Annotated in this window: 58 protein-coding genes and 1 pseudogene (2 of these 59 running past the window's edge); 27 read left to right on the top strand and 32 right to left on the bottom strand. The window is 40.1% G+C overall.

Features of this window, described 5'->3' with window-relative positions; genetic code table 11:
- Together RMA94_RS05815 and dkgB are read right to left on the bottom strand one after the other, a co-directional pair.
- On the bottom strand, positions 1–848 hold the 5' portion of the coding sequence (locus RMA94_RS05815) for an MFS transporter (protein WP_311082194.1). It extends 343 nt beyond the left edge of the window; only the first 848 of its 1,191 coding nucleotides appear in the window; the start codon lies at positions 846–848; the stop codon falls past the left edge of the window.
- Between the two features lie 4 nt (positions 849–852).
- Positions 853–1,656, bottom strand: coding sequence for a 2,5-didehydrogluconate reductase DkgB (gene dkgB / locus RMA94_RS05810; RefSeq protein ID WP_311082192.1), 804 nt, complete (start codon positions 1,654–1,656; stop codon positions 853–855).
- Between the two features lie 120 nt (positions 1,657–1,776).
- On the opposite strand from dkgB, the gene RMA94_RS05805 reads away from it, so the two are divergent.
- The gene (locus RMA94_RS05805; protein ID WP_057069173.1) at positions 1,777–2,679 is read left to right on the top strand and encodes a LysR family transcriptional regulator; all 903 of its coding nucleotides are present in this window, start codon (positions 1,777–1,779) and stop codon (positions 2,677–2,679) included.
- On the opposite strand, the gene RMA94_RS05800 is transcribed toward RMA94_RS05805, so the two are convergent.
- Positions 2,663–3,037 (bottom strand): hypothetical protein, encoded by a 375-nt coding sequence (locus RMA94_RS05800; RefSeq protein ID WP_068929656.1) that lies wholly within the window; start codon positions 3,035–3,037, stop codon positions 2,663–2,665. The two genes, RMA94_RS05805 and RMA94_RS05800, sit on opposite strands and share 17 nt — an antisense overlap.
- Before the next feature lie 90 nt (positions 3,038–3,127).
- Here RMA94_RS05800 and RMA94_RS05790 point away from each other — a divergent pair, with 90 nt between their 5' ends.
- Positions 3,128–4,552, top strand: coding sequence for a PLP-dependent aminotransferase family protein (locus RMA94_RS05790; RefSeq protein WP_311082190.1), 1,425 nt, complete (start codon positions 3,128–3,130; stop codon positions 4,550–4,552).
- 2 nt (positions 4,553–4,554) lie between these two features.
- On the opposite strand, the gene RMA94_RS05785 is transcribed toward RMA94_RS05790, so the two are convergent.
- The 8 genes from RMA94_RS05785 to RMA94_RS05750 form a co-directional block, all read right to left on the bottom strand.
- The gene (locus tag RMA94_RS05785; RefSeq protein WP_032063522.1) at positions 4,555–5,583 is read right to left on the bottom strand and encodes an NAD(P)-dependent alcohol dehydrogenase; all 1,029 of its coding nucleotides are present in this window, start codon (positions 5,581–5,583) and stop codon (positions 4,555–4,557) included.
- Positions 5,584–5,621: 38 nt separating this feature from the next.
- The gene (locus RMA94_RS05780) at positions 5,622–6,182 is read right to left on the bottom strand and encodes a DNA-3-methyladenine glycosylase I (protein ID WP_005066585.1); all 561 of its coding nucleotides are present in this window, start codon (positions 6,180–6,182) and stop codon (positions 5,622–5,624) included.
- A gap of 30 nt (positions 6,183–6,212) precedes the next feature.
- Positions 6,213–6,458 carry a hypothetical protein gene (locus RMA94_RS05775; RefSeq protein WP_001287364.1) on the bottom strand — a complete coding sequence of 82 codons (246 nt, stop codon included), beginning with the start codon at positions 6,456–6,458 and terminating at the stop codon, positions 6,213–6,215.
- 9 nt (positions 6,459–6,467) lie between these two features.
- Complete coding sequence (locus RMA94_RS05770; RefSeq protein WP_311082188.1) at positions 6,468–7,004, bottom strand: M23 family metallopeptidase; 537 nt, start codon at positions 7,002–7,004, stop codon at positions 6,468–6,470.
- 47 nt (positions 7,005–7,051) lie between these two features.
- Positions 7,052–8,086 (bottom strand): A/G-specific adenine glycosylase, encoded by a 1,035-nt coding sequence (gene mutY, locus RMA94_RS05765; protein ID WP_311082186.1) that lies wholly within the window; start codon positions 8,084–8,086, stop codon positions 7,052–7,054.
- 142 nt (positions 8,087–8,228) lie between these two features.
- The gene (locus tag RMA94_RS05760) at positions 8,229–8,591 is read right to left on the bottom strand and encodes an HIT family protein (RefSeq protein WP_087400299.1); all 363 of its coding nucleotides are present in this window, start codon (positions 8,589–8,591) and stop codon (positions 8,229–8,231) included.
- A 186-nt stretch (positions 8,592–8,777) separates the two neighbouring features.
- A complete protein-coding gene (locus RMA94_RS05755; RefSeq protein WP_087400297.1) occupies positions 8,778–9,515 on the bottom strand; it encodes a dienelactone hydrolase family protein in 738 nt (245 codons plus the stop codon).
- A gap of 172 nt (positions 9,516–9,687) precedes the next feature.
- The gene (locus tag RMA94_RS05750; protein WP_002053759.1) at positions 9,688–9,846 is read right to left on the bottom strand and encodes a DUF1328 domain-containing protein; all 159 of its coding nucleotides are present in this window, start codon (positions 9,844–9,846) and stop codon (positions 9,688–9,690) included.
- Positions 9,847–10,039: 193 nt separating this feature from the next.
- On the opposite strand from RMA94_RS05750, the gene RMA94_RS05745 reads away from it, so the two are divergent.
- The 3 genes from RMA94_RS05745 (at position 10,040) to RMA94_RS05735 (ending at position 13,151) form a co-directional block, all read left to right on the top strand.
- Entirely contained in the window at positions 10,040–10,498 is a 459-nt protein-coding gene (locus RMA94_RS05745) for a YcgN family cysteine cluster protein (protein WP_032063516.1), read from the top strand.
- 113 nt (positions 10,499–10,611) lie between these two features.
- A complete protein-coding gene (locus tag RMA94_RS05740) occupies positions 10,612–11,781 on the top strand; it encodes a PQQ-dependent sugar dehydrogenase (RefSeq protein ID WP_311082182.1) in 1,170 nt (389 codons plus the stop codon).
- 104 nt (positions 11,782–11,885) lie between these two features.
- On the top strand, positions 11,886–13,151 hold the full coding sequence (locus tag RMA94_RS05735; protein WP_017481876.1) for a replication-associated recombination protein A: 1,266 nt from the start codon (positions 11,886–11,888) through the stop codon (positions 13,149–13,151).
- Between the two features lie 13 nt (positions 13,152–13,164).
- Here the strand turns inward: RMA94_RS05735 and RMA94_RS05730 are convergent, their stop codons facing one another.
- The 5 genes from RMA94_RS05730 to dapA all read right to left on the bottom strand — a co-directional run bounded on the left by RMA94_RS05730 (position 13,165) and on the right by dapA (position 16,813).
- A complete protein-coding gene (locus tag RMA94_RS05730; RefSeq protein WP_025464150.1) occupies positions 13,165–14,001 on the bottom strand; it encodes a formate/nitrite transporter family protein in 837 nt (278 codons plus the stop codon).
- Between the two features lie 149 nt (positions 14,002–14,150).
- The gene (locus RMA94_RS05725) at positions 14,151–14,354 is read right to left on the bottom strand and encodes a hypothetical protein (protein ID WP_019767338.1); all 204 of its coding nucleotides are present in this window, start codon (positions 14,352–14,354) and stop codon (positions 14,151–14,153) included.
- A gap of 191 nt (positions 14,355–14,545) precedes the next feature.
- Entirely contained in the window at positions 14,546–15,265 is a 720-nt protein-coding gene (purC, locus tag RMA94_RS05720) for a phosphoribosylaminoimidazolesuccinocarboxamide synthase (RefSeq protein ID WP_002119240.1), read from the bottom strand.
- A gap of 36 nt (positions 15,266–15,301) precedes the next feature.
- Positions 15,302–15,904, bottom strand: coding sequence for a lipoprotein-34 precursor (NlpB) (locus tag RMA94_RS05715; protein ID WP_081404687.1), 603 nt, complete (start codon positions 15,902–15,904; stop codon positions 15,302–15,304).
- Between the two features lie 15 nt (positions 15,905–15,919).
- Complete coding sequence (gene dapA / locus RMA94_RS05710; RefSeq protein ID WP_002119253.1) at positions 15,920–16,813, bottom strand: 4-hydroxy-tetrahydrodipicolinate synthase; 894 nt, start codon at positions 16,811–16,813, stop codon at positions 15,920–15,922.
- Positions 16,814–17,141: 328 nt separating this feature from the next.
- Between dapA and pncA the strand changes: the two genes are divergently transcribed.
- From pncA to RMA94_RS05695, 3 genes are all read left to right on the top strand, one after another.
- On the top strand, positions 17,142–17,786 hold the full coding sequence (gene pncA, locus RMA94_RS05705) for a bifunctional nicotinamidase/pyrazinamidase (protein WP_311082179.1): 645 nt from the start codon (positions 17,142–17,144) through the stop codon (positions 17,784–17,786).
- A 53-nt stretch (positions 17,787–17,839) separates the two neighbouring features.
- Complete coding sequence (locus RMA94_RS05700; RefSeq protein WP_086260910.1) at positions 17,840–18,778, top strand: bile acid:sodium symporter family protein; 939 nt, start codon at positions 17,840–17,842, stop codon at positions 18,776–18,778.
- A gap of 176 nt (positions 18,779–18,954) precedes the next feature.
- Complete coding sequence (locus RMA94_RS05695; protein WP_311082178.1) at positions 18,955–20,298, top strand: MATE family efflux transporter; 1,344 nt, start codon at positions 18,955–18,957, stop codon at positions 20,296–20,298.
- 20 nt (positions 20,299–20,318) lie between these two features.
- Here RMA94_RS05695 and RMA94_RS05690 read toward each other — a convergent pair whose 3' ends face one another.
- Complete coding sequence (locus RMA94_RS05690) at positions 20,319–20,789, bottom strand: DUF523 domain-containing protein (RefSeq protein ID WP_068929670.1); 471 nt, start codon at positions 20,787–20,789, stop codon at positions 20,319–20,321.
- Between the two features lie 528 nt (positions 20,790–21,317).
- Here RMA94_RS05690 and hppD point away from each other — a divergent pair.
- Complete coding sequence (gene hppD, locus RMA94_RS05685; RefSeq protein WP_032036250.1) at positions 21,318–22,373, top strand: 4-hydroxyphenylpyruvate dioxygenase; 1,056 nt, start codon at positions 21,318–21,320, stop codon at positions 22,371–22,373.
- 70 nt (positions 22,374–22,443) lie between these two features.
- Here the strand turns inward: hppD and RMA94_RS05680 are convergent, their stop codons facing one another.
- The 4 genes from RMA94_RS05680 to fahA all read right to left on the bottom strand — a co-directional run bounded on the left by RMA94_RS05680 (position 22,444) and on the right by fahA (position 26,010).
- The gene (locus tag RMA94_RS05680) at positions 22,444–23,223 is read right to left on the bottom strand and encodes an IclR family transcriptional regulator (protein WP_068564656.1); all 780 of its coding nucleotides are present in this window, start codon (positions 23,221–23,223) and stop codon (positions 22,444–22,446) included.
- Between the two features lie 294 nt (positions 23,224–23,517).
- Positions 23,518–24,066 (bottom strand): VOC family protein, encoded by a 549-nt coding sequence (locus RMA94_RS05675; RefSeq protein ID WP_002119119.1) that lies wholly within the window; start codon positions 24,064–24,066, stop codon positions 23,518–23,520.
- A 17-nt stretch (positions 24,067–24,083) separates the two neighbouring features.
- Positions 24,084–24,716 (bottom strand): maleylacetoacetate isomerase, encoded by a 633-nt coding sequence (maiA, locus tag RMA94_RS05670; RefSeq protein ID WP_014207986.1) that lies wholly within the window; start codon positions 24,714–24,716, stop codon positions 24,084–24,086.
- Entirely contained in the window at positions 24,703–26,010 is a 1,308-nt protein-coding gene (fahA, locus tag RMA94_RS05665; RefSeq protein WP_069124323.1) for a fumarylacetoacetase, read from the bottom strand. Before fahA ends, maiA begins: the two co-directional genes overlap by 14 nt.
- A gap of 356 nt (positions 26,011–26,366) precedes the next feature.
- Here fahA and RMA94_RS05660 point away from each other — a divergent pair, with 356 nt between their 5' ends.
- From RMA94_RS05660 to zigA, 3 genes are all read left to right on the top strand, one after another.
- Positions 26,367–27,755, top strand: a complete 1,389-nt coding sequence (locus RMA94_RS05660) for an amino acid permease (RefSeq protein ID WP_311082175.1) — start codon at positions 26,367–26,369, stop codon at positions 27,753–27,755.
- Positions 27,756–27,918: 163 nt separating this feature from the next.
- Positions 27,919–28,605, top strand: a complete 687-nt coding sequence (locus RMA94_RS05655) for a D-Ala-D-Ala carboxypeptidase family metallohydrolase (protein ID WP_311082173.1) — start codon at positions 27,919–27,921, stop codon at positions 28,603–28,605.
- A 177-nt stretch (positions 28,606–28,782) separates the two neighbouring features.
- A complete protein-coding gene (gene zigA / locus RMA94_RS05650; protein WP_086354961.1) occupies positions 28,783–30,012 on the top strand; it encodes a zinc metallochaperone GTPase ZigA in 1,230 nt (409 codons plus the stop codon).
- Positions 30,013–30,045: 33 nt separating this feature from the next.
- Here zigA and RMA94_RS05645 read toward each other — a convergent pair whose 3' ends face one another.
- Positions 30,046–31,158, bottom strand: coding sequence for an acyltransferase (locus RMA94_RS05645; protein ID WP_311082172.1), 1,113 nt, complete (start codon positions 31,156–31,158; stop codon positions 30,046–30,048).
- A 354-nt stretch (positions 31,159–31,512) separates the two neighbouring features.
- Between RMA94_RS05645 and hutC the strand changes: the two genes are divergently transcribed.
- From hutC to RMA94_RS05590, 11 genes and pseudogenes are all read left to right on the top strand, one after another.
- Positions 31,513–32,265, top strand: a complete 753-nt coding sequence (hutC, locus tag RMA94_RS05640) for a histidine utilization repressor (protein ID WP_086376018.1) — start codon at positions 31,513–31,515, stop codon at positions 32,263–32,265.
- Positions 32,262–32,837, top strand: coding sequence for a HutD family protein (locus RMA94_RS05635; protein ID WP_311082171.1), 576 nt, complete (start codon positions 32,262–32,264; stop codon positions 32,835–32,837). The genes hutC and RMA94_RS05635 overlap by 4 nt, the downstream gene beginning before the upstream one ends.
- A 261-nt stretch (positions 32,838–33,098) precedes the next feature.
- Positions 33,099–34,766 carry a urocanate hydratase gene (gene hutU, locus RMA94_RS05630; protein ID WP_080947673.1) on the top strand — a complete coding sequence of 556 codons (1,668 nt, stop codon included), beginning with the start codon at positions 33,099–33,101 and terminating at the stop codon, positions 34,764–34,766.
- A gap of 87 nt (positions 34,767–34,853) precedes the next feature.
- Positions 34,854–36,392: a histidine ammonia-lyase gene (gene hutH / locus RMA94_RS05625; RefSeq protein ID WP_311082169.1), complete on the top strand. Its 1,539-nt coding sequence runs from the start codon at positions 34,854–34,856 to the stop codon at positions 36,390–36,392.
- 64 nt (positions 36,393–36,456) lie between these two features.
- Positions 36,457–37,869: an amino acid permease gene (locus RMA94_RS05620; protein WP_005804358.1), complete on the top strand. Its 1,413-nt coding sequence runs from the start codon at positions 36,457–36,459 to the stop codon at positions 37,867–37,869.
- A gap of 51 nt (positions 37,870–37,920) precedes the next feature.
- Positions 37,921–39,126 carry an imidazolonepropionase gene (gene hutI / locus RMA94_RS05615; RefSeq protein WP_311082167.1) on the top strand — a complete coding sequence of 402 codons (1,206 nt, stop codon included), beginning with the start codon at positions 37,921–37,923 and terminating at the stop codon, positions 39,124–39,126.
- Between the two features lie 10 nt (positions 39,127–39,136).
- Positions 39,137–40,057 (top strand): formimidoylglutamase, encoded by a 921-nt coding sequence (gene hutG, locus RMA94_RS05610; protein ID WP_311082166.1) that lies wholly within the window; start codon positions 39,137–39,139, stop codon positions 40,055–40,057.
- Between the two features lie 253 nt (positions 40,058–40,310).
- Entirely contained in the window at positions 40,311–42,137 is a 1,827-nt protein-coding gene (locus tag RMA94_RS05605) for a DUF885 domain-containing protein (protein ID WP_311082164.1), read from the top strand.
- 104 nt (positions 42,138–42,241) lie between these two features.
- Entirely contained in the window at positions 42,242–42,880 is a 639-nt protein-coding gene (locus RMA94_RS05600; protein ID WP_005066675.1) for an HAD family hydrolase, read from the top strand.
- 23 nt (positions 42,881–42,903) lie between these two features.
- Positions 42,904–43,704, top strand: coding sequence for a glutamate racemase (gene murI / locus RMA94_RS05595; RefSeq protein ID WP_005066677.1), 801 nt, complete (start codon positions 42,904–42,906; stop codon positions 43,702–43,704).
- A 721-nt stretch (positions 43,705–44,425) separates the two neighbouring features.
- Positions 44,426–44,720 (top strand): annotated as a pseudogene (locus RMA94_RS05590) (hypothetical protein).
- Positions 44,721–44,921: 201 nt separating this feature from the next.
- On the opposite strand, the gene glmS reads toward RMA94_RS05590, so the two are convergent.
- The 8 genes from glmS to RMA94_RS05550 all read right to left on the bottom strand — a co-directional run bounded on the left by glmS (position 44,922) and on the right by RMA94_RS05550 (position 53,194).
- Positions 44,922–46,760 carry a glutamine--fructose-6-phosphate transaminase (isomerizing) gene (gene glmS / locus RMA94_RS05585; RefSeq protein ID WP_311082162.1) on the bottom strand — a complete coding sequence of 613 codons (1,839 nt, stop codon included), beginning with the start codon at positions 46,758–46,760 and terminating at the stop codon, positions 44,922–44,924.
- A 12-nt stretch (positions 46,761–46,772) separates the two neighbouring features.
- On the bottom strand, positions 46,773–48,137 hold the full coding sequence (gene glmU, locus RMA94_RS05580; RefSeq protein ID WP_161282646.1) for a bifunctional UDP-N-acetylglucosamine diphosphorylase/glucosamine-1-phosphate N-acetyltransferase GlmU: 1,365 nt from the start codon (positions 48,135–48,137) through the stop codon (positions 46,773–46,775).
- Positions 48,138–48,145: 8 nt separating this feature from the next.
- Entirely contained in the window at positions 48,146–48,679 is a 534-nt protein-coding gene (locus RMA94_RS05575; RefSeq protein WP_311082161.1) for a phosphatidylglycerophosphatase A, read from the bottom strand.
- A complete protein-coding gene (gene thiL / locus RMA94_RS05570; RefSeq protein WP_130173123.1) occupies positions 48,657–49,574 on the bottom strand; it encodes a thiamine-phosphate kinase in 918 nt (305 codons plus the stop codon). The genes RMA94_RS05575 and thiL overlap by 23 nt, the downstream gene beginning before the upstream one ends.
- A 16-nt stretch (positions 49,575–49,590) precedes the next feature.
- The gene (gene nusB / locus RMA94_RS05565) at positions 49,591–50,040 is read right to left on the bottom strand and encodes a transcription antitermination factor NusB (protein ID WP_002119137.1); all 450 of its coding nucleotides are present in this window, start codon (positions 50,038–50,040) and stop codon (positions 49,591–49,593) included.
- 3 nt (positions 50,041–50,043) lie between these two features.
- Positions 50,044–50,514 (bottom strand): 6,7-dimethyl-8-ribityllumazine synthase, encoded by a 471-nt coding sequence (ribE, locus tag RMA94_RS05560; RefSeq protein WP_002119264.1) that lies wholly within the window; start codon positions 50,512–50,514, stop codon positions 50,044–50,046.
- 11 nt (positions 50,515–50,525) lie between these two features.
- A complete protein-coding gene (gene ribBA, locus RMA94_RS05555; RefSeq protein WP_311082160.1) occupies positions 50,526–51,647 on the bottom strand; it encodes a bifunctional 3,4-dihydroxy-2-butanone-4-phosphate synthase/GTP cyclohydrolase II in 1,122 nt (373 codons plus the stop codon).
- 239 nt (positions 51,648–51,886) lie between these two features.
- Positions 51,887–53,194: a hypothetical protein gene (locus RMA94_RS05550; RefSeq protein ID WP_080947672.1), complete on the bottom strand. Its 1,308-nt coding sequence runs from the start codon at positions 53,192–53,194 to the stop codon at positions 51,887–51,889.
- Between the two features lie 59 nt (positions 53,195–53,253).
- On the opposite strand from RMA94_RS05550, the gene serB reads away from it, so the two are divergent.
- On the top strand, positions 53,254–54,477 hold the full coding sequence (serB, locus tag RMA94_RS05545) for a phosphoserine phosphatase SerB (protein ID WP_057069122.1): 1,224 nt from the start codon (positions 53,254–53,256) through the stop codon (positions 54,475–54,477).
- Positions 54,478–54,500: 23 nt separating this feature from the next.
- On the opposite strand, the gene RMA94_RS05540 is transcribed toward serB, so the two are convergent.
- On the bottom strand, positions 54,501–54,773 hold the full coding sequence (locus tag RMA94_RS05540) for a hypothetical protein (protein ID WP_025465982.1): 273 nt from the start codon (positions 54,771–54,773) through the stop codon (positions 54,501–54,503).
- 113 nt (positions 54,774–54,886) lie between these two features.
- Between RMA94_RS05540 and aciT the strand changes: the two genes are divergently transcribed.
- Positions 54,887–55,222 (top strand): ciprofloxacin tolerance protein AciT, encoded by a 336-nt coding sequence (aciT, locus tag RMA94_RS05535; protein ID WP_057069120.1) that lies wholly within the window; start codon positions 54,887–54,889, stop codon positions 55,220–55,222.
- 251 nt (positions 55,223–55,473) lie between these two features.
- Positions 55,474–55,953 (top strand): hypothetical protein, encoded by a 480-nt coding sequence (locus tag RMA94_RS05530; RefSeq protein ID WP_002119134.1) that lies wholly within the window; start codon positions 55,474–55,476, stop codon positions 55,951–55,953.
- A gap of 44 nt (positions 55,954–55,997) precedes the next feature.
- Here the strand turns inward: RMA94_RS05530 and dtd are convergent, their stop codons facing one another.
- Complete coding sequence (gene dtd, locus RMA94_RS05525; protein ID WP_032005029.1) at positions 55,998–56,441, bottom strand: D-aminoacyl-tRNA deacylase; 444 nt, start codon at positions 56,439–56,441, stop codon at positions 55,998–56,000.
- Between the two features lie 168 nt (positions 56,442–56,609).
- Here dtd and pncB point away from each other — a divergent pair, with 168 nt between their 5' ends.
- Positions 56,610–57,671, top strand: partial view of a nicotinate phosphoribosyltransferase gene (pncB, locus tag RMA94_RS05520; RefSeq protein WP_005078724.1) — the 5' portion only. The gene runs 153 nt beyond the window's last position; the window shows 1,062 of its 1,215 coding nt (coding positions 1–1,062); the start codon lies at positions 56,610–56,612; the stop codon falls past the right edge of the window.

Below are 57,671 nucleotides of genomic sequence, written 5' to 3'. Positions count from 1 at the left end.
ATCACAATTAACAGAACCAAGAAACCAATCAAAGTTTTATTAATCGACAAATCTGCAAAACGTCCGCCTAAATGGTTACCAATTGAGAAACCGACACCAATCAATACCAACATAAACGTAATGAACGTCGGTGAAGCATGGGTAAACTCAGTCAAACTTGGCGCAATATAGGTATAGAGCGTAAACATTGCACCTGCACCGAGTACGGTAGTGAGTAGCGCAAGAACTACAGGAGTACGCGTTAATACCTTCAATTCAACTTTCACATTTGGTTTTTGGGCAACCATCCCTTGTGGGAGTGCTTTCCATAAAGCGAGCATGGTAATCACACCAAGCAAGGAAATCGCAAGGAAAGACATACGCCAGCCAATGTTTTGTCCAACCCAAGTTGCCAACGGTACACCACCAATATTGGCAATAGTTAAGCCCATAAACATGGTGGCTACAGCACTGGCCTGTTTATGTGCGGGTACAATGCTTGCCGCTACAACAGAGCCAATCCCGAAGAAGGCACCGTGGTTTAAGCTTGTGATAAGACGTGCACCTAATAAGCTCATATAACTTGGTGAAAAGGCTGCGATTAGGTTACCTACCGTAAAGATCGCCATCAGTAAAATAAGCGCATTACGTCGTGCAAAACCACCAAACCATAGGGTCATGAATGGGGCACCTAGCATTACACCAAGTGCATAACCTGTAATTAACATTCCGGCTGTTGGAATTGAAATACCTAAATCGTTAGCGATGTTCGGAAGTAACCCCATTGGAGAAAATTCCGTGGTGCCAATGGCAAAGGCACCTATTGCCAATGCCAATAACGAGAACGCCGTATTTGATTGAGTGTTCATGAGTTTAGTCCCAAACTGGTGCCCATGGCTCTGGGCTAACTTCACGACTGTTACGATCAAGTTCGGCAATCATTTGCATTTCAGCTGAAGTTAACTCGATATCCTGTGCTTTTAAGTTGCTAATCAGGTTTTCACGTTTAGTCGAAGATGGAATGACTGCAAAACCACGTTGCAATGCCCACGCTAGTGCAATTTGTGCTGTTGTTGCTTTATGCGCTGCTGCAATTTCAGCGAGAACTGGGTCTTGAAGCACTTTGCCGTATGCAAGAGTCATATATGAAGTCACATCAATATTCTTCTCTTGTAAGAAATTCACAAGCTTATGGTTTTGAAGATAAGGACTTAGCTCAATCTGGTTGGTTGCAATATGCTCTACACCAATTGTGTCAATTGCTTGTTGGATAAGCGCAATATTGAAGTTTGAAATACCAATTTGTTTGGTAAGACCTTGTTGTTTCGCTTCAAGTAGAAGCTGCATAACTTCAGGAATAGAAACGCCTAAGTCCGGTGCTGGCCAATGAATTAAAGTGAGGTCAACATGGTCAGTACGAAGCTTTTGTAAGCTCTCTTTTAAGCTCGGAATAAACTTATCTTGAGCAAAATTATCTACCCAGATTTTTGTGGTTAAAAATAAGTCCTGACGGGATACACCGCTTTCGGCAATCGCTTGACCAATCGCTGCTTCATTATCATAAATTTGAGCAGTATCAATGACACGGTAACCTACGTCTAAAGCAGTTTTAACAGAATCAATAACTGCTTGTTCTTTAAGACGGAAAGTTCCTAGACCAAAACGTGGGATATTCATGTGTTTACCTAAATTTGAATAATCATTTAACTTGATGTGCATTTTGCTTTTTTTATTGTTGCGAAAAAATAGATGAATAAGCAAAATATCTTTGATCATTAGTCAATAATGGAATAAGACATGAAATCAACAATTGAAGAACTTGTCGCGTTTATTGCAATCGTTGATACAGGTTCTTTTGTTGCAGCAGCAGAACACTTAAAACAAACGCCTTCAGGAGTCAGTCGATCTTTAACACGCCTAGAAGCTAAGTTAGATGTGACTTTGTTAGAGCGAACTACACGTAAATTGAAACTCACTCAAGAAGGGCAACAGTTTCTGGTAAAGGCCCGTAAAATCTTAAATGAGCTAAATGCGGCTGAAGAAGAACTACAAAAATCTGATCAAGGTACTGCGGGACTTATTCGCATTGATTCAGCAACGCCGTTTGTCTTACACGTTATTGCGCCATTAATGCATAAGTTTCGTGAGTGCTATCCAAACATTGAAATTGAATTAAATAGCAATGATCAGGTGATTGATTTGCTGCAACATAAAACTGATGTCGCATTTCGGTTTGGGGAGCTCAATGATTCAAGTCTTCATGCCAAATTAGTATGTAAAAGTCGCTTATTTATCGTTGCAAGCCCTGAGTATTTAGCAATTAAGGGTACACCGACACAACCTGAACAGCTTGAACAACATGATTTGATTGGTTTTACTAGACCTACTTATATCAATAGTTGGCCGATTAAAGTTGGTGATGAATATTTTTTTGCACAATCAAAAATTAAAGCATCGAGTGGAGAAACGGTACGTCAGCTGACGATTAGAGGACATGGTATTGCACGACTATCTGAATTTGAAATTTGGAAAGATATTGAAGAAGGGCGATTGATTGCTTTATTTGAAGACCAAATTGAACATCAATACCAAAGCATCCATGCTGTGTATTATCAACAAGAGCATCTACCAAAACGGATTCGTTTATTTATTGAGTTTTTGGCAGAACAGTTAAAAGACGGATTTAAAAACGCTCTCTAAAAGTAGTGTAACTGTCAGTTGGAAAATGAACTTCTAAAAGTGGGGTCGTTTGTCCTTGTGATGAATGTTGAGACAGAAAATAGCTTTTTTGATGTTCTCGGCAGCTAAAATACAAAGTCGAATAAACCGAGTTCACCATTACAACTTCATTTGAGCTATTCCGTTTATATTGATAATGAGAAATTGTACTGGTCTTTTCATCAGTGCGTTGCTCTATTTTATAGTCTTGTTGATTGGTCATTTTTAAATAGCCTTCTATGAGGCTTTGGCAAACAGTATGTCTGTACTGCTCATCTTTTGGTTGTTGTTGGCAACCAGCTAAAACAATAGTAAATAACAATATAGCTTTTAATTTCATGACTTTGCTACTTTCTGAGTTGATTTCTATAGCCTAAAGGTGTTCTATAAACCAGTACAGATACAGAAATTTTTAAAAAAGCAGCACAGAATGACTTTCCAATATCAGGTTCTTGCCAATCAATTAGCACATCGTATTTATCAAGATGAGCTTAAACCTCATCAGAAACTTATCTCTTTACGAGATTTTGCTCGTCAGCACAGCATTAGTTTAAGTACAGCAAAAAGTTGTTATGAGTTACTTGAGGCGAGGGGGCTTATTTATGTAAAGCCAAAGTCAGGTTATTTTGTGGTAGCTCGTGCACAATCCGGACCCATTCCTGAAAGTCCAGATTTCTTGTCTTTACCTCGACAAGTTTCAAATCTGGAATTGCATAATCAAATTCAGGAAGCTGCCTTACAAAGCCATCTTGTACCATTAGGCTCTATTCAGTTAACGCCTCATTTTATTCCTGTGGAAGGTTTACGTCGTTCTATTCAACGGGCTTTAAAAAATTGTCAGCCTCAAGACTTTCTTTATTGTAATAAACAAGGGCATGAGCAATTAAGAAAAGCGTTATCTTATCATTGGCGTGAAGATGGGATTTTTATCTCGGTAGAAGATATTTTTATTACCAATGGCTGCATGCCTGCTTTGTCTTTGGTGATTCAACATCTAACAGAAGTAGGCGATAGTATTTTAATTCCGACGCCTACTTTTAATGGACAACTACAGCTTATAGCCAGTTTAAAACGGCAGATTATTGAAATTCCAGCGCATCATCGTGGTATCGATCTTGAGCGCTTAGAATCATTTATGAAGCAAGGTTTGGCTAAGGTTTGTTTAATGACAGCCAACTATCAGAACCCATTGGGATATTGTTTAAGTAATGCAGAAAAACAAAAGATTGCCGAATTAGCAGCAAAGTATCAGTGCTTTATTATTGAAGATGATATTTATGGAGAGTGTGGCTACAGTGGTGAGCGGCCATTGCCTATACGCTATTGGGACCGTGAGGGCTATGTAATTTGGTGTGGGTCAGTTTCTAAGTCATTGTCGAGTGCGTATCGCGTAGGGTGGTTCTGTTTAAGTGCGAAGCTACAACATTTAAGGCTTGAGCTGGTAGCCAGTAATATAGGGGTCAATACACCGCTACAATTAGGCCTAGCTGATTTTATTTATAGTCGTGGTTACAGGGAGCATTTAGAGCAGTTAAGACCGAATTTGATGCGGCAAGTCGAGGAATATCGTAGTTGTATTTTAAATGCCTTTGAAGGTATTCCAATTGCACTGAGCCAACCAGAAGGGGGTTATGCTTTATGGATGCAGTTACCTAAAACTGTAGATAGTTTGGCGCTCTATTACACTGCAAAATCTCACGGAATTACCGTAGTTCCCGGGCATGTTTTTGGGGAGGATGAGCGCTATCGGCATTTTATTCGTTTAAATGCAGGTCATGAGCTAACAGGAGATGTCCGCCAAGCCATTAAAGATTTGGCGGACTGGTCACGACAACAGATTAAATCAGTGAGTTAGCCTTATTCTGCAAAGTCTGCTTTAAGCACAATGCGGTAGCGTGCCTGACCCGAGTGTAGACGTTCAATTGCTTCATTGAGCTGTGACATTGGAAATAGCTCAATTTGAGGCGCAATTTTTTTGCGTGCAGCAAACTTTAAAAGCTGACGTAGTGCAGCAGGTGAGCCTGTAGGTGAACCAGTCACTGACTTGGCACCACCAATAAGAGAGCCAACAGAAACAGGAACAGGCTCAAGCGTAAGACCTAAGAAATGTAAGGTTCCGTTTGGTGCCAGTGTTGCAATAAAAGCAGACCAATTTAGAGTCACATTCACGGTACTTAGCAATAGATCGAATTTACCTTTTTGAGCTTTTACTGCCTCTGTATCGCGACTATTTACCACATGGTCCGCTCCCATTGCTTTGAGTTCTTCCGTTTTATCTGGGTTAGAACTAAAAGCAGTGATTTCACAGCCCCATGCTTTAAGTAGCTTAATGGCTATATGGCCTAAACCACCAATGCCAATTACACCGACATGATGCGTTGCCTGAATTTTGTGTTTGAGTAGTGGATCAAAAACGGTAATTCCGCCACACAGTAAAGGACCTGCACTTTCAGCATCTAAATCGTCAGGGAGGGGAATGGCCCATTGCCAACCTGCACGGACTTTATCAGCAAAGCCACCAGCATGCCCTACGATTGTTGCAACATTTCCACCTGTACACAGTACTTGCTGACCACCAATACATTCATCACAGGCTTGACAACTTTCAGCTGTCCAACCAATACCGACACGTTGCCCAATTTGTAGACCTTTTGCTTCTGAACCCAAAGCAACAATTCGTCCAATAATTTCATGACCTGCAACCACAGGGTACACGGTCGAACGCCATTCATTATTTAAAACAGAAATATCAGAATGACATAAACCACAATATTCAACTTTTACCTCAACCTGATGCGGTTGTAATTCACCTGCGTCAAATTGATAGGGAACCAGTTTTTCACCTGCCTGCATTGCAGCATAAGCTTGAATCGTATTATTGCTCATCGGAAACTCCTTAAGCGGCTTTGAACCGTTCTGGTGGGTTATGAAGCTTTAAATTGACAATCGTTTTCATGATCATCGACCATGCCTACTGCCTGCATAAAAGCATAGCAGGTGGTTGGGCCAACAAATTTGAAACCATTCTTTTTAAGAGTTTTGGAAAGTTTTACACTCAGTTCGGTTTGAGCAGGGGCCTTACGATAATCTACAACATCATTGTTTTGTGGAGCTGCATCTACAAACTGCCAAAGCCATGTAGGAACATCACCGACTTGTGCTTTGAGCGCTTGCCAAGCAATAGCATTATCACGAATAGCTTTGAGTTTCCCCAAGTGACGAATTAAGCCTGCATCAGATAATTTTAGTTCTAGAAAATCATCTGTAAATGAAGCAATGTCTGCAATCGGATGATTAAAAAAGTGTTGACGGTAGCTTTCTCTTTTTTTTAGTACGGTAATCCATGAGAGGCCGGCTTGCTGACCTTCGAGACAAAGCATTTCAAATAATCGTGCCTCGTCGTGTTCGGGTTTACCCCATTCCTCATCATGGTAGGCAATATAGAGTGGATCGTCGGAACACCATCCGCAACGTTGAGTTTTCATGATAATGCTCCTTATATTTATCTTAGAATTTTAAAGTTTAAATAAGACCCATTCATTTGGGCGAGTATCCCAATAATACAGTTCTGCTTGTGTTAAGTCTTCAAACTTCAGCCAAAAGTCTTTGCCGACTTTGTCTGAAAAACCGGTACTGATTAGTAGGGCATCATCGCTGATTTCCATGATCCAGCCTTGATAGCTATTGCCATTTAAAATGATCTTTTGCTGGTTACCAGACTCGGCAAACTCTACTAAGCGATTGATCAGCGCTTCCGACATAAAATGTTCCTAGCGTAAATATGAATAAGGATTAACAGCACCACGACCTTTACCATCTAGATAAAGACCATAATGAAGATGAGGTGAAGTATAACGTGCATTGCCCGTATTGCCGACATAACCAATGAGGTCGCCCTTTTTGACATAGTCGCCTACATTTAAGCCACGTTTGTGACCATCAAGATGGGCATAATAATGCCATGTTCCTGCTGGACCTAAAATCCAGATCACTTTGCCACCTAAGTTGTTATTGCGAAGATCTGCAACGAGTCCTTCGGTTGCACTGTACACTTTGGTTCCACGTGGAGCCAAAATATCAATTCCTTCGTGACTACGGCCCTGACTCCGAGCAGCTCCCCATGTGTTTTTTAATTCATCACGGTCAATACCTTTTACAGGTACAGGTAGTCGACTTGGAAGCTGCATACTTTTGAGTTTGATGACTTGAGCAGGTGGAAGTGGGGCAGGTTTTTTAGGTGTACTGGCACAGGCAGCCAAAAGAATAATCAGAAAACCAAGTGAGAAATGAGAAACAAAACGTCGCACAAAATACTCCCTGTCACAGCCATATCAAAATTATTTTACTCACTATGTCATGAACGGCTTGTCGAGATCAATTTTTTCATAGCAGTTGGGACACCTTTAGCAATAGCCTGTTCCGGACTCAACCATTGGCCTTCAAGTTCAATACCCAGATGTTCTTTTTGATCAGGTTCCACGTGGAACACGTGAGCATTAAGTAACCATGTGAAGTGAGTGAAGCTATGACTGATCTGAAAAGTTTGTGCTTGAGGCTGTAGTTTAAATTGTTGGCTTAAGCTCAGTCGTTCATGTTCATTTTCTAAAATAGGTAAACAGAATAAACCGCCCCATAGACCATGAGCTTGACGTTGTTGCCAGAACCATTCACCTTCGCACTGAATAATAAGAACATCTGCTGTTTTAACAGGTGGTGTTTTTTTCGGTTTTTTAAAAGGTAATTCTTGTTCTAAACCTTGCTGATAAGCCTGACAATGAGCTTGCATTGGACAATATAAACATAGCGGTTTTTTAGGAGTACAAATGGTTGCACCCAAGTCCATAATCGCTTGCGTGTAATCATGGTTGCGATGTGTAGGGCAAAGCTCTTCAGCGAGTTTCCACGTTTCACGCTCGTGCTGTGGTTTGCTTAAGTCATCTTCAATGGCAAAGAAACGAGCTAAGACGCGTTTCACGTTGCCATCCATGATGACGCCGTACTGACGTAAACCTAAAGACATGAGCGCGCCTGCGGTAGAGCGACCAATGCCAGGTAACGCAATCCATTCTTCTAGCGTTTCAGGAAATTTACCTTGCTGCGTGACAAGACCAGCCGCTTTATGCAAATTGCGTGCACGAGCGTAGTAACCGAGGCCAGCCCAAAAAGGGGCTACTTCATCCCAAGTTGCATGACCTAAAGCTTCTACCGTCGGGAAGCGCTCCATAAAGCGATCAAAATATTGCAAGACCGTTTTCACCTGAGTTTGCTGTAGCATAATTTCAGAAACCCAAACTTTGTACGGATCATCGGCAACTTGCCAAGGCAAATCGTGCCGACCATGTTGGTCGAACCAGTTTAAGAGGGCATCAGAAAAAGAAAATTCAGGCATGAACAGCTATAGAAGAAAAGTAAGGGCTAAATTATAGCTGAAATTTAGATGAAATTTTGTTTAAAGCAGGCAAACAAAAAGAGTGTACTAAAACAGAGACTACTTCAAAGCGCGTAATCTCTGTTTCAATCAGATAAAAGGATTAATCCTTTTGTACACCCCAACGTTGATCAAGTTTCAATGGCTGATTTTTGTAGTAAGGGATGACATGAATGTGGAAATGATCTGAGGTTTGTCCAAACACTTCACCATCATTAAAGCCAATATGAAAGCCGTCTGGTTGATGACGAAGCTGTGTCTCATGACGGGCAATTTCAAGAAGTGTCAGTAAGCCTTGATGTTCTTTAGACGTAATGTCAAAAAAAGAACTAACATGGCGTAGTGGTGTTACTATACAGTGGCCTTTAGATAACGGATTAGAATCAGGCAAAATTACGGCAAATTCATTCTTATCAATGATGTCATATTCATCAAATTCGCAATACGGACATTTCTTGTCAGTCATTGTTGTATCCTCTCATGTTATTCCATTAAACCCCGAGTGCGGGAAATAAGACTAGGCTTTGCTCTAGCTCAACGGGAGTATAGTTATTGAAGTATGGTTTAAAAAATACAGTAAAAATATTGCAAAGTCATAAACATTTAAGGGAGCAAATGCAAAAAAAAACCATTTGCTCCAAATTTGCTTCTTTTATTTTAGAGTACGATCTAATAAAGCATACATTTTAGCAAGGCCTTGTTTTTCCGCTTCGCTATTGTAGCCAAGGTCCACACCGTTCGCTTTAGCTCTTTCATCGGCAAGCGGGTTACTAAAGCCATGTTTAGCACCTTCTAAAACCACTACCTCGTGTTTAACCTCAGCAGCTTGCATCTCTTTTTCAAAATTAGCAACATCTTCTAAGGTGACCATACTGTCTAGTTCACCATGTAGAACTAAAATTTCACCCTGAATGTTGCCTTTTTGAGCAGGAGCCTTCGGTGCTAATGTGGCATGGAACGTTACACTTGCTTTAAGTGGAGCACCTGAGCGAGCAAGATCCAACACGACTTTACCACCATAGCAAAAGCCAATCGCAGCCAATTTCTCGTTATTTACTTCTGGTTGGGCAGCAAGGGTTTGCAGTGCTGCATTAGCACGATCAGTCACCGTGTCTAAATCTTCAAATGTCTGCATCATCCATTCATAGGCTTGAGCTGCTGTTGTCGTGACTTTTTTATCGCCATACATGTCAATAGCAAGAGCTGCATACCCGTGTTCAGCAAGCTCACGTGCGCGTTGCTCAGTATATTCATTACGACCCCACCACTCAGGACCAATAATGATACCTGGTACCGGTTCTTCACTCTCTGGAGCCGCAAAGTAACCAATTAAATGGCTGCCATCTGGTGCAGTATATTGAATTTCACGGGTTTTAATTGCTGTACTCATGACATTAATCCTGAAATTAAACTTGGTTTAAACACGCTTGATTAAAGCATAAAAAATAAGAAGTAAAATAAAGAACTATGTAAAAAACTACATCAAAATAAAAAGATAGATATTTCTACGCAATAAAAAAGAAGGAAACCAGTTCCTTCTTTTTATATGGTGATGATTAAATTTAAGTCCGGCCTCGGGAAATGAACCCAATTACAGCTAGAATTACAGCCACAACTAATAAAATCACGGCAAAGTCTTTAGATAGTCCTGCAACACCACCAAACCCTAATAGACTGGCAATGAGTGCAATCACTGCAAAAATTATCGCCCAACGGAACATAATGCTGTCCTCCTTATTTTTCATTGTCATTTAACTATATAGTGTGTTTTTTAGCCCGAATGTGTCGTTTATGTGGTTGAAATGTATATTAAACAATCATTTTGTGATGCCATAAATACAGCTTCTTTTTTAGTACAGACCACTTCAATGCTATACTAATACATCGTTTTATCTCATCAGCTGTTAAAAGATTATGTCTACCGAGACCTCCCTCCGACCACTCTTCTGGAAAAATTATCCATTAGAGCAACTGACTCAACTTGAGTGGGAAGCTTTATGTGATGGGTGTGGTTTATGCTGTCTGGTCAAACTAGAAGATGAAGATACACATGAGGTGGCTTATACTAAAGTGGCTTGTAAGTTACTCGATTGTGGTACAGGGCGTTGTACGGACTATCCAAATCGTCAGCAGCAAGTACCTGATTGTTTACAATTAACGGTAGAGTCTCTAAAAACAATTCATTGGCTACCCTCAAGCTGTGCTTATAAGCGCTTGAATGAAGGAAAAAATCTACCTTCTTGGCATTATTTAAATACGGGTTCTAGACAAAGCGTGGTTAAGGCGAAAAAGTCAGTTGCAGGACGTTGTATTTCCGAAGTTGATGTACATGAAGATGATCTTGAAGATTATGTAGTACGTTGGGTACGTTAAATAGATCTTAAAAGGCGTTGTTTGATTACAGCGTATAATAAAGTAACATTTTTATCGTCATTTTTTTGCTCATCTCCGTTATATAACAATAAAAGCAAAAGGAGATAAAAACGATGAGACGATTAGCAGCCCCCTTATTATGTAGTAGCTTTTTTTTGTTAATGGCCTGTGGGTCTAATAATACCAATTCAAAAAATCCTGAACAAAATACGACTGCGAAAACAAATCAGTCTGTTGCTGTCAAACAAACTTATCAGGTCGAAGCAGTCGCACATTTTAATGAGCCTTGGGCTGTGACCAGTCTGCCTGATCAACGTTTATTAGTGACTGAACGGCAGGGTAAATTAAAAATTTTTAACCCTAAAAATAAACAAATATTAGATGTCCAGAATGTTCCTGCCGTGAACTATGGGGGACAAGGTGGTTTAGGAGATGTCATTTTACACCCTGACTTTGCCAAGAATCATTGGGTTTATCTTAGCTATGCTACAAAAGGACAAGGCGGATCTGGCGCAGTGATTTCACGTGCGAAATTAGATTTATCTAATCCTAATCAGCCAAAACTTAACGATATAAAGCAGATTTGGCAGCAAGTACCTAAAGTCTCAGGACAGGGCCATTATGGACATCGTATGCTTTTTGGTACAGATGGTAAGCTGTGGGTCAGTTCAGGTGAGCGACAAAAGTTTGATCCTGCCCAAAACATGAAAAGTAACTTGGGTAAAATCTTGCGTTTAAATGAGGATGGCACCGCGGCTGAAGGTAACCCTTTTTATAAGCAAGGCGGGGTAACTGCTGAGATATGGTCACTTGGACACCGTAACCCGTTAGGTATGGCTTTTGATCGCCAAGGACAGTTATGGGTGGTTGAGATGGGGCCTAAAGGTGGTGATGAGCTTAATATTATTACTAAAGGTGAAAATTATGGTTATCCAATTGTTTCAAATGGAGACCATTATTCGGGCCAACCTATTCCAGACCATCACACTCGGCCAGAGTTTAAAGCGCCCGAAATTGATTGGACTCCTGTTATCTCGCCATCGAGTATGATCATTTATCGCGGACAACAATTTCCTGCATGGCAAAATAAAGCCTTAATTGGCGGGTTATCTTCCGAAGCGATTATTGTGGTGGATTTAGAGCATAAACCCGTGAAAGAAGTGCAAAGACTAGAGATGAAGCAACGTATTCGTGGGTTACATGAAGTACAAGATGGTTCGATTTGGGTGATTGAAGATGGCTCAAATGCGCGTTTACTCAAGCTGAGTAAGAAATCCTCTTAATGCTAAGAAGAGCCTGTAAATAAAGAACGTGTCTCATAGATTCAAATTGTAGATTTCTGTGAGACACAATAGACTATAGCGAAAAGACGATAAAGCCATTTGAGATGTCAGACACCCATATTCCACTTCCCGAACGCCTGCGCCCAAGAGACTTGTCTGAAATTATTGGGCAAGATCATTTATTAGGTGAACATGCACCATTGCGTCAAATGATTGATCAGGGTCATTTGCCTTCTATTATTTTTTGGGGACCACCAGGCGTTGGTAAAACAACAATTGCTTTGCTTTTGGCTCAGGCAATAGACCGTCCATTTGTGAGCTTGTCCGCGCTGAATACGGGCGTAAAAGAATTACGTGAAGTGATTGCAGAAAGTGGTGATTTACTGACACCTGTGGTTTTTATTGATGAAATTCATCGTTTTAATAAATCGCAGCAAGATGCTTTATTGGGTGCAGTTGAAAAAGGCAAAATTACTTTAATTGGCGCGACCACTGAAAACCCGTCTTTTGAAGTGAATAGCGCACTTTTATCACGCTGTCAGGTCTATACCTTAAATAGTTTAGACAGTGAGGCAATTCAAACATTACTCAATAATGCACTTCAAAGCGATAAATTCTTAAAAGAACGTTATATCCATATTGAAGAATATGATGCACTCATTCAGTTTGCAGCAGGTGATGCTCGAAAAGCGCTTAATTTACTGGACTTGATCGCAAGTACTTTTGAACCAGAAATTGAAAACACGATTACCAATGCGGTTGTGGTAAAAGTCGCTCAGCAAAATATTGCGCGTTATGACAAATCTGGCGAGCAGCATTACGACCTTGTTTCTGCCTTTATTAAATCAATTCGTGGTAGTGATCCAGATGCAACTCTATATTGGATGGCTCGTATGCTTAAAGGTGGAGAAGATCCGGTTTTTATTGCAAGACGTATGCTGATTGCCGCCTCAGAAGACATTGGAAATTCTAACCCTAATGCGCTATTGCTTGCAGGTGAGTGTTTCCGCTCCGTACAAGCGGTGGGCATGCCTGAGGCTCGAATTATTCTAGGCCAAACAGCGGTTTACCTAGCAACGAGTGCAAAAAGTAATAGTACTTATTTAGCGATTAATAAGGCTTTGGAACTTGCTGAAAAAACGGCAAATTTACCTGTGCCTTTGCATTTGAGAAATGCGCCGACCAAGCTTATGAAACAGCAAGGCTATGGAATTAATTATCTCTATCCTCATGACTACCCAGAGCACTTTGTGCTGCAAGACTATTTGCCGCCTGAGTTGAAGGGAACCAAACTCTATGAGTCTGCAAGAAATAAGCGTGAGGTTGAAGGTGAGCGCTTACAGCAACGCAGATGGCAGCAGGAACAATAGTTCCTGCTTTATGCTATTCCAGCTCTTCAGTGACCTGACCATAAATCAGTAGCGTGAACACACCTGTACCGCCAATAATATTGCCGATAGTGGTTGGGATGAGGAAAGTAAACAGATACTTGCCAATAGAAGCTTCTCCTTGCCAGACCAGGTAGGACATTTCTGTAGAACCAACCACTACATGAGTAAAGTCACCCAGTCCTATCAAATACGTCATAAAAAAGATGAGCAGGAATTTATTACTGACCGAGGGCAACATCCAGACCAATGCTGCAATTAATAGCCCTGACATAATGCCTTTAAGCAGATTCTGGGTTGCAGAAAAGGAGCCCACATGATGTGCGAGTTCATCCAATGCTTTGTCAATATCTGGAGTAAACAGGTGAGTAGTTAGGAAAAATAAACTCGCCAAAGCTGTTCCAATAATGTTGCATAGAATCACAATGCCCCATAAGCGTCCCACTGCTCGTAATTTATCGAAAGTAAAGGGATTAAATAATGGCACAACTGTGGTGATGGTATTTTCGGTAAAGAGTTGCATGTGGCTCAAAATAGCGATCAAGAACCCAATGGTATAACCAACATTAGTGATTAAATCGGTCCAGACTGCATCAGTTGGGAGATAAGCAGCAATAATCGCTTTAAATACAAATGAAAAACTGATGACTAAACCCGCGGCAATCCCTGAAAAGATGAGTGCAGTTGTTGGACGATCAAGCTCTTCGGCACCATCACGGCGGATAATTTCATAAACCAGACGGGGTGACAGTTTCTCATGTTCTTCGACTGCCATTTTTTCACGCCAGCTTAAAGTTTTCTCGACTTTCTTTTCCTCTATTTCATGGTCCATCAGGTTTACTCCTCACTGAATAAATATCTTATATTTATTGTTTTATTTATTGTTAAGGCAGTGTTCAGGATAAATCTAGTCTATTCATAACAGCTTTATGTGTCTTTTTATAAATTGAATGCACAGTGGTCAGATCATCAATCACAAAATCAAAGAAAAGTATAAGCTCTTAAAGTACGGATGAGCGCCATATAGTCGCCTTGAGAGGCTTTAGCAATAACAGATTCAACCTCTACCTGACTCCAGCCTTGTTTTAAGGCAGTAGTGCTAAAGTTATTTAATAGGACCAGAGGATTTTCACCAAAATGGATTGGATGATTCATTAATCTCTTTTCAAGCTTAGATAATTCCATAGGTTCATCCTAGTTTTTAAATTTAATTATTGTGAAGTGCTTTGTGTTTTTTTAGATTTTAGTGTTTTAAATTAAGCTTATGCAAGTGTTAATTTATTGAAATAGACAAATCTGTCTACATTGTTCGGGGCGCATGACGCTGAATATAAAAAACCGGGCTTTAGCCCGGTTTTTTTATGAAGTTTTACTGATTAGATGTCAGATAAATCTACGCCTAAACGAGCAGCAACTTCTTCATAAGCTTCAACAACACCGCCTAAACCTTGACGGAAACGGTCTTTGTCGAGTTTCTTCTTAGAGTCTTTATCCCATAAACGGCAGCCGTCTGGAGAGAACTCATCACCAAGCACGATACGGTCATGGAACACACCGAATTCAAGCTTGAAGTCCACCAAAATCATGTTGCCTTCAGCAAATAATGCTTTTAATACATCGTTTACTTTATAAGTTAAAACTTTCATTTGTTCTAACTGTTCAGCAGTCGCCCAACCTAAAGCAATCGCTTGAGATTCGTTAACCATTGGGTCGCCTAGACCGTCATCTTTATAGAACAATTCAAATGTAGGAGGAGTTAACTCTTTACCTTCTTCTACACCTAAGCGACGGCATAGAGAACCAGCTGCGTAGTTACGAATTACACATTCAACTGGAATCATTTGAAGTTTTTTAACAAGCACTTCAGTTGGAGAAAGCAATTTTTCAAAATGCGTTTCAATACCCGCAGCAGCAAGTTTTTCCATGATGAAGGCGTTAAAACGGTTGTTCACCTTGCCTTTACGATCTAGTTGTTCGATTTTTTCGCCGTTGAACGCAGAGGCATCATCACGAAAGACTAAAATCAGATGGTCGGCATTGTCTGTTTCATATACAGATTTTGCTTTACCAGTATAGAGCAAGGTTTGTTTTAACATGAGGGAACCTTTTTAAAAAAAATGCCTAGTAAACGACTAGGCTGGCCAATTTTGGTAAATCTGGTTTAGCACTTCAGCAGCCACATCTGGGCTTGCAAAAGTGTTATCTACATTAAATAGAGCAAGAGTATGACTAGAACCTACACCAGTAAGTTTAAGCACATAAGTATTGTCATTTACTTTAATCGTCGCCTGATTGCTGCCTTGAGCGATGATGTTGAAATTTAAAGTACTTAACGTAGCTTTGGTGTATTGCCAGATCTCAGCTGTATTTCCATCAACTTTTAACAACGGATTTTTATTACCGTCAGTCACAAGCTGAGGACGTCCAAGCGCAGTTGTCGTTTCAGTAGAGGCATCTAGTGTCGCATTACCTTGCGTTTGTTCAGGGCGTGGCAAGGCATAACGGTTGCCACGCTTGTTTTCAAACTTCGGTGCGTTATCGATAGCGCGCTGTTCTACAGTTGGTGCAGGATACAAAGGTGTCGCTGGTCGTACAGTTGCATCGGCAGGATACTCAAGCGGGGCAAGTTGCTTGGCATTTTTATAATCTAAAGAGTGATTATTAATTGCGAAGCGACCACAACCAGCTAAACTTAAGGCTGAAACTGCAAGGACTAAACCAAGACGTAATTGCATCATAAATTGCTCTTATTAAATAATTCCCGCATCTTTTAGGGCATTGCGGAGAGGTTCGCGATATTGCTCAGCGAGAGGAGTGAGTGGTAAGCGAATACCAGTATCAATCAGTCCCATCTCATGTAGTGCCCATTTCACAGGAATTGGGTTTGATTCGCAAAATAGAATATTGTGTAAATTTGCAATCTTATTGTTAAGCGTCTTCGCTTGTTGTTCATCTTTGGCAATCGCAACAGCACATACTTCACTCATTGCTTTAGGTGCAATATTTGCAGTAACCGAGATATTACCATCAGCGCCAAGAAGCATTAGTTCCCATGCTGTTTCATCATCACCTGAGTACACAGCCATCTTGCCATTTAACGCCTCAATTAAAGCTTTACCACGAGGTACATCACCTGTTGCATCTTTAATACCAACAATATTCGAGATCTCTGCTAAGCGTACAGCTGTGTCGTTTGAAAGGTCTACGCCAGTACGACCAGGTACGTTATAGAGAATAAGTGGTAATTCAACAGCTTCAGCAATCGCTTTATAGTGTTGGTAGAGGCCTTCTTGGGTTGGCTTGTTATAATATGGTGTTACAAGTAAAGCAGCATCTGCGCCAAGCTCTTTAGCAGCTTTAGTTAATTCGATTGCTTCACGGGTTGAGTTTGCACCAGTACCGGCAATAATTGGAATACGTTTATTGGCTACACGAATAATTTCTTTAATAACCTGTGTGTGCTCTTCCATGCTCAATGTTGAGGCTTCGCCGGTTGTACCGACGGCTACAATACTGTTTGTACCTTGTTCTATGTGCCACTCAACCAGCTTCTCAAGACCCTTCCAATCTACACCGCCGTCTTTCAACATTGGTGTGACGATTGCGACGATTGAGCCTTGAATGGTCTGTGCTTGCTGAGTCATTTTTAAAAATATCCTATTTATCCATCCGAATCTGAGGTAAGAAAAACAAAATGTGGGATGGTTGCAGTATTTTGATTGTCCAGTTCTAACAATAACAGATTGTTGAATGACAATTATGCAAATTATGACTGATCAGACGCATAAGAACAATACGCCTAACGGATAATCGCGATGTAAACTTGAGGAAAAGATAGGATGTTTTCATTATTGCGCGCTAAGAATACCCAGTAAACATAACAATACGGCTTGATTCGACTGAGCCTTACTTAATATGGGCTTTTTTTGTGGCAAGATAGAATGCAATTTCCCAGTTGGGATTGAAGATGACATGAAAATGAATAAACAACCACAAAATGCGGTTTTAATCGTAGTTGATGTACAAAATGGTTTTACACCGGGTGGAAATTTAGCAGTCGCCGATGCCGATATAATTATTCCAACGATTAACCAACTTGCTGGTTGTTTTGAAAATGTCGTCCTGACTCAGGACTGGCACCCGGATAATCATATCTCTTTTGCAGCCAATCATTTTGGCAAGCAGCCATTTGAAACAATTGAACTCGACTATGGACCACAGGTGCTTTGGCCTAAGCATTGTGTACAAGGTACTCAAGATGCCGAGTTTCATCCTGATTTAAATATTCCGACAGCTCAACTGATTATTCGAAAAGGCTTTCACGCGCATATTGATAGCTACTCGGCTTTTATAGAAGCTGATCACTCTACAACGACGGGTTTAACGGGTTATCTAAAAGAGCGCGGTATTGATACGGTTTATGTGGTCGGAATTGCTACGGACTTTTGTGTAGCATGGACTGCTTTAGATGCAGTTAAACAAGGTTTTAAAACTTTAGTGGTTGAAGATGCTTGTAAAGGGATTGATCTGAATTGTTCGTTAGAACAAACGTGGCAAACCATGCAACAACAAGGTGTTGTCCGTATTCAGTCGATTGATCTGTTGGGTGAGCGCTAATTATATTGCTCTGGTTTTTAACTTTGATATTTTAATTTTTAGGGATAGAAAGTATGGCTGCATTCCTACGCTTTACCCAATTTATTCAAAAAACTTTTGCCCTATGGGTGATTATTTTTGCAGCGCTAGCGCTATGGCAGCCTGAATTTTTTGTCTGGCTCAAAGCGTACATTCCATGGATTTTGGGCATTATTATGCTTGGTATGGGAATGACCATGACCGTCGATGACTTTAAAGGGGTATTACAAAGCCCTAAAGCGGTATTGATTGGGGTGGTAGCGCAGTTTGTGGTGATGCCTGGCTTAGCATATGCTCTATGTAAATTATTTAACTTACCGCCTGAAATTGCGGTTGGGGTCATTTTGGTGGGTTGTTGCCCAGGGGGAACGGCGTCAAACGTAATTACCTATATGGCTAAAGGCAATGTGGCTTTATCGGTGGCCTGTACATCGGTATCAACACTTTTGGCACCGATATTAACCCCTGCGATTTTCTATCTGCTTGCCAGCCAATGGCTAAAGATTGATGCAGCCTCGATGTTTATTTCGATTTTGCAGGTGGTGTTACTTCCTATTGTTATTGGCCTGATTTTAAGAACATGGCTTAAACGTCAGGTCGAATCTTATATTCAAGTCATGCCTTTAGTTTCGGTCATTGCAATTGTAGCGATTGTGGCCGCGATTATTGGTGGAAGCAAAGCAGCAATTTTACAGTCGGGTTTGCTTATTTTGGCTGTGGTGATTTTACATAATGGGCTTGGATATTTATTAGGTTTTACCGCAGCGCGTTTCTTTAAATTACCTTATGCGGACAGTAAGGCGATTGCTATTGAGGTGGGGATGCAAAACTCAGGCTTAGGTGTTGCACTTGCAGCAGTCCATTTTGCTGCTTCTCCGATTACAGCTGTACCAAGCGCAATTTTCAGTCTTTGGCATAATATTTCTGGACCTGCGCTTGCGACTTATTGGGCAAGTAAACACAAACAAGAATAACTGTATAAACAACATTCATTAGGAAAGAAGGCCAAACGAATAGTTTGGCCTTTTTATTTAAAGCATATTTTAGGGGAGCTAAAGCTAGAACTGGTATGTCTTTTGCTTTGAATTGATGCACTAAAAATAACGTGAATATGAGTATAAATCGTAAAGAAAAATAAGGCATTTCCTTGATGAATCAGATTTTTAAATTATTTATTCCCATGCTCTCAAGCAATTTAATTCTAGTTTTAAGTGGATTGATTGATATTGCTTATGTAGGGCATTTTAGTAACGATCATGTAGCAGCATTATCGGTGACCTTATCTTTATATACAGTGGTTTATGTCATTGGTATGGGGATTCTGCAAGGTGTGATGCTCAAGCTTTCAGAAGCTTATGGTTCCCATGACATACCACGCATTCGTCAAATTTTTATTCAAGGCATCTGGCTGATGTTATGTTCGGCATTGCTGAGTATTGGCTTGCTTTACTTGTTCCGTGATTTACCAAAATTGTTTGGAGCATCTGAACATGTTGTTTCAATTACTAAAAACTGTATTTGGGCTTTGGTATTTATTTTACCTGCCCATTTACTGATGCGCTTATTTACAGCTTTGTCTCAGGTCACTGAAAATGCGCATAAGGTTTTAGTATCAGATAGTATTTTCTTCATTCTTAAAATTATGTTGTCCTATCTTTTGATTTATGGTGTCGCTTTATTTTCAATTCCGCCACTCGGTGCCATAGGGGCTTTGTTAGCTACTCTCATTGTACGGTGGTTTATGTTGGCTGTTTACTACCTGTTTTTCCTAGAGAAAGGATACATCTTTACTGAACATCCAGAACGTTCGGTTGAAGATAGCCGCCAAAGTCTGCGTATGATTTTAAAAATAGGTATCCCGACAGCAATTATGGCGTTGATGGACGTCGTTGCATTTTGTTCGGTTGCTATTCTGATTTTGCCTTTTGGGAGTGTGGTGTCAGCGGCACATCAAATTGTCGCAAGTACTGGCGGCTTCATGTTTATTTTTCCTTCGTCAATTGCCTCGGCTTATAGCATTTTAGTGTCACGATCTGTGGGCAGCGGAAACATGGAAGAAGCAGATAAAATTGCCAGACAAAGTATATGGGTGATTATGGCAGTAAGCGGCAGTCTATCCCTGTGTTTATGGCTGGAGAGGGACTTAATTGTCACCTTTTATTCAGATGATTTGGCTGTTCAGATTTTGGCTGCATCACTGCTGTTGATTGTCTGTATGTCTCACTTTCTAGATGGCTTAATGACGTTATTGACCTCTTTGCTGCGTTGTTGGGATGTGTCGATTTTACCAATGCTGATTTTCTTGGTCGTGGTGTTATGTTTCGGATTAGGCGGCGGTTGGTGGATGGCTTATAAAGGACTGCATTGGCAAGATATCTCGATTTCTGCAATGGGAATTTATGGTTTCTGGTGGATGGCTGCCATAAGCTATTTAGTGGCTTGTATATTGAGTGCCTTCTGTTTCCATTTTAGAAAACAATTAAGAGGTTTTTGATTAGGTAGATCAACACACTCTTAAAGAGGATGTTCTACTAACCAATCTTCAATCTCATTTTCAGAAATTACTTCAAAGCCGTGGCGCTGCAAAAGCGCTGTGGTGATTCCAACTCCCGTAATTTTCTCACCTTGAAAAGTACCGTTATAAATTTTTTGGCTACCACAAGATGGGCTATTCTCTTTTAAAACCACACAAGTCGCTTTTATTTGCTGTGCAACTTCTAGGGTGCGGTAAGCACCTTTTAAATATAACTCTGTCACATCTAAACCAGATGAATCAGTAATTCTTGCTTTGCCATCAAGCACATCTTGACCTGTTCCGCCCACAATTTCTGCGGGTAAACGGGGAGTGGTAAAACCACCTAATAGCTCTGGGCATAATGCTTGGGCTTTTTTATTGATTAATAGCTGCTTAAGTCGGGTATTTGGACAGGATTTACCATCATATCGAACAGGTTCACCAATTAAACATGCGCTGACTAAAAGCATAGTTTTCCAAACTCAAAGCAAGAGAGATTTTTGAAGATAAAGAATCATAAACAGAATATCGAATATGACAATTGATTTTAAAAACAGGCAAACTAAAAGATTACTAAAATTATGCAATTCATAATTAAGTTATGTATTGCATAATTTAATTGTTTTTAGTAGCATCTAATTCAAGGTAAATGGCCATTGGAGATCCAACAAGGATGTTGGTCTCCATAAATCTATAAATGATTTTTAGGAAAAGACGATTTTTAAAGGTTTATTGAAAAATCTCAATCGTACTTTTAGATAACAAAGGACAGTGTGTATGGAAAATAAACACCACATGGAACGGAAATTCATCATCAAAGGCTCCACGCTCATCATATCTTCATTTTAATGATTCGTTTTTTTCTCATAGGATGCGTTGGGTTAAGGCATTTTGACGGTTCAAATACTCACCCAATGATTACGTATTCTATAGAGAAAGGAGCTGAGTTCATCAGCAATAGAGATAAACGGAACAGGTAATCACCAGAGGGAAACTAGATGGATATTTTAGAGAACCCATTAGAATTATGCGGTTTTGCATTTATTGAGTTTGTTTCAAAAGAAAATGAATTAGATCCAGTTTTTGAGACAATCGGCTTTTCAAAAGTAGCCAAGCATAAATCGAAAGAAGCGTACTTATGGCGTCAAGGAAATATCAATATTATCCTGAATTATCAGCCAGAATCTTATGCTTCATTCTTCTTTAATGAACATGGTCCATCTGCTTGTGCGATGGGTTTTAAAACACGTGATGCAGCAAAAGCTTTCCAAAAAGCAGTAGAACTTGGTGCTGAACCAATGTATTCAAAAGTTGGGCCAATGGAGCTCAACATCCCGGCAATCAAAGGTATTGGTGGTATGCCAATCTTTTTAGTTGACCGTGATATTTATGAAAATGACTTTGTTTTCTTTGATGATGCCGAGAAACGTCCAGTAGGGGCAGGCTTAAATGAGATTGACCACTTAACTCATAACGTCTACAAAGGCCGTATGGAGTATTGGGCAAACTTCTATGAAAAAATCTTTAACTTCCAAGAAATTCGCTACTTTGATATTAAAGGTGAATATACAGGTTTAACGTCTAAAGCATTAACAGCACCAGACGGTAAGATCCGTATTCCGTTAAACGAAGATTCAGACAAAGGAAACGGCCAAATTGCAGAGTTCCTATCTGACTTTAATGGCGAAGGTATTCAGCATATCGCGTTTATTTGTGATGACTTAATCTCGACTTGGGATAAGTTAAAAGGTCTCGGTCTGAAATTTATGACACCACCGCCAAATACCTATTATGAAATGCTACCAGAACGTTTACCTGATCATGGTGAGCCGACTGATGAATTAAAACAGCGCGGTATTTTGCTTGATGGTAATACTAAAGACGGTCAGAAAAAGCTGTTATTGCAAATTTTCTCTGAAAACATGATTGGTCCAGTTTTCTTTGAATTTATTCAACGTAAAGATGATGATGGCTTTGGTGAAGGTAACTTCAAGGCGTTATTTGAGTCGATTGAACGTGACCAGATTCGCCGTGGTGTTTTAGAAACTAAATAAATAAGCTGAGCTTTATTCCTGATCTAAAAAAACCAAGAGTTTGATCTCTTGGTTTTTTTATGGCTATTGATTAGCGGCTTTTAATATATTGATTGATGAGGTTCACTTCATTTTTCAAGATTTCAATCGTTTTACTGTGAGGGTCGACTGGTAAAAACATTTCACTATCCAGTGCGACAATACAAAACTCAATGCTTTGGTTTGAGTTAAATACAGGTAAACCCACCGCATTAATTCCTGTCAGTAAATCACCTTTCGCTGCCGACATTTGTTGCTGGCGAATGGTGTCTTTAAGCTCTGTAAATGCGTGCCAGTTTTGTGGTGCGATGTGCAGACCAAGTTCTTGATGCTTTTGCCATTCTGCTTCCATTAAGGGACGAACGAAATGTTCTGGTAGATAAGAAGCAAATAGACGCCCCGCAGCAGAATTGACTAAAGGCATAATCGAGCCGACTTTAGTGACAATCGAAATAGGGTGGTTTGATTCAATCGATTGAACCACGACAGGGCCTTTTGGTGACCATTTACTAATTTGTATACCGCAACCAATTTTGTTTTGTAGGTCATAAATTAAATGCTGTACCAGCTGTAGGGTATCGCTATGCTGGACACAGTTGAGACCTAAGCGCCATGCCTGATCACCTAAAGCATACTGCCCATCATCAAGCTGTTTTGCATATTCCATGCGAATAAGGCTGACCAGATAGCGGTGAACCTTGGCAGGATGCATTTCTAGCTTGCTAGACAGATCTTTGAGAATAATAGGTTGATTGTGTTCCAAAAGGGCGTTTAGTACAGATAAACCGACTTCAAGTGATTGAACCCCCCCAGATACTTTTTCTTCAATCATTTAAATACCCTTAATAAATTTACTTCAGCTGTTAAACAGTGACGATCAAAACATAAATTGAAATTGGCGCGTTTTACATCATGCCTGAGCCTAGTGAAAAATAGAAATCACCTTTTTCTATTAGCGAAATTGACATGTTTAATAACCAACAATTTTTTAAAATCACTATGCTCTTATTTATAGCGCAATTTTCTAGAAATTTAGCGGTTTTAAATAATATAAATCGGCATTGATATAGAACTGCTCTTAAAACAATTCTAATCAATGCCGATTTTTTATTACGCTCTTTAAAAATTAGGTTCCTAACTCTTCTTCATGCAAGAAATGAGTATGGTGCGGAGCGCGTTTGGTTTTGCTCCATTCCTCTAGCATTTCAGTTTTCATTTCTTCAGTAATTTTTGCAATTTTTTCTTCAGCATGAGCATCGTTATAAGTCAGTTCTAAACGATGGCCATTTGGGTCAAAGAAGTAAATTGAGTGGAAAATACCGTGGTTGGTTACGCCTAAAACTTTCACACCATTTTCTTCTAAATGTTGCTTGGCAGCCATCAACGCATTTAAGTCTTCAACTTCAAAAGCAATATGTTGTACCCATTGAGGCGTATTTTCGTCTCGGCCCATTTCTGGTTGAGTTGGCAATTCAAAAAATGCCAAAACGTTGCCTTGTCCTGCATCTAAGAATAAATGCATATATGGGTCAAAGGCTTTAGTTGACGGCACATGGTCTTCAGCAAAAGCTAAAATAAAGTCCATGTTGAGCATTTTTTTATACCACTCAACAGTTTCTTTCGCATCCTTACAACGATATGCAACGTGATGTATTTTTTTAATGGCAAATGTCATATTAAAACTCCTTTTTACTATTCCCAATCTGGTTGTTGTTCTGGCGCCGCGTTATAAAAGGCTGGGATAGACAAACAATGGTGATAAATCGATTCAATTTTTGGAAACGCAGATAAATCAATCTTGAAGCGTTTCGCGTTGTAGACCTGTGGAATCAGACAGCAATCAGCAATTGTTGCTTGTTGTCCAAAGCAAAATTGTCCATTTGAATCTTGAAGTTGCTGTTCGAGATTTTGAAAGCCTTCAATAATCCAGTGCTGATACCAATAATTCTTCTGCTCATCTGAAACATTTAAGTCATTTTTTAAATATTTCAGTACGCGTAAGTTGTTTAACGGGTGAATATCACAAGCGATTGCTTGAGCAAAAGCGCGAACTTTTGCTCTCTCTTGCACATCACTTGGAAGTAGTTTGGTTTCTGGATATTGCTCATCTAGATATTCCAAAATACTTAACGATTGAGACAAGGTTAAATCGCCGTCAATTAAAGTCGGAACTAGAGCACTACGGTTTAACTTTAAATAGTCTTCGCTTTGCTGTTCGTTTTTTACCAGATGAACTGGAACAGTCTCATAAGCTAAACCTTTAATGTTTAGACCAATCCGTACTCTGTAGGCTGCAGAGCTACGAAAGTAACTATACAGCTTCATAGTCAGGCTCCGAAGTTTCTGCAAAATCGAAATTTAATGCAGGAAGGACTGTATTTCGAACTTCACCGAAGCCAATGCGAATACCATTTTTCTCACAGTGACCTTTCATGATCAGGGTATCGCCGTCTTGCAAGAAACCACGAGTTTCACCATTGGCAAGTGTTAAAGGCTTGGTGGTGTTCCATGTAAGCTCAAGCAAGCTACCATAGGAATCTGGTGTAGAACCTGAAATAGTACCTGAACCCATTAAATCACCAACCTGAACGTTACAGCCGCCAATGGTGTGGTGAGTGAGCTGCTGAGCCATAGACCAGTACATATATTTGAAATTAGTTTGGCAAATCACGTCAGCTTGTGCCGATTTCGGGCTTTGAATTTCAACACTCAAATTAATGTCATAACTATTCGCGATATTTTCTTGTAAATACGTTAAAGGTTTAGGCTCTTGTTTTGGGCCTTCCACTTTAAATGGCTCAAGTGCTTCAAGTGTGACTACCCAAGGTGAGATGGCACTAGCAAATGATTTTGAATTGAAAGGGCCTAAAGGCACATATTCCCATTGCTGGATATCGCGTGCTGACCAGTCATTGAGTAATACCATTCCAAAAATATGATCCCAAGCATTTTCAATCGAGATCGGCTGGCCAAGCTCTGTTGGTTTACCAATAACAAATGCTGTTTCAAGTTCGAAATCGAGTTTACGCGTAGCTGAGAAAACTGGGCGCTCTTCATTTGGAAGTTTAATTTGACCAGATGGACGCACGACTTGAGTGCCACTGACGACAACAGAGCTAGCACGGCCGTTATAACCAACAGGCAATTCAGTCCAGTTTGGCAGTAAAGCATTTTTAGGGTCGCGGAACATACAGCCTACATTGGTGGCATGTTCTTTAGAAGAATAGAAATCGGTATAACCAGATACTTGAAGTGGTAAATGCAAAGTAACGCTGTCTTGCTTAACCAAAACTTCCTGACGCAATGCTTCATTTTCTTGAAGCGTTAAATTTTCAACCGAGAGAAGAGACTGTAGTGTCTTACGAACTTTTGACCAGTTGGCTTTGCCAGACTCGATAAATTTATTCAGAGTAGGCTGGTTAAAGTATGTGTCTTGTTCTGAAAGTTTTAAAAGACCATGCTTTTCAAGAGCAGCGAGATCAATCACCCAATCACCAATAGCTACACCAACTTGACGCTCACTTTCGTTAGCTCTGCTAAAAACACCGTAAGGCAAATTATGAATAGTGAAATCTGATTGAGGTGAAACTTCAATAAAAGAGTTTAGTTTTTGTTCCATTTTCGCTTCCTTGTCTTTATCTCGGGTCTTATACAAATAAAAGTTCGGTCTAGGACTGAGCTACTCAATAAGTTTTAACCTTTGCTTAGATCATCTTTTGTCTTATGAGTTTGATATAGACCGAGCACAACCAATTGCTTCATGTCTCTATAATACTGAATTCATCAAATTACGCAATACATAATTTAATTACACATTTCATAATAATTGTCATTTCTTGTATTTTCTGTTTTCATTCGCGGTCATGAGAAAAGTCACGCAATTATTTTTTCATGAATCTCTATGAAAGTTTGATCAATTTATGATATACGTAATTTATTGGAAAAAAATTACGTGACACGGATGAGAATAATCATATGTCAGCACAAGAGCAAGGAAACCTGAAACATGGTTTGAGTAATCGGCACATCCAGCTTATTGCATTGGGTGGGGCGATTGGCACAGGGCTTTTTCTTGGTATATCACAATCGATTAAATTAGCAGGTCCATCGGTCATCCTCGGTTATGCCATTGCAGGATTTATTGCTTTTTTAATGATGCGTCAGCTTGGTGAAATGGTGGTAGAAGAGCCAGTTAGTGGATCTTTTAGTCATTTTGCCTACAAATATTGGGGACCATTTGCAGGGTTCATGTCAGGATGGAACTATTGGGTACTCAATGTACTCGTCTGTATGGCAGAACTAAGCGCAATTGGTCTTTATATTCAATATTGGTGGCCGCAAATACCGACATGGGCATCTGCTTTAGCCTTCTTTGTCTTAATTAATGGCATTAATTTGCTACACGTTAAGTTTTTTGGCGAAATGGAATTTTGGTTTTCTATTGTCAAAATCTTAGCAATTCTTGCAATGATTGGTTTTGGTTCATATTTACTTGCAACGGGCACAGCAGGTCCACAGGCAAGCATTTCGAACCTCTGGGCACTCGGAGGTTTCTTCCCGTTTGGTATTGAAGGCTTAGTGATGGCAATGGCGGTCATTATTTTTGCTTTTGGTGGTATTGAGCTTTTCGGTATTACTGCAGCTGAAGCACGTGACCCTTATAAAACTTTACCTAAAGCTGTGAATCAAATTATTTACCGTATTTTGATTTTCTATATTGCGACGCTTTTTGTTTTATTCTCGCTATTTCCATGGAATCAAATGGCACAAGGCGGAAGCCCTTTTGTGATGGTCTTTGCTTCTTTAGATAGCCAAGGCATTGCAACATTATTGAACTTTGTCATTTTGACAGCTGCGGTTTCAGTTTATAACGGCACAAGTTATTGCAGTAGCCGTATGCTATTGGGCCTTGCGCAACAAGGAAATGCATCAAAAGTATTTGCACGTATTAATAAACGCGGTATTCCAACCAATGCAGTAATCCTTTCTGCGGCAGTCACTATTTTATGTGTACTGTTAAACTATATTTTCCCTGAAAAAGCATTTGGTTTGCTCATGATGATGGTGGTTGCAGCGATTGTAATTAACTGGGTTGTAATTTCATGGACGCATTTAAAATTCCGCAAATATATGCAGCGCCAAGGACAAACAACGAAGTTCCCAAGCTTTATGTATCCGTTTAGCAACTATTTATGCATATTATTTATGCTTGGCATTTTGACCGTGATGTCTTTAACACCAGATATGCGTGTTGCAGTCATGATGATTCCTGGTTGGATCTTATGTTTAATGGTGGCGTACCAATTTAAACGCCGAAAATTAAAAGCTGAGCAGTCTGTACCTGCCTTAGAAGCAGATATTTAATAATTTATTGAGTTGTATCTAAAAAGGACGTCTGACAGGCGTCCTTTTTTATTTTTAAAATTTAGCAACAGAAATTAAAGGATTTTACTATTGTTATAATATAACATTTCATTAATTTAATGATGAGCAATTTTCCCATTTTTGGTGAAGATAGAGCATATTTATGAAGCGTTATTTAGGTTTAATTTTATTAACTCTCACAGCATGTAGCACTCCAACTCCCAAGCCAACAATTCCTCAACACACCCAAACATCTTTACCTCAACCTACAAAAACAGTGGTCAGAATAAAGCCTCAACCCGAGGCGTATGTTGCGTGGTTAGCAACAGCAGACCATCGACAGTCTGTGCAAGCTTACAAGCAATTTCTTAAGCAAAAGGCACTTGCCGATTTAGTGCCAGACCATGAGTTATTACGCTCAGCTCGAGATTGGCAGAAATGTGGAGTTGAGCCTTATGCAGTACCTCCACGCGAGATTTGGTCCAATATCGTTCCGACACTTAGTATTTTAAAAGCGTTAGTTGAGGATGGTGTAATTAATGATTTTGAAGTGACTTCGGTCTACCGAGCGTTATCTCTAAACCGCTGTGCTGGTGGTGCTGATGCTTCTCGACATGTCTTTAATGCAGCGCTTGATTTTCGAATTGGCCCAGAACAGCCGAGTGATTTAGACCAATTCAATATTCAGCAAACTAAAACCAAACTTTGTCAGTTCTGGGCGACAAAAGGTCAAGCGCTTAATATGGGACTGGGTGTTTATGCTTCAGGACAAATTCATATTGATAGCCAAGGATTCCGTGCATGGGGGCCTGACCATCACTACAAAACCTCAATTTGTCAGGGATTATAAAAGCAATTTTTTCAACGACTAAGTAAATTGGCTTAAATAAAACTAGAATAAAAACTTGATCCATAGTTATGTTATAACATAACATTATTGTGGTTTAGAAATAGATTACGCCTGTGATCTGGTCATATTAAATGGCCAGCCATGATCAGTTTAAATATTATTCAAAGAGATTAAGCCATGCGCACTGCAATCGCCAACTCATTTGCCAAGCTTCCTGTCACTGTTTTATCGGGCTTTTTGGGTGCAGGAAAGACCACATTACTCAACCATATTTTAAATAATCGTGAAGGCCGCCGTATTGCCGTAATTGTCAATGATATGTCTGAGGTGAATATTGATGCGGCATTAGTACGTGAAGGTGGGGCAGAGCTTTCAAGAACAGATGAAAAGCTGGTTGAAATGAGTAATGGCTGTATCTGTTGTACGCTACGAGAAGATTTATTGGTTGAGGTAAGACGTTTAGCTGATGAAGGACGCTTTGACCAGTTAGTCATTGAGTCAACTGGCATTTCAGAACCTTTACCTGTGGCAGAAACCTTTACCTTTGAAGATGAAGATGGAAACTCACTCAATGAGTTCGCTCGACTCGACACCATGGTCACGGTAGTCGATGCTTTTAACTTTCTTAAAGATTACAGTTCAGTTGACTCCCTGCAACAACGCGGCGAGTCATTAGGCGAACAAGATGAGAGAACTGTGGTTGACCTCCTTATCGACCAAATTGAGTTTTGTGATGTGATTGTGCTGAATAAAATTGATTTGATTGATCTGGCGCAGCAAGAGCAACTTATCGCCATTTTAAAAACGTTAAACCCGCGTGCCCGAATTGAAATTGCTCAATTTGGAAAGATCGCTTTAGATAAAATTTTAAATACGCAATTATTCGATTTTGATGAAGCTGCGCAAGCACCAGGCTGGTTAAAAGAGTTACGCGGCGAGCATACGCCAGAGACTGAAGAGTATGGAATCAGTAGCTTTGTTTACCGTGCCCGCCGACCTTTCCATCCCGAGCGTTTTTATGATTTGGTACAGGCTGAATGGCCGGGAGTCGTGCGTTCCAAAGGCTTTTTCTGGTTGGCTGCCGAACCAACATTGGCTTATTCATGGTCACAAGCGGGTGCAATGGCTCGACATGGCTTAGCTGGTTATTGGTGGGCGGCCGTTGCAGAAGAAGATTGGCCGAGTGACCTAGCCAGCATTGAACAAATTAAGAAAAATTGGGATGCCCGCACAGGTGATGCGCGTCAGGAACTGGTTTTAATTGGTATGCAAATGGATGAGCAGGCTTTAATACAGCGCTTAGATCGTTGCTTGTTAAGCGATGAAGAAATGGCTTTAGGGCCACAAGTTTGGCAGAGCTGGTCTAACCCTTTTAAGCAAGATGATGAAACCATGTTGATTGCTTAATTAAATAAGCCCCTATTTTAAAGGGGCTTATTTTTATGATTTATCTTTAATGAAAAGCTTTCGAATGTAGCTGTTAAGCGGTGTGGAATAGTATTTTTCAATTGCTGCGCTGATGATAAAAGTTAAAACCAGATAGCTAATTAAAAGCATAATTTTGATGCTAGAGTCGGTTTGGGCCGGAATAAAAGCAACTTTCATAAGGCCCAGCACAACCAGATGAAACAAATAAGTTTCATAACTTCTTTGCCCCAACCAGACCATCACTTTGGTAAATAGGCTATGCGCTTGCATTCCAGCAGGATGTTGAAAACACAAAATCAGTAAGCCTGTGGCAAGAGCAAATAAGCTAATACCCCAAGTACTCACTTCTTTAATTGGTGCATATAAATATAGAGCGGCCATACCCAAAATAAGCAACCAAGAAAAAGGTTTTTTATAGTGCCAATTTGGCTGGTATTTATGAGAAAAAATCGCCGTTAAACAGCCAATTGCTATGCCGTCAAAACTTGAAAAATAATGATATAAATAAGCGCCGCTTTCTTCTCCAAAATGCAGAGATCTAAAATAAGGGCCATATAAAATTACGCCAACAAGTAAAGCAATAAAGACCTTATTACTACGTGTGAGTAGGCACAATAATGGGAAAACAAAGTAAAAAACTTCTTCTACAGAGAGTGACCACAACACCCCCAAAGCGTAGTTTACCCAACCAAATTTAATAATCAGGATATTCATCCAGAAGGTTAAAGCCGCAAAAATTGTTAGTGGATAGGAAACCTCAATGCCATTGGGTGCTTGGTTCATAAAGGGTTTTAAGTCAAATGAACCAAGTATGCTTACACCTAAAATGAGTAATATCAGACACGGTAAAATACGCGCTGCCCGTCGGATATAAAAATGCTTGAGGTTAATTGCGGAAAATTGTTTATCTCTTTTTAAAGTGTGATGGGTAATTAAAAAACCCGAAATCACAAAAAACATGGTAACGCCATAATTTCCATTTCTTGCGATGACTGTGCTAAATGCTTCACCTAAGAAATCAAAACCTAACCATGTATCTTTAAGTTTATAGGGAATATTAAAATGGTGTAAAAGAACCAAAAGGATAGAGATTCCTCGAAGAATATCTATTTTATAATTACGCATTCGATGTGCTTCCAGTTTTATTAATATACTGTGTGGCAGAAGAATACTATCGATCAGTTATTTTAAATAAAAGTTTTAAGCATCATTTCGTAAATTAGAAAAGACGATACTTTTTATATCCTTGAATTGAGCATAGACTTAGCAGAAATAACTATTAAATAAATATTGATAAAATACTAATATATTTGAATTTCTCTACATAAAACTTTAAATTAGCTCTTATTGAGATATGTTTATTTTTTAAACTTTTTGAAATCTATTTAATTCATAAATTAACATGTTGTATGTGGTTGTATATACATAGCATGTCAACTAAAATACCTTTTTGCCTGCTGCCTTTTTGAGTAATTAGTTATGCCCAGAACATCAAAACAAGAACATACTGAGCTTTCGATTGAAGCTGATAGTCCAGTTCCTTTATATCAGCGCGTCAAACAGCTGATTTCACAAAAGATTTATGAAGGTTCGTGGGCTGTAAATAAAAAAATTCCTTCGGAAAGTGAACTGGTTAATCAACTCGGCTGTAGCCGTATGACGGTAAACCGTGCGCTACGTGAGTTAACAACAGAAGGCTTACTTGTTCGAATTCAAGGCGTTGGTTCTTTCGTGGCTGAAGGGCAAGGCCGAACTGCACTTTTTCAGATTAATAATATTGCCGATGAGATTATTGCACGAAACCATAAGCACCACGCTGAAGTTTTGGTCTTAGAACAAATTTATGCAAATGCAGAACAAAGCGTGTTAATGCAGACTCGCGAAGGGCAAAGATTATTTCACTCGATTATTGTGCATTATGAAAATGATGTACCTGTTCAGGTCGAAGATCGTCTGGTTGATGCAGCATTGATTCCAGATTATTTAGAACAAGATTTTAAAACCATTACTCCAAATGCTTACCTCATGGCAAAAGCACCCGTGACGGAAGGTGAACACATTGTTGAGGCCGTTTTAGCATCACCTCAAGAGTGCAAGTGGTTAAAGATTACTAAAGCTGAGCCATGCTTACTCATTCGTCGCCGCACATGGTCAAATAAACAACTCATTTCAAGTGCACGATTAATTTATCCGGGCAGTCGCTATTATCTCGAAGGGAAATTTAATCCATGATTGAATTGATCAGGGCCGATCAATATACAAAAATGCTTTGGAAAAATGGTGCGGGTTTTACTTTGGAAATTGCCAGAAGCCAAGGTGAGGCTGATTTCGATTGGCGTATTTCGATGGCAGATGTGACCACTTCCGGACCATTTTCACTATTTCCCAATAAGCAGCGCATTATTAGCGTACTTGATGGACAGGGCATGGTATTACATGTCGATGATCTTCCTGCCAAAAAGCTGAACCAAGGCGATATTTTTGCATTTCATGGTGAAAGTCAGGTCAAAAGTGAATTGGTCGATGGGGCAATTCGGGACTTAAATTTAATTTATGATCCTGCAAAGTTCCATGCCCGTTTTCAGCGGTTGAATGATACGGCGAAGCAGATATTTATAAGCTCGGCAGACCTGATTTTTATTTTTAATCAGGGCGCTGAAACGGAAGTAAATGTTGATGATCATTCCTTTCAGATTGCTGCTACTGAGACTTTAAAAATTGAAAAAAATAGTGGGGTAACATCGGTTCATTTTACGCAAAATCAGCCAAACAGTTGTTATGTTATTGAGCTAATTCAACGTTAAAACTTAAGTAATTTACTTATTTGAAAGCACATGTCTAGTGAAAAGATATGTGCTTTTTTTATGCTAGATACAAAAATAAATTAATTTAATTCATAAGCTTATTCAATTCCTTTAAAAAAATGTGGGCAAGCCTCTTCACGCCGGAGAATATTTGTGTAGTATATGGATGTATATACAAGTTAATACATTACTATACAAATGCAGAAACAAGTGATGTTCTGCTGATGTAAGCTCAAAGGAAGGAGTCCGCCTGTGACAACAATGACAACAAAATTTCGTGATGTAGAAATTCGTGCGCCACGCGGCACTGAATTGACGGCTAAAAGTTGGTTAACTGAAGCTCCATTACGTATGTTGATGAATAACCTTGATCCGGACGTTGCAGAAAACCCGAAAGAGTTGGTTGTATACGGTGGTATTGGCCGTGCAGCACGAAACTGGGAATGTTTCGACAAAATTGTAGATACTCTAAAAAATCTTGAAACTGATGAAACATTATTAGTTCAATCAGGTAAGCCAGTAGGCGTATTTAAAACTCATAAAGATGCTCCACGCGTTTTAATTGCAAACTCAAACCTTGTACCGCACTGGGCAAACTGGGAACACTTCAACGAGTTAGATGCAAAAGCTTTGGCGATGTATGGTCAAATGACAGCAGGTTCGTGGATCTACATTGGTAGCCAAGGCATTGTGCAGGGTACTTATGAAACTTTCGTTGAAGCAGGTCGCCAACACTACAACGGTGACCTAAAAGGCCGTTGGGTTCTTACTGCTGGTTTAGGTGGTATGGGTGGTGCTCAGCCTTTAGCTGCAACACTTGCAGGTGCGTGTTCTTTAAACATTGAATGCCAACAAGCAAGTATCGATTTCCGTTTACGTACCCGTTATGTAGACGAACAAGCAACTGACTTAGACGATGCTTTAGCGCGTATTGACCGCTATACAAAAGAAGGTAAAGCAATTTCAATTGCGCTTCATGGTAACGCTGCTGAAATTTTACCTGAGCTTGTACGTCGTGGTGTACGTCCAGACATGGTGACTGACCAAACAAGTGCGCACGATCCCCTTAATGGCTACTTACCAGTAGGTTGGACTTGGGATGAATACCGTGCACGCGCGAAAACCGAACCAGAAGCTGTTGTAAAAGCTGCAAAACAGTCGATGGCAAAACACGTACAAGCGATGCTTGATTTCCAAAAAATGGGTGTCCCAACATTTGACTATGGCAATAACATCCGTCAAATGGCGAAAGATGAAGGCGTAGCAAACGCTTTTGATTTCCCTGGCTTCGTACCTGCATACATCCGTCCATTGTTCTGCCGTGGTATTGGTCCATTCCGTTGGGCTGCGCTTTCTGGTGACCCAGAAGACATTTATAAAACAGATGCCAAAGTTAAAGAGTTAATTCCTGATGATGAACATTTACATCACTGGTTAGACATGGCACGTGAACGTATTAGCTTCCAAGGCTTACCAGCGCGTATTTGCTGGGTTGGTTTAGGCTTACGTGCAAAACTTGGTTTGGCATTTAACGAAATGGTTCGTAGCGGTGAATTATCAGCTCCAGTTGTGATTGGTCGTGACCATTTAGACTCAGGTTCGGTTGCAAGTCCAAACCGTGAAACTGAAGCAATGCAAGACGGATCAGATGCAGTATCAGATTGGCCTTTATTAAACGCGTTGCTCAATACAGCAGGCGGCGCAACTTGGGTGTCTTTACATCACGGTGGTGGTGTAGGTATGGGCTTCTCTCAACACTCAGGCGTTGTGATTGTGTGTGATGGTACAGATGAAGCTGCTGCACGTATTGCTCGCGTACTGACCAATGACCCTGCAACAGGTGTTATGCGTCATGCCGATGCAGGTTATGAGATTGCGATTAACTGTGCGAAAGAGCAAGGCCTACACTTGCCAATGATCACGCAATAAAAATACACGGAAGAACTGGCGGTGCTTTTTGCAATTGTGAAAAGCACCGTCTCAGCAGAATATAGTGCAAAAAATTAGGAAGCCAACATGGAATTACTGATCCAACCGGGAAAACTAACCTTAGCCGATTTACGTCAAGCTTACCTCAACCCAATTAAAGTTAAATTAGATGAAAGTGCTTCATCTGCAATCAATGCAAGTGTGGCTTGTGTAGAGCAGATTGTAAATGAAGGGCGTACAGCTTACGGCATTAATACTGGTTTTGGTTTACTTGCTTCGACCAAGATTGCTCCTGAAGATTTAGAAAAATTACAACGTTCATTGGTTCTTTCACATGCGGCAGGTGTAGGTGAAGCACTTGATGATGCAATGGTTCGTTTAATTATTCTATTGAAAGCAAATAGCTTGGCGCGTGGTTTCTCTGGTATTCGTCGTAAAGTGATTGATGCTTTGTTGGCTTTAATTAATGCCGAAGTTTATCCACATATTCCACTGAAAGGTTCAGTAGGTGCTTCAGGTGACTTGGCACCACTTGCACACATGTCTTTAGTGTTACTTGGTGAAGGTAAAGCGCGTTATAAAGGTGAATGGTTACCAGCAGTTGAAGCTTTAAAAGTTGCAGGTTTAGAACCTATTTCTTTAGCAGCTAAAGAAGGTTTAGCTCTTTTAAATGGTACACAAGTTTCAACTGCTTATGCTTTACGCGGCTTATTTGAAGCGGAAGATTTATTTGCAGCTGCAACTGTTTGTGGTGGCTTAAGCGTTGAAGCAATGCTAGGTTCACGTGCACCATTCGATGCTCGTATTCACGAAGTACGTGGTCAACGTGGCCAAATTGATGTGGCTGCGGCTTATCGTGATCTCTTAACAGACTCAAGTGAAATTGCACATTCACACGAAGACTGTAGCAAAGTTCAAGACCCATACTCTTTACGTTGCCAACCACAGGTGATGGGCGCATGTTTAACCCAAATCCGTCAGGCTGCTGAAGTATTAGAAATTGAAGCAAATGCTGTATCTGATAACCCGCTTGTGTTTGCTGAACAAGGTGACGTGATTTCTGGTGGTAACTTCCATGCAGAACCTGTTGCAATGGCAGCTGATAATCTAGCTTTGGCAATTGCAGAAATTGGTTCACTGTCTGAACGTCGTATTTCAATGATGATGGACCGTCATATGTCACAGCTTCCACCGTTCTTGGTGGCAAATGGTGGTGTTAACTCGGGCTTTATGATTGCTCAAGTTACCGCTGCTGCTCTTGCAAGTGACAATAAAGCGCTTGCACATCCGGCAAGTGTTGATAGTTTGCCGACCTCTGCCAACCAAGAAGACCATGTATCAATGGCTCCGAATGCGGGTAAACGTCTTTGGTATATGGCTGACAACGTCCGTGGCATTTTAGCTGTTGAATGGTTAGGCGCTTGTCAGGGTCTAGACTTCCGTGAAGGCTTAAAAAGCTCGCCTAAACTTGAACAAGCTCGTAAAATCTTGCGCGCTCAAGTGCCTTACTACAGTGAAGACCGTTTCTTTGCTCCTGATATTGAGCAAGCAAGTGAATTACTCTCAAGCGGCTGCTTAAACGAGTTAATTATTCCAAAACTACTCCCTAGTTTATCTGAAGTGTGATTGATAAAACGGTCACATGGAGTGGCCGAATCTAACTAAATATCCTCAAGGATTGGAGATTATAATGTCACAAAACTCCACACTACAGCGGGGTTTAAACACCCGCCACATTCGTTTCTTGGCATTGGGCTCAGCAATTGGAACTGGGCTTTTCTATGGTTCGGCAACTGCAATTAAAATGGCAGGGCCTTCAGTATTACTGGCGTATATCGTTGCAGGGATTGCAATTTATATCGTTATGCGCGCATTGGGTGAAATGGCTGTCCAAAACCCTGTCTCTGGTTCATTTAGCCACTATGCTTCACAGTACATTGGTCCATTGGCTGGCTTTACGACAGGCTGGACTTATGTTTTTGAGATGATCATTGTGGCGTTGGCTGATGTCACTGCTTTTGGTATTTACATGGGGTTCTGGTATCCCGATGTACCACGGTGGATCTGGATTTTATCCCTGATTATGTTCTTGGGTGCAATTAACCTCATTCACGTTAAAGTCTTTGGCGAACTCGAGTTTTGGCTTTCTATTGTCAAGGTGAGCGCTATTGTTGCCATGATTTTAGGTGGAATCGGTTTAATGTTCTACGGCTTCCATGCTGACCATAGCAGTGTGGTACCGGGTATTCAAAACTTATGGATTTATGATGGCTTTATGCCGCATGGGATTGCAGGCTTAGTTGCATGTTTATCTGTGGTTGTATTTGCTTTCGGTGGTATCGAAATTATTGGTATTACAGCAGGTGAATCACAAGATCCGAAAACCACCTTACCTAAAGCAATTAATGCAGTTCCAGTACGTATTTTACTTTTCTATGTGTTGACCATTTTTGTACTGATGTCGATTTTCCCATGGAATCAAATTGGTAGCCAAGGTAGTCCATTTGTACAGATTTTTGAGAATTTGGGCATTCAATCAGCAGCTACAATTTTAAATATTGTCGTGATTACTGCTGCTGTTTCAGCGATTAATAGTGATGTATTTGGTGCTGGTCGTATGCTTTATGGCATGGCAAACCGTGGTCAAGCGCCTCGAGTTTTCCAGAAATTATCACGTAATGGTGTGCCATGGATGACTGTAGTGGTTATGGCTGGCGTGCTATTAATTGGTGTAGTGCTGAACTACCTGATTCCTGAAAATGTATTCATGATCATTGCCTCAATTGCAACTTTCGCAACCGTTTGGGTGTGGCTCATGATCTTGCTTTCGCAAGTCGCGATGCGCCGTAAGTTGTCTACTGCTGAAATTAAGGCATTGGATTTCCCCGTTATTGGTTGGCCGTATGCTCCTGCGTTTGCAATTGGTTTTATGGTATTCATTTTAGTCATGATGGGTTATTTCCCAGATTCACGCCCTGCAATTTATGTGGGAATCACATGGCTTGTTCTGTTAATGATCGCTTATCGTATTTGGGTCAAACCTCAGCAAAATTCGGGAAAGCAAAATAATTCAATTCCGCAAAATATCGAGATAGAAAGCTAACAAGTCAACTGCCCAATAGCTTTACTGTTGGGCAGTTTTGAGGAAAGGCGAATGAAAAAACTTTGGCAAAATTGCCACATTGCGACCATGCAAAATGGGCAATATTCCTATATTGAAGATGCAGCAATAGTCACAGAAGGGCATCTGATTCACTGGATTGGAAAACAACAACAACTTCCTGCCGACACTTATTCCGAAACAGTTAACTTAAATGGCGCTTGGGTAACCCCGGGGTTGATCGACTGTCATACGCATAGTGTTTTTGGTGGCAACCGTAGTGTTGAGTTTGAAAAACGCTTGCAAGGTGTGAGCTATGCTGAAATTGCAGCAAGCGGTGGTGGCATTGCCAGTACAGTACGTGCAACGCGTGAAGCCAGCGAAGAACAATTACTGAAATCAGCTCTTAAGCGTATTCGCTGTATGCAACAAGACGGCGTTACAACCATCGAGATCAAATCTGGCTACGGACTCAATTACGAAAATGAGCGCAAGATGCTGCGTGTGATCCGTCAAATTGGTGAAGCTTTACCAATGACGGTAAAAAGCACTTGCTTGGCTGCACATGCGTTACCGCCAGAGTACAAAGACCAAAGCGATGCTTATATCGAGCATATCTGTACAGAAATGCTGCCTAAACTGCATGCCGAAGGTTTAGTCGATGCAGTAGATGCATTCTGCGAGCATTTGGCATTTTCACCAGCTCAGGTTGAACGTGTTTTTAAAACGGCACAATCATTAGGTTTGCCCGTTAAGCTCCATGCTGAGCAGCTCTCATCGCTAGGTGGCTCAAGTTTGGCAGCACGTTATCATGCTTTGTCAGCCGACCATTTAGAGTACATGACCGAAGATGACGTCAAAGCAATGGCAGAGTCGGATACGGTTGCTGTGCTATTGCCGGGTGCCTTTTATTTATTACGTGAAACACAATATCCACCAGTTGAAAGTCTAATTAAACATGGCGTGCGTATTGCGTTATCGAGTGATTTAAACCCGGGGACATCTCCAGCACTTTCTTTACGTTTAATGCTCAACATGGGAAGCACGCTATTCCGTCTTACACCTGAGCAAGCATTAGCGGGTGTCACCATTCATGCTGCACAAGCGCTCGGTTTAGAACAAACCCATGGCAGTTTAGAGCAGGGTAAAGTCGCTGACTTTGTGGCTTGGGATATTGAGCATCCATCTGAAATTGTTTACTGGCTGGGCGGAGATTTGCCTAAGCGTGTCGTTCAGCATGGAAAAGAAGTTATTTTTTAAACGGTGGCACATGAATCACACATTTAAATGGCAAGGCCGACATGATGGCGAGGGTGAAGCACACCAACGTATTCACCATATTATGAATAAAACCCAACATGCTGAATTTGCCCTGATTGGTTTTAGTTCTGATGAAGGCGTGAAACGTAATAAAGGCCGAGTCGGTGCTGCCGATGCACCAGATGCAATCCGTAATCAGCTTGCCAACTTACCGATTCATCGTCCAGTCCGTATTGTCGATTTGGGTACAGTGACTTGCGAATATGACAATTTAGAGCAAGCCCAAACTGAGTTGGCGGAGCAAGTCGCAAACAGCTTGCAAAATGGTTTAAAGCCGATTGTATTGGGCGGTGGACATGAAGTTGCATTTGGTAGCTTTAGTGGTCTGTTCCAATATGTACAAGCCCACGCACCAGATAAAAAAATAGGCATTATTAATTTCGATGCCCATTTTGATTTGCGTGAGGCAGAGCATGCCACCTCTGGAACACCATTTTTACAGGCAGCTCGACTTTCAGAACAGCATCAAAAACAATTTAATTATTTATGTATTGGGGTCGCCAACCATGCCAATACTAAAGTTTTGTTTGATACAGCCGATGCTCTAAATTGTTCATATTTACGTGACCATGAGGTTAATATTTTTAACCTAAACAACGTGCTCGCGGCGGTTGACGCTTTTATTGAAAAAGTAGACTGCTTGTACGTTACGATTGATTTAGATGTCTTCGCGGCTGCGGTTGCACCCGGAGTCAGTGCGCCAGCTGTCAGAGGAATTGATTTAGCCACTTTTGAAGCAATTTTTAAGCATATTCAAGAGACTGGAAAAATTAAACTTTTAGATATTGCTGAATGCAATCCAAAATTTGATTTGGACAATAGAACTGCAAAGTTGGCTGCCTATATTGTTTATCAATATTTGTTTTCTTGAGAAACAATTTTTAATGTAAAAATTCAAAAGTGCACTGAGATCGTTCATGTGCACTTTTTTTAAGTTCTTGGTCTATTAAAGTCAGATGTGGAATATAGATAGCAACTATAAATAATATAATTAAAAAGAAAATTAATTTATAAAATCATTGAGTTAAAAAAATACTCGATTTTTACACCATTTTATATGCTGCTTGGCACGTAATTTGTTTTGTCTTTATTTTAACCTTTGTTAAATATTTCTGGATAATTAAATGAAAAACAGAACCTTACATTTTGCTTGTATCAGTGTTTTATTTTGGATGTCTCATTCTTCTAATGCTGCAACCCCCGAAATAAATACAAATACCATCGAAAAATCGCAATCTAAACAAAACAGTAATGTCTCTGTTCGGGTGAAAGCTTTAAACCAACTTTTACAGGAACAGTGGGAATATACTTTGAAAAATAGTCCTGAAACTGCAACTGTTTTAGGAGATTTACGCTACAACGATCGATGGACTGAGCTTTCAAAAAATCAGATCGAGAAAGATAAAAAAAGTACGCAAAATTTTTTAAAACGTTTTGAAGCAATTGATAGCACAGGGTTTTCAGCAACTGATCAATTAAATAAAGATTTAATGATTTATCAGTTGAAAGAAACACTTAAAAATTATGATTTGAAACTCTATGAGATGCCTTTTAATCAAATGTGGGGGCTACATTTACAATTTCCGGGATTTATTAGTTCGATTCCATTTAATAATGCTAAGCAATATCAAGACTATATTTCTCGTTTAAAACAAATTCCTCTTATTCTTGATCAAGGTATTCAGTTAGCGAAACAAGGACAAAAAGATGGTTTGGTGCCACCCAAATATTTAATTGAAAAGGTGGCAAAGCAGATTAATAGTATTGCAACTCCCGCAGGGAAAGACAGTGTGTTTGCTTCTCCATTAAAGCAATTTCCAAAAAATATTTCGAAAGCAGAACAAGAGCGTTTAAGCCGTGAAATACTACAGGCCATAGATCAAAATGTTCGACCTGCCTATCAAAAACTCGGGACGTTTATTCAGAAAGATTACTTACCCTATGGACGACAACACGAGGGTATATGGAGCTTGCCAAACGGTGACGAGCTCTATCGTTTTTATGTAGAAAATAATACGACCACCCTAGAAAGCCCTGAAATTATTCATCAGCTCGGACTAAAAGAAGTTACGCGTATAGAAGCGGAAATGCTTAAAATTGCCAAAGCGCAAGGTTTCAATGACTTAAAAAGTTTTCAACAATCCTTAAAAAAAAATCCAGCGGTTTTCCCAAAATCTCGTGAAGAAATTTTAGATATATATCGCGGGTATATTGCCCAAATGCAACCAGAGCTGCCGAAGCTCTTTGGTTTATTACCCAAAAATAAAGTCGAGGTTTTGCCTGTAGAGCAATATCGAGAAAAAGAAGCGGCAGGTGCGGAGTATCACCAAGGCACGCCTGATGGTTCACGCCTCGGACAAGTGTATGTAAATACTGGTGACTTCTCTGAACGTTCCAAAATATCAATGGAATCGACCGCTTATCATGAAGCAATTCCCGGCCACCATATGCAGATTGATATTGCCCAAAACCTGCCAAATTTGCCTATGTTTCGGAAGCAGCCGAATCACACCGCCTATATTGAAGGATGGGCACTTTACGCAGAGCAGTTGGGTAAAGATGTGGGTTTCTATAAAGACCCGCTTTCAGACTACGGGAGACTATCGAGTGAGTTGTTTCGTGCTTGCCGTTTAGTGGTTGACACTGGGGTACATTATAAAAAATGGACCCGTCAGCAAATGATTGATTTTATGCGAGAACACTCTGCTTTAGACGAGCCTGATATTCAGGCAGAGGCAGATCGCTATATTGCTATTCCTGCCCAAGCATTAGCGTATAAGATGGGACAACTGAAAATTTTAGAGCTTCGAGAGCTAGCCAAACAAGAGCTCGGAGACCGTTTTGATATCAAAGCCTTCCATGACATGATTTTAAATGCAGGAACATTGCCTTTAAATATTCTGGATGCGCGTATTAAAAATTGGATTAAGGAACAAAAAGTGGCAGCTTAAAATAAAATTCAAAATTTAGGTCAGGTCCTCGTTGGGCCTGATTTAAAAACCAATAGAAAACAGAATATAATTATAAAAAATATATTTTATTTCAGAACTTTAAAATGGAAAAATCTTTAAAAGAATACCAAGCTATTATTTTTGATATGGACGGTACTTTAGTCGACTCCTTTAGCTTCTTTTTAGGTGCTTTAAATCAGCTTGCCAAGAAGCATAAATTTAAATCTGTAGAGCTACATGAAGTAGAGCAGTACAAACATCTTTCACCAAAAGAAATTATGAAAGAGATGAATGTTTCTAGGTGGAAACTGCCTTGGATTGCCAAAGATTTCATTCGTTTAATGAAAGAAAGAGACCAAGAAGTTTACATGTTTGAAGGCATGCGGGACCACTTAATTGAACTACATAATCGGGGATATACGCTCGCAATTATTACTTCAAACTCTAAAGAAAACTGTCAAAGTCTTTTGGGTGCAGAGCTATGTGAGCTTTTTGCTCATATTGATGGTGGCTCGTCTATATTTGGCAAAGCTAAACGAATTAAGCGTGTTCTAAACATTTTGAATTTAAATAAAGAGCAGGCCATTTATGTCGGAGACCAAACGACTGATGGCGAAGCTGCACATAAAGCAGGCATTGATTTTGCTGCGGTAGGTTGGGGGTATACATCGGCTGAAAAATTAAAAACCATTCAGCCCAAAGTCGTGCTCAATGACTTGGCAACCATGAAAGAATTTTTCTAAATATATGAAATGCAGGACAAACCATGAATAACAATAACAACCCGATTGGAATGATTGATTCTGGTTTAGGCGGGCTGTCTCTATTTAAGTACATTCGGCAGGCCCTTCCGAATGAAGACATTATCTATTTCGCTGACTCGAAATATGTCCCGTATGGAGACAAAGAAAGCGACTGGATTGTTTCACGAACCACGCATTTAATTTCAAATCTAGTTGCACAGGGTAAATGTAAGGCGATCGTGATTGCTTGTAACACCATGACGGCTGTAGCGATTGAAACAATCAGAGCACAAATTAGTGTTCCACTTATTGCGATAGAACCAGCGGTAAAACCCGCGGTAGCAATGACTGTGAGCAAGCATATTGCTGTTTTGGCAACTGCCACCACAGTGAAGGGCAAAAACTTAAAAAGTTTAATTGAAACGTATGCCCAAGATATTAAAGTGTCTTTGGTGCCTTGTATTGGCTTAGCCGAAAAAATCGAAACGGGCAAAGCGCATACAGCGGAAGTTAAGGATTATTTGAAAAATATTTTGGCGCCGTTAGTCGAGCAAAAAGTCGATACGATTATTTTAGGATGCACACACTATCCATTTGTCTCAGACACGATTCAGGAAATTGTAGGCCGTGATATCCAAATTATTGAGCCTTCGGAAGCTGTAACAGCGCAATTAATTCGGCAGCTCAAACAATATCATTTAAGTTCTGAAAGTCCAAATGAGGGAAATCATATTATTTGGACCAGTTCAGACCCGTTGGAAGTTGCGGACGTGACTTTTTCTTTGTTAGGTACGCGATTACCCGTAAAGGCTATAGAAAAGTAAACTCTAGAAAAGATGATAAGAGGTATATACTTATCATCTTATATATTTACATAAACTGTTTAATTAGAATTAATGATAAATCTATTTTATTAACTAAATATATATAACCAAATTTTAAATTTTTAAATTTAATTAAAATTCGCAAATATAATAAAGATAATAATATTATTTAAACATTAGTTAAATTATTATATTTAAACTTTTTTTATTAAAATAAATTGACGTTCTTTATTATACCAATTATTATTTCGTTGCTGGCCTACATCGCCAGTCGGTTTTGACAGACCGTGTCTAGCGTGTCGGGTTATACTTTCTCAGTATTTCCCGTGTGGAACCTTTGTGCCCCCTTTTTCTCTATGGTAGGGCGGAAGGGGGACGCGTACGCGCGTGCTGATCGCTAGGCTCAGTCTGTCAACCCTCTTTCGTTCTGCCACCCTAATCAATTGACGGTGATTTGGTGGTAGGACTCCATTTTTAAGGAGTTGGCCATGCCACAATTTAAACTCATTTTCTCTCTCATTTAACTATTTTATTTATTTAAAATTTGGATTTTCTATGTCCTGATTTTTTAAATATATAAATTATTTTTATTTTATAATCTTAATTATTTTGTTTTCCTATTCTTGTGGGAGGATTAATTATTATTTAAAAAAATTATTTTAATATTTAAACGAATAATATTTTTATTTTATTTAAAGATATAAATAATCATGAGAATAATATGAAACTTCATAAATTTATATTGTTTTTAAACCTTGTGGTCGGTGCTTACAGTATTACAAATGATGATGCGAACGCTCAGCAGGAATTTAAAAGAATTTGTTCGTTAGGTGAACACAGGCAAGCCAGTTGCAATTGTATTTGCCAACAGCTTGCACAGGTGTATTCGCCTCAAACCGTACAACGTTTAAAACACACCAGTTTGCAAAGTCCTGATCTCCCACAGGACTTTGCCCCTAACTTGTTCGGCATCATTCGACGCTGCGACAAAACTGAAATGGGCTAAGTTCGCTTAGCTCCTTTATCTCTGTGTCGCAATGATCTCTCAAACTTTAAATCAGCGCAAAAGTAAAAGTCCGTTGTGACATAGGGTCCTAGGGGGTGTTCTGTATGTTCTGGTATGAACGCAATAAAAAAGCCCGCTATGCAGTTATACATATCGGGCTTAATCAATCAGTTATTAAAGCAAGTGATGCCTTAATAATGATCTTTTTGAATTACTCTACAGTTACTGACTTCGCCAAGTTACGTGGTTGGTCAACGTCTGTACCACGTAATACAGCAACGTGATAAGACAACAACTGAACTGGTACGCTATAAACGATTGGAGCTAGCCATTCGTTTACTGCTGGAATATGCACAACGTGTTGACGGTCTTTTTCATTGATTCCGCTATTTTCGTCAGCGAAAACAAATAATTCACCACCACGTGCCTGAACTTCTTCCATATTTGATTTGAGCTTATCAAGCATTTCATCATTTGGAGCAAGAATCACGATCGGCATTTCATTATCAACAAGTGCTAATGGACCGTGTTTTAACTCACCAGCTGCATAGCCTTCGGCATGAATATATGAAATTTCTTTTAGCTTTAATGCGCCTTCCAATGCGATTGGATAATTCGTACCACGGCCTAAGAATAAGCAGTGATTTTTTTCAACGAATAATTCAGACAAACGCAAAATTTCTGGATCATACTTAAGCGTATCAAGAATAACTTTCGGGCTGTGCCATAACTCACGTGTAATTTCTTCAAGCAGAGCAGGGCTAATACGTTGTTTCACTTGACCAATTTTCAAGATTAACAACATAAGCGCAGCGAGCTGAGTCGTGAACGCTTTAGTTGAAGCAACACCAATCTCAGGACCAGCAAGAGTCAATAAGTGATGATCAGTTTCACGAACCATTGAAGACGTTGCAACGTTACAAATAGTCAAAGTCTGAATATCGATATTGTTTGCTTTCGCACGCTTTTGAGTTTCACGTAGTGCAGCTAAAGTATCAGCAGTTTCACCTGACTGTGAAATACAAATATAAAGTGTATTTTCAACAATTACAGGAGTGCGATAGCGGAATTCACTTGCGATTTCAACTTGGCAAGGTACGCCAATCAGTTGTTCAAACCAATATTTCGCAATCATTCCTGAGTGGTAACTTGTACCACAAGCAATGATTTGTACGCTTTGAATTTTGTTGAAATCTGCATCAGCATTTTTCAAGAAATCATCACGTAAGCTATTGCCATCAAGCGCTTGAGAAATCGTTTGCTTGATTGCTTCTGGCTGCTCATAAATTTCTTTGAGCATGTAGTGCTTGTATTCACCTTTTGATGCACTGCTTACGGTTGCATCAAGCTCTCTTACTGGACGTTCAACGCGTTCGCCATTTGCAAATACTTCAATTGAAGTACGGGTAAGACGTGCAATATCACCTTCTTCAAGGTACATAAAGCGGTTAGTCACTGGTAAAAGAGCAAGTTGGTCTGAACTAATAAAGTTTTCACCAATACCTACACCAATCACGAGCGGTGAACCTTCACGTACAGTAATAAGTTCATCTGGGTAATCGCTATGGATAATACCTAGCGCGTAAGCACCTTTAAGCTGAGGTACAACAGTTTCAACAGCATCTAAAAGACTATCTGTGCTTTTTAGAGCTTCAGCAACTAAGTGTGCAACAACTTCAGTATCTGTTTGAGAAGTAAAAACATAACCTAATGCTTGAAGGTCGTCTTTTAATTCTTGGTAGTTTTCAATAATACCGTTATGTACAACAGCCACCTTACCAGACATATGCGGGTGAGCATTATTTTCAGTTGGTTTACCGTGTGTTGCCCAACGGGTATGTGCGATCCCGATAGCCCCTGTAAGTTGGTGTTCAGTCACTGCATCTGCAAGATTGATTACTTTACCTACACGACGCTCACGTAAAATTTGTTGGTTATTCAATAAAGCAACACCCGCAGAATCATAACCGCGGTATTCAAGACGTTTTAAACCTTCAATTAAAATCTCGGTTACACAACGTTCTGCAACGCCTCCGACGATACCACACATACTTCAATCCTCTTATTTTTTAACCTTTTGGGGACGTTGATAATTTGCTTTTGAAATTTGTTGCGCACGTTCAAAGGAGAGACTTTGTTCGGCTACATCTTTCGTAATCACAGAACCCGCACCAACTGTTGCGCCATTCCCAATGGTCACCGGAGCAACCAGCGAGCTATTAGAACCGATAAAAACGGCATCGCCAATAGTGGTTTTGTGTTTATTTGCACCGTCGTAATTACAAGTAATCGTACCTGCCCCAATATTCGATTCAGCACCGATTTCTGCATCACCTAAATAGGTGAAATGGTTAGCTTTACTACCCAATCCAATCGTTGTATTTTTAACTTCAACAAAGTTGCCGATATGTACTTCATTTGCCAATTTAGCGCCTGGGCGTAAGCGTGCAAATGGTCCAATTTGAGCATTTTCGCCTACAACTGCGCCATCAAAAACGCTATAGGCTTGAACTTTAGTTCCGGCTGCAATTTTGGTGTTCTTTAAAATACAACCAGCGCCGATTTCTACAAAATCGCCAAGTTCACAGTCACCTTCAATAATCACATTTACGTCAATACGAACGTCATGTCCAACTTTTACAGAACCGCGTAAGTCAAAGCGTGCAGGGTCTGCAAAAGTTACGCCTTGTTGCATAAGCTCTTTTGTTTGCTGTTGCTGGAACTCACGTTCAAGTGCAGCAAGTTGTAAGCGGTCATTGACACCTTCAACTTCAAAAGCGAGTTCTGGTTGAATAGATGCGATTTCTAGACCATCTGCAACAGCCATTGCTACGATGTCAGTTAGATAATATTCGCCTTGCGCATTTTCATTTGAAAGTTTAGGCAACCATTCATGAAGTTTTGCGTTGCTAACACAGTAAATACCTGTGTTGATTTCTTGAATCTGACGCTGAGCTTCTGTTGCATCTTTATGCTCAACAATCGCTTGAATCTTACCTTCTTGACGAACGATACGACCATAACCTGTTGGGTTGTCGACATGTAAAGTAATCATGCCAATGCCCGTTTTACTTGAAACTTCAACAAGTTGCTCTAGCGTTGTTTGACGTACTAAAGGTACATCACCATAAAGAATTAATGAAATACCGTCTTTAGGAAGTACGGGTAAAGTCATTTGTACCGCATGACCTGTACCTAGTTGTTCTGCTTGTTCAACCCATTGAATCTTTTCTTGTGCAAAAGTTTGTTTGACGTGGTCACCACCATGCCCATAAATCGTAATAATATTTTCTGCGTGTATTTTTTTTGCTGTTTGAATGACATGTCCTAGTAGCGGGCGACCAGCTAAAGGTTGCAATACTTTAGGTAGTTGTGAACGCATTCGCGTTCCTTTGCCTGCAGCAAGGATAATGACGGTAGTTGACATGAGTAAACCTACTTAAATGGCGTTACGCCCCAGAAAGTAATAAATATGATGATACAGAGTGCCGCCCAAAGCCCTGCAATGATGTCGTCTAGCATGATCCCGAAACCACCAGCAACTTTCTGGTCGGCAACGCGGATTGGCCAAGGTTTCCAAACATCAAATAGGCGGAATAAGCAAAAACCAATTAGTGCCCATTGTAACGACATTATATTAAAAAAGATTAAAGGCAGAAGAGTAATTGATTGTCCTGCAAATTCATCCCAAACAATTCGCCCATCATCATGAACATCAAGGACTTTTGCAGTTTGACCACAAATATAAATTCCTACCAAGGACATGATAAGGATAGCGATTAAGCTTAAGTTAAAGCCAAACGATAACCAGATTGGAACGAAAAGTAGGGCAAAGGCAGAGCCAAAAGTACCGGGAGCTTTAGGTGCGAGACCAGATCCGAAACCAACTCCACAGAAAACGATGCAGCGGTTGAACCAAGACATGTCCTTAAAATGAATCGGTGGCTTATGCAAAGTGTTGGTATCCATGAATTTGCAATGGGTAATCTGAACCCAAATGCTCAAAAGTTAGTTGTGTTTGCTCAACGATCTCTCCGATCATTGTAATCTTAATGTCTAGTTGTTTTTGCAAAAGTTTTTCATAATTTTGCGGTGTTATTGTAAAACATAACTCGTAATCATCACCACCAGCTAGCGCATATTGCCAGCGCTGTTGTTCTGGTAGTTCTTCTAGCATTGAATCAATCGGTAACTTTTCTAAAAGTAATCGGGCACCGACATTTGAAGCTTTTAAGATATGGCCTAAATCTTGGGCTAATCCATCAGAAATATCAATCATACTAGATGCTAATCCCTTCAGCTGTTGTCCAAGCTGACAACGTGGTGTCGGGTAGTCTAGTCTTTCTTGTAATGGATGACCTAGGTGCTGTAAACCATACGCGGCATCACCAACTTGACCGCTCACACAAACATAGTCACCGACTTTGGCACCTGAACGTAACACGGCTTGTCCGGTTTCAACCCAGCCCATGGCTGTGACAGTAATGGTGAGATGAGGGCCTTGGGTCGTGTCTCCACCAATGAGAGCAACCCCAAATTGATTACAGCAGTCATAAATTCCCTGACTGAATCCTTTAAGCCATCCATGATCAATTGTAGGTAGGCTGAGCGCCAGTAAAATACTATGCGGTTTTGCCCCCATTGCTGCAATATCTGAAAGATTGACAGCTACGCTTTTCCAGCCAATTGCATGGGCAGAGGTATCAAGAGGAAAATGACGTCCAGCAACGAGTGTATCTGCACAGATCACCAATTGTTGGTTTACGGGAGGGGTAATTAAGGCTGAGTCATCTCCAATACCCAAGGTGACATCTGTGTAAGATTGTCTGTTAAAGTATTGGTCAATAATAGAAAACTCAGCCATATCAACTTCAAACCTATTAGTTTGCTTGTTGTTTTTCAGCACTACGTAGTGTTGAACTTAAACGATCTAGAACGCCATTAATGTATTTATGGCTATCTGCTCCACCAAAGTGTTTAGCGAGTTCAATAGCTTCATCTAGAACTACTCGGTAAGGTACTTCTAAATGATCACGTAATTCGTAAGCACCCAAGCGTAATGTTGCTAGCTCTACACCATCAAGTGCACTAAGTTCACGGTCAAGTACCGGAATAAGTAATGCATCAAGATCTTCGTGCTGTGCAATCACTTGTGTTAGCAGTTCGTGATAGTAGTTTAAGTCTACCTTGTGCATTGCATTTTCAGCACGGGTGCGTGCTTCGATTTCATGTACAGGGTTGTGACTCATTTGCCACTCATAAATACCTTGTACAGCAAAACGACGTGCTTTACGTTTTGCTGCATAAGCGGCTTGCAGTGTTTGAGACATGCTTTAAATTGCCTTTAATAAATTAACCATTTCAATAGCAGTCAATGCAGCTTCGCTACCTTTGTTTCCTGCTTTTGTACCTGAACGTTCGATGGCTTGCTCGATGCTATCAGTAGTTAATACACCATTGATGACAGGCAAGCTGCTTTCTAACGCGACTACACCTAAACCTTTTGCACATTCACCTGCAACGAAGTCAAAATGTGGTGTGCTACCACGAATAACTGCGCCAAGTGCGATAATGGCATCAAACTGGTTTGATGTAGCTAATTTTTTAGCAACAATCGGGAGTTCCCATGCGCCAGGAGCGTGAATAACAGTAATGTTATCTTCATTTACACCATGACGTTTTAATGTGTCGATTGCACCATCCAATAAGTGTTCAACAACAAAGCTGTTGAAACGACCCACTAAAATCGCATAACGACCTTCGCTTGCGAGATGTAATAAACCTTCAATACGGCGAATTGCCATAGCAACCTCGATTATTTCGTTGTGATTTGATCAGCAGTGGCATATTCCACTACTTCTAAATTAAAGCCAGATAAAGCATTGAAACGTAATGGTGAGCTAAGAAGCTTCATTTTTTCAACACCTAAGTCACGCAAAATTTGAGCACCGACACCAATGGTTTGATATTGATGTGAAAGTGCTGCATTGGATTTCACCGGTTTTGGCCTATTTAAATCATCCAACGCTGGTCCCAAGTCTTGCAAATGATCTTGACCGATCCAGACTAAAACACCGCGATCACTCGCTGCAATCGTCTGTAGGGCACGGTCTAAGTTCCACGCAGGTTCACCATCAGCTTTATTTAGCTTAAGCAAATCGCGAATTGGACTAAAACCATGCACACGTACTGTTGTAATACCTTCTTTTGGCTCGCCTTTAACTAAAGCCAAATGAATGTCCGGGTTACCAATCTCACGATAACGATAAAGTTCAAATGAACCATATTCTGTTTGAATGGTTTTTTGATCCAGACGTTCAACCGTTTGCTCATTGGTCATGCGGTAGTGAATCAAGTCCGCAATTGTACCAATTTTTAAGCCATGCTTCTCGGCAAAAATTTCTAAATCTGCACGGCGTGCCATTGTGCCATCTTCATTAATGATTTCACAAATGACAGAAGCTGGTTCAAGACCTGCTAAACGTGCTAAATCACAACCTGCTTCGGTATGGCCTGCACGATGTAAAACACCACCTGGTTGTGCCATTAACGGGAAAATATGACCCGGCTGTACGATATCAGTTGGTTTTGCATGCGCTGCGACAGCAGCTTGAATTGTATGTGCACGCTCTGCTGCTGAAATACCTGTGGTAATCCCTTCAGCGGCTTCGATTGATAAGGTAAAGTTTGTACTGTGCTGAGCACCGTTTTGGTCAACCATCAATGGAAGGTTTAACTGTTTACAGCGCTCACGGCTTAGCGTTAGGCAAACTAGACCACGTGCATGGGTAATCATGAAGTTAATATCTTCAGGACGAACATGCGTTGCTGCAATGACAAGATCACCTTCATTTTCGCGATCTTCGTCATCCATCAAGATAACCATTTTGCCTGCACGAATATCGGCGACAAGATCTTCAACACGACTCAGCGGCATTCGCTTTCACCTTTTTTTGTCGTAAGACAATTTCTATTTAATAAATTTTGCATAGTTTACGCTGTTTAGAGAATTTTGCCTATGATTCTGATTTATCCAAATTTGTGAACTCTAAGAATAGATCGAGAGTTATTTATACAAATAAATCATAAGAAAATGGAGTAGTTTTAAATAAAAGCTATGAATTTAAATAAAAAAACCTAGCCAAAAGGCTAGGTTCTGATGCGCGTAGTTACTTTTTATGAAGCTGCACTACTTGGACTATCATTTTGTGGGATTGATTTTTTCCCCATTAAAATTTCAGTCCGGATATTTTGGGCAAGTTCAGCACATTCTGCATTCATACCATTGATCATAAATGCATGACGTGTCATCACATTGCTTGGGTTTGGCATAGCAACAAGTTGGTAGCTGTCTTGAATTGCTTTGAGCTGTTCATTCTCAAGATATAAAGCAGATTCTTTAGCGTGAAGATGCTGTGCTAAACGTTGAGCGGCTTCTTTCGCATCGATTTGCATAGCTTCTACAGCATTACACGTTGCACTACGAGTTTGTAGCGCAAAGCGTTTATCTTCACGGTAACGTTTATATAAAACATCTGAAAGTAGTTGGAATACGGTTCCAATCATAAGTAGACATTCTACGGCATGCGTATGAGAGGTTGAAATCGCAAGTGTCGCGCCTTCGGCATTAAACTCATCTACTACTTCAATATCTGTGAGCTTCAATTGGTAATGCTTAACGCATAACTCAATACTCTTATTTAAAAAGAGCTGGCAGAGTTTGAAATAAGGAACAGATACCGATTGGTTAACACTGCTTAATAACTGTTTAGGGTCATAAAACTGAATATTGAGTGCCAACGTATGTTGGTCAGCTGAATCTGAAGTTTTCTCGGTTTGTTGGCGAGCTGCTGGTTTCGCTTTAGCTTGTTGCTGAGCTTGTGCAACCAACGTGACCGTATTTTGTTTTTCTAGAGCCAATGCTTGAGTTAACTGCTGAATTTCATGCTTCAAGCGGTTTTCTTCATTAATGCGTGCCAAATATTCGCTACGGGTTGGACGGGCAATCGCGCGATAGGCAAGCCACAATAAAACATGCAAAAACAGAGAAGCTAAAATTGCAAGCCATTGAGTACGAAGAATTTCTCCAATACTTGGCTGAATCAACGTAACTTCGATAGATCCCACTTTCTTTTCATTTTGAAGGGCATCACGAGCAAAAATTTCGCCTTGGCGGGTTTTTGAAATTCCGCTCGTTGCTAGAACCTGTTTGTTCGCATCAAGAATGCGAATAGACGCAACACTTGGATTGGTCGCATAGCGATTGGCAATCAGAGCTAAAGACACCGTATTAGCAGGTTCAAGCTCAGATAAGCTGTCTGCAACGAGCTGACTGGTCATGAGCTGACCTTGACTCGCACGGTTTTCATTAAGCTGGTGTGTCGTTGCAATGACCAATAAAAAGGTATGCAATGCAAAACTAACGATCAGTAGGCTAGCAAATAGCCCTTGTCTAGGCGCAATCAAGTTAAACTTCCAAGGCAATTATATTGAAATTCGATTATGATTCTTACAATAGTTGTCACTCAGACTAGAGTCAATTCATGCGAGAAATCATTCTTATATCCTTTTTAGGACCGGACCAACCAAACCAGTTTACCCGATTAATGCAAGTACTATCCGTACATTCATTGCAAATACTGGATGTAGGTCAGGCTGTTATTCATAATCAACTTACATTAGGCATTGTGGTCGCTTCTGATAATGAAACTGCGACCGCATTGGCAATGAAAGAGATTCTGATTTTAGCACATGATATTGGCTTAACAGTGCGCTTTAAACCAATCACGGGCGCAGAATACGATCAATGGGTAAGTGAAGGCGGACGTACTCGTTATATCGTCACGGCTTTAGCCCCAGAACTCACTGCGGCACACTTACAAGCAGTTACAAAAATTGTGTCTAGCCAAGGCTTTAACATCGAAACAGTAACGCGTTTATCAGGTCGTGTAGACTTCGAAAGAGATAGTGCATTCCCACGTCGTGCCTGTGTACAGTTTGGTTTAAGCAGCGGCCCAACTTTAGATGCACAAGCCATGCGTGCTGCATGTTTGCTTCTTTCAAGCGAACTAAATATCGATGTTGCTGTTCAAGAAGACAACGCTTATCGCCGTAATCGCCGTTTGGTGTGTTTCGATATGGACTCAACATTAATTGAACAAGAAGTGATTGATGAGTTGGCGATTGAAGCAGGGGTAGGCGCACAAGTTGCTGAAATTACTGAAAGAGCGATGCAAGGTGAGCTTGATTTCCAGCAAAGCTTCCGTGCACGTGTTGCATTATTAAAAGGGCTTGATGCTGCTGTTTTACCTAAAATTGCAGAGCGTTTAACCATTACAGAAGGTGCAGAGCGTCTTATCTCGACCTTAAAGGCACTTGGTTATAAAACGGCAATTTTATCTGGTGGATTCCAGTATTTTGCTGAATATTTACAAGGCAAACTCGGTATTGATGAAGTTCACGCTAACATTTTAGATGTGCAAGACGGCTTCGTAACAGGCGAAGTAAAAGGTGCAATTGTTGATGGTGCCCGTAAAGCTGAGTTATTACGCGAACTTGCAAATAAGATGGGAATTTCTTTAGAGCAAGCGATGGCCGTAGGCGATGGTGCAAACGATTTACCGATGCTTGCGATTGCAGGTTTAGGCGTCGCTTATCGTGCAAAACCATTAGTACGCCAAAATGCAAATCAAGCGATTTCAAGTGTTGGTTTAGATGGTGTGCTTTATTTACTCGGTATGCATGATAAAGATTTAAATCGTGCTTAACCTATATGGATAAGCTTTAAGCGCTACTTCAGAGTAGCGCTTTTTTTATGCAGAATAGTCATAAAAACAAGCAAGTTATGACAAAATTTTGCACAGAAAAAAGGCAATAAAAAAATCTGAAAAAAACTTATTTTGGTCCTTAAAAACAGCATATTTTTTTGTAATGACACGCCAGAATTGATGCCATATAGGGAATCGAACTTTTTGAATTTTACAAAAATGTAATGACAAAAGAATGTTGCGACAAAGTATGTCGCATTAAGAAAAAACGGGTCTTTTTTTCTAAAAAAAAACATCCATAATGCATCGTAAGCTTCAACACAAATCATGAATTAAAGTTGTTTTTGGAATGAGGTCGGGTATTAAAGACCGAATGTTTTTAGACGTTTTCATTAAGACGGAGGTTTCTATGGTAACAGCGAGTTTTGCCGCTATCGCCGGATTCAGCTTAATTGCTGTCGCGCTTGTTGCTGTTTTCTTTTCTCCTTACCGTCGTTGGCTTGGTTTTATGCTTGCAGGGATGTTCTTTTGGGGGCTATTGGAAGTGGTCCGTTTTGGAGTTCAAGTCACTTTTGAAATGCCAGTCACATATAGTTATTTAACTGCATTAAGTCTAGCGATGGTAATGGTTACATTTATTTTGTTACGTGAGGATAAACAAGCACAAAAGGCATTGGCAAATCGCCAATATATAGAACACACGCCAGTATATGAAGATGATCAGCAGCAATGTTCTAGCCGATAATTAAATTGTTATCTAACGGTAAAAAGGTATGCACAGCATGCCTTTTTCATTTACGAAACGTGATTTTTATTATACAAAGCATTTATTAAAAAATAGCCAGTTATGCTACGATAGATGGGTCTGTTGACGTTTCATCTAGATTGCGTTGCCAGCTAAAAAATATCAATTGATGCATAAAACACAGGCAATGGTATGTCCTTGCTAAGTTTTGCTCTAAAGTTTTCATAAAAATACAATAGGCGTGAATGTTCATGAAACTTTCTTCCATACCTGTAGTCAAGTTACCTCTTGTTGATGTCAGTACAGACCCATTAGATTTGTTGGTAGCAGGTTTAGTGCTGCGTATGAAGCAGTTGGCGCGTACTAGCCCTAAGTTTATTGAACTGATTCATGACCGCGCATTCCGTATTCAGATCGGTACAGATTTAGGTGTTGCACGTCAGATCATTATTAATAATGGTCAGATTGATACTGTTGCAGGCGCACCTGAAAAAGCTGATTTTATTTTGCAATTTGCAGACAGTGAGCAAGGTGTAAAAACTTTGATCAAAGGTGACCCAACAGCATTTATGACGGGTATGCAAGATGGCAGCATTAAAATGGAAGGTGACTTCAGCCTATTGGTATGGTTCAACCAAGTTGCTAAGCTCATTCCGCCTAAGTTACCAAAACCAGTAAAAGATAAAGTACGTCAGGCACGTGCTTTTATTAAAGAGAAAACTGGACGTTAATATCCAAATATAAAAAAACTCCCATTTTGGGAGTTTTTTTATATCTATGCTTCTACTTCTAGATTGAATGTCACCGGACCATCATTAATCAAATGAACTTTCATATCCGCAGCAAAAATTCCGGTTTGAACTTTTTCAAATTGAGAATGCGCATATTCAACCAATTGCTCGTATAACGCTTTTGCGTCGCTAGGTGGCATGGCAGGACCAAAGTCTGGACGCAAACCTTTCTGTGTTTGTGCCATTAAGGTAAATTGTGACACAAGCAAGATTCCACCATTTGCTTGAGATACATTCCAGCCCATTTTGCCTTGTTCATCATCAAAAATTCGATATTTCAAAATTTTATCAATAAGCTTTTGGCCAATAGCCAAAGTATCATCTCGGCCAATGCCTAAAAACACCAGTAGGCCGTGTTGGATTTCGCCTGTAGTTTCACCGTCTACAACCACTTTGGCTTCAAGAACTCGTTGTATTAAAGCGCGCATAGTTAAAGCAAATTTCTATAATTAATTGAATTAACGTAGTTTAGCAGAATTTAAATTAAATGATTTTTAAAAGGAAATTTCATGGAACTGCAACAATGGTATAAAACCTCGTAATTCATCCATAAAAGTATGCTTTAATGCTAAGAAGCAAGCGAATAATCATTGACTATGTCTCCAATTATCCATTCTTTACTAGATACAGACTTGTACAAATTTACGATGCTACAAGTGGTTCTACATAAATTCCCGCAAACACATAGTGTCTATCATTTTCGTTGCAGAAACTTAGAAGATACAGTCTATCCATTAGTGGATATTTTGGATGACTTAAACGAGCAACTCGACCATTTATGTAATCTCAAATATAAAGAAGACGAGCTACAATATTTAAGAAAATTACGATTTATTAAAAGCGACTTTGTCGATTACTTAGAATTATTCCAACTCAAACGTCGTTTTATTCAGGCTAGTATTGATGCAGAAGGCCGATTAGATATTCATATTGAAGGACCGATGGTTCAGGCGATGATGTTCGAGATTTTTGTCCTAGCCATTGTAAACGAGTTGTATTTTAGCCGTATCAAAACAGATCAAGTTTGGGCCGAAGGCGAACGCCGTTTACAAGCAAAGCTCGATTTGATTCAGCAATATGAAAAATCTCAACAGCCAAACGATCCACCGTTTTTAGTTTCTGATTTCGGTACACGTCGTCGTTATAGCTTTGCTTGGCAAAAACATGTCGTGGCAGCTTTTCATAAAACTGTACCCAATGTGTTCCGTGGTACAAGTAATGTGTTGCTGGCTAAAGAGCTTAACATTACACCGATCGGGACCATGGCACATGAATTCCTACAAGCGTTTCAGGCACTTGATGTACGTTTGCGTGATTTCCAAAAAGCTGCTTTAGAAACGTGGGTACAAGAGTACCGTGGAGATTTGGGAATTGCCCTAACTGATGTGGTAGGGATGGATGCTTTCTTACGCGACTTTGACCTGTATTTTGCCAAACTATTTGATGGATTACGTCATGATAGTGGCGACCCGTATGAATGGGGTGATAAGGCTTATGCGCACTATCGTAAATTAAAAATTGATACCAAAACTAAAATGTTGACCTTTAGCGATGGTCTTAATTTGCCAAAGGCATGGGAGTTGCATCAATACTTTAAAGATCGTTTTCAAGTGAGTTTCGGTATTGGAACTAATTTGACTAACGATATGGGGCAAAAG

Source organism: Acinetobacter sp. V115_6, from assembly GCF_031799025.1.
Classification (GTDB): domain Bacteria; phylum Pseudomonadota; class Gammaproteobacteria; order Pseudomonadales; family Moraxellaceae; genus Acinetobacter; species Acinetobacter pittii.
Note: the sequence above shows the minus strand (reverse complement) of the source record. Positions and strands in the feature narration are given on the sequence as shown.

Coding starts and splice junctions, on each gene's coding strand:
- nusB (WP_002119137.1), bottom strand. CDS start 50,040: ATGTCTCAAACACTGCAAGCCGCTTATGCAGCAAAACGTAAAGCACGT.
- RMA94_RS05575 (WP_311082161.1), bottom strand. CDS start 48,679: ATGGATACCAACACTTTGCATAAGCCACCGATTCATTTTAAGGACATG.
- RMA94_RS05600 (WP_005066675.1), top strand. CDS start 42,242: ATGGAAAAATCTTTAAAAGAATACCAAGCTATTATTTTTGATATGGAC.
- pncA (WP_311082179.1), top strand. CDS start 17,142: ATGAAAATGAATAAACAACCACAAAATGCGGTTTTAATCGTAGTTGAT.
- aciT (WP_057069120.1), top strand. CDS start 54,887: ATGGTAACAGCGAGTTTTGCCGCTATCGCCGGATTCAGCTTAATTGCT.
- RMA94_RS05740 (WP_311082182.1), top strand. CDS start 10,612: ATGAGACGATTAGCAGCCCCCTTATTATGTAGTAGCTTTTTTTTGTTA.
- purC (WP_002119240.1), bottom strand. CDS start 15,265: ATGTTAAAACAAACCTTGCTCTATACTGGTAAAGCAAAATCTGTATAT.
- RMA94_RS05620 (WP_005804358.1), top strand. CDS start 36,457: ATGTCACAAAACTCCACACTACAGCGGGGTTTAAACACCCGCCACATT.
- RMA94_RS05730 (WP_025464150.1), bottom strand. CDS start 14,001: ATGGACCATGAAATAGAGGAAAAGAAAGTCGAGAAAACTTTAAGCTGG.
- RMA94_RS05605 (WP_311082164.1), top strand. CDS start 40,311: ATGAAAAACAGAACCTTACATTTTGCTTGTATCAGTGTTTTATTTTGG.
- maiA (WP_014207986.1), bottom strand. CDS start 24,716: ATGAAGCTGTATAGTTACTTTCGTAGCTCTGCAGCCTACAGAGTACGG.
- serB (WP_057069122.1), top strand. CDS start 53,254: ATGCGAGAAATCATTCTTATATCCTTTTTAGGACCGGACCAACCAAAC.
- hutG (WP_311082166.1), top strand. CDS start 39,137: ATGAATCACACATTTAAATGGCAAGGCCGACATGATGGCGAGGGTGAA.
- RMA94_RS05695 (WP_311082178.1), top strand. CDS start 18,955: ATGAATCAGATTTTTAAATTATTTATTCCCATGCTCTCAAGCAATTTA.
- RMA94_RS05675 (WP_002119119.1), bottom strand. CDS start 24,066: ATGACATTTGCCATTAAAAAAATACATCACGTTGCATATCGTTGTAAG.
- RMA94_RS05750 (WP_002053759.1), bottom strand. CDS start 9,846: ATGTTCCGTTGGGCGATAATTTTTGCAGTGATTGCACTCATTGCCAGT.
- hutH (WP_311082169.1), top strand. CDS start 34,854: ATGGAATTACTGATCCAACCGGGAAAACTAACCTTAGCCGATTTACGT.
- hutU (WP_080947673.1), top strand. CDS start 33,099: ATGACAACAAAATTTCGTGATGTAGAAATTCGTGCGCCACGCGGCACT.
- glmS (WP_311082162.1), bottom strand. CDS start 46,760: ATGTGTGGTATCGTCGGAGGCGTTGCAGAACGTTGTGTAACCGAGATT.
- RMA94_RS05760 (WP_087400299.1), bottom strand. CDS start 8,591: ATGACTGACAAGAAATGTCCGTATTGCGAATTTGATGAATATGACATC.
- thiL (WP_130173123.1), bottom strand. CDS start 49,574: ATGGCTGAGTTTTCTATTATTGACCAATACTTTAACAGACAATCTTAC.
- RMA94_RS05755 (WP_087400297.1), bottom strand. CDS start 9,515: ATGAGTACAGCAATTAAAACCCGTGAAATTCAATATACTGCACCAGAT.
- RMA94_RS05680 (WP_068564656.1), bottom strand. CDS start 23,223: ATGATTGAAGAAAAAGTATCTGGGGGGGTTCAATCACTTGAAGTCGGT.
- murI (WP_005066677.1), top strand. CDS start 42,904: ATGAATAACAATAACAACCCGATTGGAATGATTGATTCTGGTTTAGGC.
- RMA94_RS05530 (WP_002119134.1), top strand. CDS start 55,474: ATGAAACTTTCTTCCATACCTGTAGTCAAGTTACCTCTTGTTGATGTC.
- RMA94_RS05645 (WP_311082172.1), bottom strand. CDS start 31,158: ATGCGTAATTATAAAATAGATATTCTTCGAGGAATCTCTATCCTTTTG.
- RMA94_RS05690 (WP_068929670.1), bottom strand. CDS start 20,789: ATGCTTTTAGTCAGCGCATGTTTAATTGGTGAACCTGTTCGATATGAT.
- fahA (WP_069124323.1), bottom strand. CDS start 26,010: ATGGAACAAAAACTAAACTCTTTTATTGAAGTTTCACCTCAATCAGAT.
- RMA94_RS05790 (WP_311082190.1), top strand. CDS start 3,128: ATGACTTTCCAATATCAGGTTCTTGCCAATCAATTAGCACATCGTATT.
- RMA94_RS05800 (WP_068929656.1), bottom strand. CDS start 3,037: ATGAAATTAAAAGCTATATTGTTATTTACTATTGTTTTAGCTGGTTGC.
- RMA94_RS05805 (WP_057069173.1), top strand. CDS start 1,777: ATGAAATCAACAATTGAAGAACTTGTCGCGTTTATTGCAATCGTTGAT.
- RMA94_RS05660 (WP_311082175.1), top strand. CDS start 26,367: ATGTCAGCACAAGAGCAAGGAAACCTGAAACATGGTTTGAGTAATCGG.
- RMA94_RS05700 (WP_086260910.1), top strand. CDS start 17,840: ATGGCTGCATTCCTACGCTTTACCCAATTTATTCAAAAAACTTTTGCC.
- glmU (WP_161282646.1), bottom strand. CDS start 48,137: ATGTCAACTACCGTCATTATCCTTGCTGCAGGCAAAGGAACGCGAATG.
- RMA94_RS05775 (WP_001287364.1), bottom strand. CDS start 6,458: ATGTCGGAAGCGCTGATCAATCGCTTAGTAGAGTTTGCCGAGTCTGGT.
- hutC (WP_086376018.1), top strand. CDS start 31,513: ATGCCCAGAACATCAAAACAAGAACATACTGAGCTTTCGATTGAAGCT.
- RMA94_RS05725 (WP_019767338.1), bottom strand. CDS start 14,354: ATGGAATTATCTAAGCTTGAAAAGAGATTAATGAATCATCCAATCCAT.
- RMA94_RS05745 (WP_032063516.1), top strand. CDS start 10,040: ATGTCTACCGAGACCTCCCTCCGACCACTCTTCTGGAAAAATTATCCA.
- RMA94_RS05735 (WP_017481876.1), top strand. CDS start 11,886: ATGTCAGACACCCATATTCCACTTCCCGAACGCCTGCGCCCAAGAGAC.
- RMA94_RS05715 (WP_081404687.1), bottom strand. CDS start 15,904: ATGCAATTACGTCTTGGTTTAGTCCTTGCAGTTTCAGCCTTAAGTTTA.
- ribBA (WP_311082160.1), bottom strand. CDS start 51,647: ATGCCGCTGAGTCGTGTTGAAGATCTTGTCGCCGATATTCGTGCAGGC.
- RMA94_RS05540 (WP_025465982.1), bottom strand. CDS start 54,773: ATGTTTTTTTTTAGAAAAAAAGACCCGTTTTTTCTTAATGCGACATAC.
- RMA94_RS05655 (WP_311082173.1), top strand. CDS start 27,919: ATGAAGCGTTATTTAGGTTTAATTTTATTAACTCTCACAGCATGTAGC.
- RMA94_RS05635 (WP_311082171.1), top strand. CDS start 32,262: ATGATTGAATTGATCAGGGCCGATCAATATACAAAAATGCTTTGGAAA.
- RMA94_RS05780 (WP_005066585.1), bottom strand. CDS start 6,182: ATGAAAACTCAACGTTGCGGATGGTGTTCCGACGATCCACTCTATATT.
- RMA94_RS05785 (WP_032063522.1), bottom strand. CDS start 5,583: ATGAGCAATAATACGATTCAAGCTTATGCTGCAATGCAGGCAGGTGAA.
- dtd (WP_032005029.1), bottom strand. CDS start 56,441: ATGCGCGCTTTAATACAACGAGTTCTTGAAGCCAAAGTGGTTGTAGAC.
- ribE (WP_002119264.1), bottom strand. CDS start 50,514: ATGGCAATTCGCCGTATTGAAGGTTTATTACATCTCGCAAGCGAAGGT.
- hutI (WP_311082167.1), top strand. CDS start 37,921: ATGAAAAAACTTTGGCAAAATTGCCACATTGCGACCATGCAAAATGGG.
- zigA (WP_086354961.1), top strand. CDS start 28,783: ATGCGCACTGCAATCGCCAACTCATTTGCCAAGCTTCCTGTCACTGTT.
- dapA (WP_002119253.1), bottom strand. CDS start 16,813: ATGACTCAGCAAGCACAGACCATTCAAGGCTCAATCGTCGCAATCGTC.
- hppD (WP_032036250.1), top strand. CDS start 21,318: ATGGATATTTTAGAGAACCCATTAGAATTATGCGGTTTTGCATTTATT.
- dkgB (WP_311082192.1), bottom strand. CDS start 1,656: ATGAATATCCCACGTTTTGGTCTAGGAACTTTCCGTCTTAAAGAACAA.
- mutY (WP_311082186.1), bottom strand. CDS start 8,086: ATGCCTGAATTTTCTTTTTCTGATGCCCTCTTAAACTGGTTCGACCAA.